The sequence below is a fragment of the Holdemanella hominis genome, from assembly GCF_014306155.1.
Taxonomy (GTDB): Bacteria; Bacillota_I; Bacilli_A; order Erysipelotrichales; family Erysipelotrichaceae; genus Holdemanella; species Holdemanella hominis.
In genome coordinates this window covers 1-57671 of sequence record NZ_JACRWH010000005.1, presented here as the reverse complement: position 1 = coordinate 57671, position 57671 = coordinate 1, and the positions used below count along the sequence as shown (strand labels likewise).

Sequence of the window (57671 nt, the reverse complement as noted above, 5' to 3'; positions counted from 1 at the left end):
TTTATTCAGGCTTTGCAACAGGGGGATGAGTCTTTACTTGCAAGTTCTTGTAGGGATTTGTTGCATGAACCATATCGTAGGCAATTTATTAAGGAATATGATAGGATAAAGAAGTATTGTGATTCAAAACAACTTCCAATGTGGATTTCAGGAAGTGGTTCAACTATTATGGTTGTTTCGTTAGAAGAATCTCATTTGGTTGAATTATCCAAGATTTTAGAATCTTGTTTTAGTGAATTGGATTATAGATTTTTAACTATAGCCAAAGAGGGGGCGTTTATAAAATATGAGTAAATATTATGTTGTGAGCGGCGATATTTTACCGGATGTTTTAGAACAAGTTATGCAGGCACGTATTTTATTACAGTCGGGCAAGGCAAAAAGAATTAGTGAAGCTGTTAAAATGGTTGGTATTTCGCGGGGCACATATTATAAATATAAGGATGCCGTTTTTTCATTTAATGCAGAACAATCGAATCGTAAGGCAATTATTTCGATGATTTTAAGAAATGAAAAGGGCACACTTTCTAAAGTTTTATCTTTAGTATCTGTAAAACAAGTTAATGTTTTAGCTATTAACCAAACGATTCCTATTAATGGAATTGCCAACGTAGCACTTACTTTAGATATTAGTGATTTAGAAATCGGTATTCAGTCTTTAGTCAGTTTGATTGAGGCTATGCCAATGGTAGAAAAGGCTGATTTGGTAGCTGTAGAATAATGAGACGTGTTTTAAGTTTTATATTTGGCTGGTGCTTTATCATTGTTTGTGTTGTGTTTAGTATCAAGAGTACAGCATTAAATCCAGATTTTTATATTCCTGAATATGAAGAGATGGATTTGGCTAGTGATATTGGTGTTTCTAAGAAAGATTTGAATCAAAGTATTCGTTTATTGTTGGATTATTTAGATGACAAGCGTGATGATATCAAGGGACATATCACGTGGTATGGTGTATCTCAAGAAACTTTTAATGAAAAAGAAACGAGTCATATGGTGGATGTAAAGGCGTTGTATCAGAATGCTTTAAGGTTTGCTAAAACAGCGCTTATTATTCTAGTGTTGATTATTTTATATTTTTACTGGAATGAAAAAGAATTGATGTTTGCGTATTTGAGTAAAGGTTTTTTAACGGCCATGTTTACATTCATAGTAATGCTTGTGTTCTTTGGGTTTTGGATCTTTACAGATTTTACAAGTTTCTGGACATGGTTTCATACGATTTTCTTTACGAATCAATTGTGGCTGTTAGACCCCAATACGGATTTCATGATTTGTATGCTTCCAGAAACAATTTTTTATAAGCTAGTACTTGCTTGTGTAATCAAAGTGATTTGTTTTGTTGCTCTGGCAAGTGGATTGGCTATTTATTATATGGTGAAAAAGGCACCGATAGGTTTTGAAAGATGATTGTACTTGCGTCTAAATCTCCGCGAAGAAAAGAGATATTAAAAGACTTGGGCTACGATTTTATTGTTTGTCCAGCCAAAAAGGATGAAGTGTTTGATTTAAGTTTAGGTTTGGATGAGGCTTTAAAAAAGGTTGCTGAATCTAAGGCAAAAGAAGTAAGAGAATTCTATTCAGACTCGATTATTATATCGGCAGATACGATTGTATGTTTGAATCAAAAAATATTGGGTAAGCCAAAATCAAAAGAGGATGCGATAAAGACGTTGAACGCATTATCAAATCGTAGGCATCAAGTAAAAACGGGTGTTTGTGTAATCTATAAAAAACAAACTTTTTTACATGTCGAAACGACAGATGTTTATTTTAAGAAACTTACAGAACAAGATATTATTTCGTATGTAAATAGTGGGAAATGTATGGATAAAGCAGGCTCTTATGGTATACAGGAATGTGATTTTGTGGATCATATTGAAGGTGATTATACCAATGTGGTAGGCTTACCAAAATATGTGGTGGAATCAATAATGAAAGACGTTGCACTCTAGTTATATAAATGATAAAATAGCGTGGTAATAATTAGAGGAGGAACATGTAAATGTCTAATGTTATTAATAAAAAAGATTTAGCTGAAAAATTGGCTGAAGAATTCGGTTGTTCAAAAAAAGACGCAACAGCTTATGTTCAATTCGTATTCGATACAGTAGCGGATACTTTAAAAGATAATGGTACTGTAGATGTATTCGGATTTGGTAAATTCTCAATTAGTGAAAGAGCAGCTCGTACTGGTATCAATCCAGCTACTAAGGAAAAAATTGAAATTGCTGCAAGCAAATCTGTAAAATTTAAAGCTAGCAAAGCTTTGAAAGACGCTGTTAAGTAAGAAGATTCGATAATGAATCTTCTTTTTTTTCATGTTATAATATTAAATACAAAATTAAGATAATTGAGAGGAGAATTCGATGAGTTTACCAATTTATGTAATTGGACACAAAAACCCTGATACAGATTCAATTTGTGCTGCTTTAGCTCTTGCAGAATTAAAAAGACAGACTGGAATCAATGCGGTAGCTGCTCGTTTGGGGACTTTGAATCCAGAAACTAAATTTATATTAGATAAATTACATGTAAATATGCCAGTTTTATTAACGACTGCACGTTCAACGTTGGAAGAAATTGAAATTGATGATGCGGTGACAATTGAAGAAGGGCAAACGATTCGTCGTGCATGGGATTTATGCTTAGAAAATCATGTAAAGACTTTGTATGTTGTTGATGATAAAAATGAATATAAGGGTATGGTTACTTTAGGTGATGTTTCTAAGATTCAGATGCAGGATTTAAATATTACGAGTGAATTATTAAAAGAAACACCATTAGAAAATTTAGTTGCCAGTGTAAAGGGGTCTTTTATTTTAAAGGGAAATCTTGAAAGAAGTGGATTTGTTCGTATTGCGGACAAACGCTTGATGGATAGAGATCTAAAAGGTGCCATCATGGTTTTAAATGATCATGAAGATAGTATGATCAAGAGTATGGCAAAGGGTTGTGCTGTTATTGTCGTGGCAGAAAATTTTGTTCCAAATAGCTATATTATTGAAATGGCAAAACAAATGGGAGTTACTTTAATTAGTACGCCTTATAATATTATGAAAATCATTCAAATGATTTATCGTTCGATTCCGGTTGAATTGATTATGACTCCGGCTAATAAAGTGATTCGCTTTAATAAAAGTGAATATGTAGAGGATGTGGAACGTGAAATGTTGAAGACGCGTCACTCATCTTATCCTGTTGTGTTCCAGAAAAAAATATTGGGGTCTGTCGCTCGATATAACTTATTGAAGGCTGAAAAGAAACAGTTTATTCTTGTGGATCATAATGAAAAGAAACAGAGTATCAGCGATATTGAAACGGCGAATATTGTAGAGATTGTGGATCACCATCGTATTGGTGATATTGAAACAGATCGTCCAATTGTATTTAGAAATATGATAGTAGGTAGTTCTTGTACGATTGTTGGATTGATGTATGCAGAATATGGTGTTAAAATGCCTGAGATCATCGCAAAATTGATTGCGTATGGCATGATTAGTGATACAATGAATTTTAATTCACCAACATGTACGACAATTGATTGTAATTTGGCAAAGCGTTTATCAAGTGAATATGATATTGATTTTGATGCGATGGCTAAAGAATTATTCGAAAATACGGCTACGATTCGTGGAAAAGAATTCAAGAATATTCTTTACAATGATGTTAAAGAATATATGTTGAGTGGATATCATATTGCGGTAAGTCAGGTTTTTACGTTTGATTTGAGTATTGTGGATGAAATTAAAGAGGATTTCTTGAAGTACATGGATGAACAAAACACGATACATGAATATGACTTGATGTTGATGGTTATCACTAATGTCGAAGGTCGTGGTTCACGTTTCTTATATGTAGGTAAGTTATCGCATTTTGTTCGTGATGTTGTAGAAGAATTCAAGGATCAAGGATTTGTTTCTCGTAAAAAACAAATTGTGCCTCGTTTAGCACAAGAACTGGCATAAAGGGGGATTTAATATGGCAGTAGAAAAAAGATTAATGCATTATGCATCATTTGACACACAGTCAAGTGAAGAAAGCACAAGTGCACCTAGCACTGAAAAACAATTGATTTTAGCTCGTGAACTAAAGGCTGAATGTGAAAAATTAGGCTTTGATTCTGTTGAATTAACCGATACAGGTATTGTGTATGCATACCTAAATGCGAATACAGATAAGAAGATGGATCGTATTGGGTTTATTGCACATATGGATACGGCAACTGAAATTACGGGGGCGAATGTAAAGTGTCGTGTAATTTCAAAATATGATGGAAATACAATTCAATTAAATGAAGAGTATTCCATGTCTAAAGAAGAATTTCCAGCTTTGGCAAACTGCATTGGAGATGATTTGATTGTTACAGATGGGACGACATTACTTGGTGCAGATGATAAAGCAGGAATTGCGATTATTTTAGAGGCTATGGAACAGTTGATTCGATCAGAAAAAGAACATGGATTTATTGCGGTTGCCTTTACTCCAGATGAAGAAGTAGGTCGTGGTGTCGAAAACTTTGAGTTAGATAAGTTTACCGTGGATTACGCGTTCACAATTGATGGTGATCGTATTGATTCGGTTGATTATGAGACATTTAATGCAGCACAAGCTATTGTCACATTTGATGGTACAAGCATTCATCCTGGAGATGCTAAGGATCGTATGGTCAATGCGAGTTTATTAGCAATGGAATATGCTTCGAGTCTTCCAAAAAAACAAACACCTTCACATACACAGGGGCGTCAAGGATTCTATCATTTAGTGGATATGGAAGGAATTTGTGAAGATGCAAAATTAACTTACATTCTTCGTAATCACAGTAAACAAAGTTTTATTGCACAAAAACAGAAGATGGAAGCAATTGCGGATAAGATGAATGAAAAATACGGAAATCGTGTTCATGTATCGATTCGTGATCAATACGAAAACATGCGTCAATATATGCATGGGGATATGCGTAGTGTGAATAAGGCAAAATATGCATTGCGTCAATGTGATGTAACACCAGTTAGTACACCAATTCGTGGTGGAACTGATGGTGCAATGTTGACGGCAAGAGGATTAATTTGTCCAAACTTAGGTACGGGTTCATTTAATCATCATGGTCGTTTTGAATTCGCAAGTATTCAAAAGATGGAAAAGATGGTTGAAATCGTATTAAAAATCGTTGAGTAGGAGGTTGTCATGGATTACGCTAAAGAAGCTTTAAGGCTACATGCTAAGTGGAATGGTAAATTAGAAACTGTTCCAAAAATGAAGATTGAAAATAGAGATGATTTATCGATTGCCTACACACCGGGTGTTGCGGCACCTTGTTTAGAAATCGAAAAAGATAAAAAGAACAGTTATGTCTATACGGGTAGAGCACATACTGTTGCGGTTATTAGTGATGGTAGTGCGGTTTTGGGATTAGGAAATATTGGTCCTGAAGCAGGTATGCCGGTAATGGAAGGTAAATGTGTATTGTTTAAGGCGCTAGGAAATGTGGATGCCGTTCCATTATGCTTGAATACACAAGATACAGATGAATTGGTTCGGATTATTTCGAGCTTAGAGCCAAGCTTTGGTGGAATTAACTTAGAAGATATTGCGGCTCCTCGTTGTTTTGAAGTTGAAAAAAGATTACAGGAAAAAATGAATATTCCTGTTTTCCATGATGATCAGCATGGTACAGCTATTGTAGTTTGTGCTGCTTTGGTAAATGCTTTGAAATTGGCTGAAAAACAAAATTCAACAATCGTAATCAATGGTGCGGGCAGTGCTGGTGTTGCGATTGCGACTTTGATTTTAAAGATTGGTTTGGGTAATGTTATTTTAGTGGATAAGCAAGGTATCTTAACAGCTGATATGGATTTAACAAGTGGTCAAAGAGGATTGATTGATAAGTTAAATAAAGAAGGAAAAACAGGTTCTTTAAAGGATGCGTTAGTTGGTGCAGATGTATTTATTGGTGTTAGTGCAGGTCATATCGTATCTAAAGAAATGATTGCGTCTATGAATGAAAAGGCAATTGTATTCCCAATGGCGAATCCAGTGCCTGAAATTGAGCCGGAAGACGCAAAAGAAGCTGGTGCCTATATTGTGGGTACAGGTCGTAGTGATCATCCAAACCAAATCAATAATGTGTTGGCTTTCCCAGGTATCTTTAAAGGTGCATTAAAAGCAGGTGCAACTTGTATCAATGATGCGATGAAAGAAGCGGCTGTTTATGCGATCAGTTCAATGATTACAGAAGATATGTTGGATAGTGAACATATTATTGTTTCCGCTTTAGATCCAAGAGTTGCAGATGTTGTGGCTCAAGCAGTTGCAGATGCGGCAAAAGAAAGTGGTGTAGTGCGTGAGTAGAGTTGGTATTGTTGCAGAAGGTGGAGGTACTAAGGCTGCTTATTCTGCAGGAGTATTAAAATGTTTACTCGAACACGACATTATTCTTCCTTATTGTGTAGGAATTAGTGCGGGTACAGAAATTTTATTGAGTTATGTTTCAAAACAGGTAGATCGTTTAGAGGTTACAGGTGTTGATGCACCTTGTCAAAAGGGTGTAGTTGGATGGCGACCATTCTTTAAAGAAGGTTCGATCTTTGGTATTGAAGCTACGTATGATTTTATTGAGTCTAGAGTTCCATTGGATTTAGAAGCTTTCCAAAATAGTGAAACGCAAATGGAAGTAGGATTGTATAATCTAAAAACACATAAGGTAGAATATTTTAATAAAAGTTATATTGATAAAGATGAAACGTTGATCAAGGCAAGTTGTGCTTTGTTGCTTCTAGCTAAACCTTATAAGTTTAATGGGGAAATGTGGATGGACGCTGGTCTTGTAGATATGATTAGCATTGAACAAAGTCTTCGCGCTGGAAACGATAAGCATATAGTGATTTCTACAAAGGAAGAGGGCTATGTTCGTAAGCCGGCTCCCAAATGGCAATTGTGGCTGTCAAACTTGGTTTATAAGGATAAACAAATTACAGATGATTTAAGAAATCGTCATGTTCGCTATAAGGAACAGTGGGATAAGATTGCTGAACTTGAAAAAGAGGGTAAGGCATTGGTTTTGCGTCCTCATAAAGATCTTGGAGTCACTCGTTATACAACAGATCCAGAAAAATTGGGTCCTTGGTTTCAATTAGGATATGATGAAACTCTAAAGTGTATAGATCAGATTAAAGAATTCATTAAATAGAAAAACCTGGATTTCCAGGTTTTTCTTTTGCCACAACAATCATTTAAGGAGGTGTATTGCGGCATTAGTGACCACATTGTGCGAAGTGTTATATGTTTTAAACTACTAGAAAAGAGATTGTAGTCACATTTCTAATTATAGAGGTTCAATGTGAATTTATTATTAAAAATCAAAAATTCTTTTAAAAAGATTAGAAAGAGGCTATTATTAAGATATGAATGGTTATTTTTTTGATATGGATGGAACACTTTATAATAACAGGTTCCATGAAGTGAGTGAGAAAACTTTTAAAATGTTAAATGAACTACAAAGCCAAGGACACTTTGTAGCTTTATCAACGAGTCGTTGTCAATCTGAATTAAAGAATCTTCCTTCTTGTATGCGTTCATTTCAATTTGATTGTATGATCAGTGATGGTGGCGCTTTGATTTTGGATAAACAAAAAGAGATTCTTGAAATGAATTGCATTCCAAAAGAAAAAATGAGAAGTATAGATCAATTTTGTAAGGAACGAAACTTGGAATATCGTTATAGTACGAGAGGGGGAAATTATTTTGGTATGCCATATTCTAGTTTTGCGCATAATATATACTTTGAATTGTATCTGAACAGTCCAGTTTATAAACCTTATAAAGAGGATGAAGTGTTGAACGTTTTACTTTTTTGCCAAGGAGAAACAAAAGAGGCGTTAAGACCTTTGATCAAGGATTTAGGGTATGTTGAATATCCGGATTGTTTTGAATTGCGTGCGAATCAAGTAGATAAGGCAACGGCTGTGAAAAAAATCATGGTTGCTCATGCATTTGAAACAACGTATTGTTTTGGGGATGGAACCAATGACATTGATATGTTGAAGCTTGCCGACGTGGGTGTTGCGATGGGCAATGCATGTGATGCATTAAAAGAAGTTAGTGATGTTGTAATTGGAAGAGTGGATGAGGATGGTATCTACAATTTCTTAATGGGAAAATAAAAGCTGAATAGGAGGAGAATAAGATGGCTTATATTTTAGAGAATGATGTATTGAAATTAGAGTGTGCTGGAAAGGGTGGCGAAATGCTGCACTTAGTAAAGAAGAGTACAGATCATGAAACTTTATATCAAGGAGATCAGGGGTGGTCTGGTAGAAATCCTTCTTTATTTCCAATGGTAGGAAATACATATACAAAGGATTATGAGATTGATGGTAAAAAATATGCGATGAAAAATCATGGATTGATTCGTTATGCGACTTTAAAGGGTGAAAGTCAAGAAGATGAACTTGTATTTAGCTTAGATGCGAATGAGGATACGTTAGCTCAATATCCTTTTAATTTCCATTTTGAGATTGGATATAAATTGGATGGAAATAAAGTTTTAATTCAGTATCATGTAAAAAATAATGACTCTAAGGACATGCCTTTTGGGTTTGGTTTGCATCCTGCCTTTAAATTGGATGATGAGTTTTCTACGTATACTTTGGTATTTGAAAAAGAAGAAAATACGAAACAATTGTTGTTTGATCCTAGCTACAAAAAGAATGTAGAGTATCAGGATGTTGCATTTAAAGAATGGAAATTATCTAGAGAAGATGTAAAGAAGTATGCGACGATTATTTATAAGGATTTAAAATCAAATTATGTAACTTTAAAACATGGAGATGAAGAAGTGGTTCGCGTATCGATTGAGGGATATCCATATTTGGCTTTATGGACTCATGATAGTGCATCGGATTTCTTATGCATTGAACCTTGGTATTCCCATGGGGATTTCGAAAAAGAAACACCAGATTTCTATCATAGAGAAGGAACTATGGTTTTAAAACCAAATGAAGTGTGGTCTTGTTCATACTGGATCGAGGTACTTTAAGAAGGAGAAATCCTTCTTTTTTAATAAGAATTTGTATTTTTAAAGAACAAATTTGCACTTTTTAGTTTACTTTCGCCTAAAATCTTTTATTTTGGTTAAAAACAGTTATAATGAAATTAGTTCAGAAGGAGAAAGAAAAATGTTCGGAAAAGAAAAATCAACTTGGGAAGAATTAAGTGGTATTTTTACTGCACAGGAAATCTACCAACAACCTGCCACTTGGGCAAAAACAATTGCTCAAATTAAAAATGAAAAGGAAGCTTTAAAGAAATTCATGGAACCTGTATTAAGTGATCCAGATTGTGATATCGTGTTTACAGGTGCTGGAACAAGTGAATATGTAGGTAATGCATTATATTCATATGTTAACCGTTATACTGGTTACCATGCAAAATCATATGCTTCTACTGATTTAGTAGAAACTCCAGAAAACTATTTATCAAGAAACAAAAAGACTTTATTAGTGAACTTTGGTCGTTCAGGAAACTCTCCTGAAAGTGTTGGCTCAGTACAAGTTGCTGATGAAGTATGTAAGGAAAATGTGTATCATTTATTCATTACATGTAACAAAGATGGGGCTTTAGCAAAAGCGGCTGCTACTCGTGACAATGCTTATGATATTAACTTAACACCAGAAACTCATGATCAGTCTTTCGCAATGACTTCAAGTTTCTCTAACATGATGTTGGCTGCATTATTATGTTTCCGTTTAGATGATATTGATGAAGTTGCAAAAGAAATGGAGAGTGTTATCGCTCAAGGACAAAAATTTGTTGATGAAGGATACAAAGTATGTGAAAATTTAGTTGCTGACTTTGCGGAATTTAACCGTATTGTATACTTAGGTGCAAATACATTGAAGGGTATTGCTCAAGAAAGTCAATTAAAAATTTGTGAATTAACTGCTGGTACAGTTACAACTACATTTGATAGTCCAATGGGATTCCGTCACGGACCTAAATCAGTTATCAACGATGAATGTTTAACAGTTGTTTATTTATCAGATGATGAATATCAAAGACAATATGAATATGACATTATTAAAGAAATGAGTGGACAACGCAAAAAGAACCGTTTAGTTGCAGTTTCTAGTCATGCAGATGCTGAAATCGAAGGATTAGTAGATACATTCATTAACTTTGATTTAGATGCGCCAAAAGATAATATTTTCTTAGGATTTGACTATATTTTAGTTGCTCAGGTTATTGCGTTATTTAAATCATTGAGCTACAAGATTACACCAGACAATCCATGTCCAACAGGTGAAGTAAACCGTGTTGTTAAGGGTGTTACTATTTACCCATATACTGCAAAGTAAGAATTTAGAGGAGAAAATTAGAGGAGAAAAAAGAAGATGATAGGATTAATTGTTACTGGTCATGGCCACTTTGCGACAGGTTTAACTACAAGCTTAAACTTGATTGCTGGAGATGCAAAAGAATATGTTGCTGTAGATTTTGAATCCACAGATTCAACGGATGATTTAGCAAAAAAATTAACAGATGCTATGGATTCATTAAAAGACTGCGAAGGAATCATTGTATTAAGTGATTTAGCTGGTGGTTCTCCATTCAAAACGGCTGTTGAAATTGGATTCCCAAGAGGAAACGTAGAAGTTGTTGCAGGTACAAACTTAGGTATGTTAGTTGAAATCAACTTAACTCGTACTTTCTCTGAAGATGTTCATGCTTTAGCTGAATCAGCTTGCAGCGTTGGAAAAGATCAAGTTATGCGTTATGTATTCCAACACATTGAGCAAAACGACGATTTTTCAGATGGTATCTAATATTTAAGCTAGGCTTTGCCTGGCTTTTTTTGAACCAGAGGCTTTGCCTGGCTTTTTTTGTAAAAACTTTTCAAATATCTGAAAATGAGGTATGATATTTTCATATACGGAGGTATTTAGAATGGATTATAAAACTAGAATTGAGGCATCTATTCAAGAGCATTTAGATGCATATATGGATATTGTAAAAACACTATACAATAATCCGGAAACAGGTTTTGAGGAGTATGAAACACAGAAGGTATTGGTGAAATATTTAGAAGATGCTGGATTCGATGTGAAATCGAGTGTTGTGATCGATACAGATTTTGTGGCTGAGTATAAATCGGGTAAAGAAGGGCCAACAATTGCTTATATGTGTGAATATGATGCACTTCCTGAAGTTGGACACGGATGTGGACATAACTTGATTGCTGGTATTGGTATTGCGGCTGGTGAAGCATTAAAGAGTGTTGTTGATGAAATTGGTGGAACAGTACGTGTTGTGGGTACGCCTGGTGAAGAAAACTTTGGTGGAAAAGTTAAGATGAGTGAAGCTGGGGTATTTGATGATGTAGATGCAGCTTTAATGGTTCATCCAAGTACAGAAAATGGTGTCGGATCTAGATCATTAGCTATTTTACCAATTAAGTATGAATTCTTTGGTAAGAATGCGCATGGATGTCGTCCTCAAGAGGGGCACAGTGCATTAGATGCAGCGATTAGTACATATACACAGATTTCAATGTTACGTCAATTTGTGACTCCAGGATCATATATTCATGGAATTATTCGCGACGGAGGTTTAGCTGCCAATGTAATTCCTGCTTATGCAAGTATGGAGTATTATTTTAGAGCAACTACGATGGCATATTGTAAAGAGATTGCAACTCGTGCAGAGGATTGTGTGAAGGGTTCTTGTATTGCAAGCCAAACAACTTACAAAACAAGTATGTATGAATGTCCTTATGAAGATACAAAAATCAACTATACACTAGCTGATATGTTGACAGAAAAATATAAAGAGCTAGGAGTTGAGCAAATTAATCCGGTTGATGAAATTCCATGTGGTTCTACAGATGTTGGAAGTGTAAGTTATGTTTGTCCAACAATTCAGGGAACTATCAAAATCGCAGATTGCTCAGTTGCTGGTCATTCTAAAGAAATGGCGGCTGCAACAATTAGTGAAGATGGAAAAGCTGGATTAGTAACAGCAGCTACAGCTATTGCGTTAATTGGTTTAGATTTGATTACTGAACCTGAAAAGTTAGAAAAAGCAAAAAAAGAGTTTAAAGAAGGGACATGCTAATTAGCATGTTCTTTTACTTTGTGAAAATGTTTTCAAAATGGGGTTTTTAAATTGATTTTGTGATAATTATGTATTTTTTTTGCCAATTTTTATAATTGTTAGTGATAAATATTAAAAAAATACTAAAAAGTGCAAAAAATTGCTTAAAATGTGTAAAGCATTTATGCATAGAAAATGTATAATATAGTCAAGATAGTTATTCTTTAAAGAAGAAAGCGCTATCAGGAAGGAGAGAGAATATGCCAAATATCTTATTAACAAGAATCGACAATCGTTTGATTCACGGTCAAGTTGCAACTCAATGGAGTGGAGTTCTAGGAGCTAACTTATTATTAGTTGCAAATGACGCTGTCGCAAAAGATGAATTCCGTCAAGGTTTGATGAACATGGCTGCTCCAGCTTATGCTCAGACTCGTTACTTCTCAATTCAGAAGACAATCGACATTATTGGAAAAGCAAGTCCTGCTCAAAAAATCTTCATCATTTGTGAAACACCTCAAGATGTATTACGTCTAGTTGAGGGTGGTGTTCCAATTAAAAAATGTAATATTGGAAACATGCACATGTCTGAAGGTAAACGTCAAGTTGCTACTACTGTAGCTGTAAATGACGATGATGTTGCTGCATTCAAGAAATTGCAAGAATTAGGTGTTGAATTAGAAATTCAACGTGTACCTGACATCGCACCTGAAGATATTAATAAACTTTGGAGTTAATCCAAAAAAAGGAGAAAATGAAAAATGAATATTGTAGAAATTGTGTTATTGGCAATTGTAACATTCTTTTTTGCCATCGACCAATTCTCATTAACTGAAATCGTTTATCGTCCTATCATTGCTTGTCCAATTATTGGTGCAATCCTAGGTGATGTAAACACTGGCTTAGTTGTTGGTGGTACATATGAGTTAATGATGGTTGGTAACATGCCAGTTGGTGGAGCACAGCCTCCTAACGCTGTATTAGGATCAGTTGTTGCTATGATTTTCGCTGTTAAAGCAAAAATGGACATTAATGCTGCTTTAGGAGCTTGTATGATTTTCGCTACATTCGGACAATACGTTGTAACATTAACATTTACAATCATGTCTGGTTTAATGGCTAAAGCTGATAAAGCTGCTAATGAAGCTAACCCTAAAGGAATTACAGCTGTATGTAATACTTCTATGGCTATCTTAGGTACTTTATTTGCTGTAATCGCTATTTTAGCATATGTTGGTGGAACTGCTGCTTCTGGTGCTTTACAAAGCTTAAGTGAAGAAGCAAGCTGGTTCATGGGCGGTTTAAGTGCTGCCGGTGGAATGATGCGTTTCGTAGGTTTCGCTGTATTGTTAAAGATTATGCTTTCTAACGACTTGTGGGGATGGTTACTAGGTGGTTTTGCAACTGCATTGCTATTTGGTAACGTTGAAGCTACTGCTTCTGCTTGCTTGATCTTAGTTGCATTCATCGGTGTTGCAATCGCATTATTAGACTTCAAGATTACTTCTATTGAAACAAAAGCTGCGCAGGGAGGTGTAAGTGATGGAATCTAATGCAATGACTTCTTACAAGGATACTACTCCTGCTGCAAGATTAGATAAACAAACTTTAAATAAAATGGTATGGCGTTCTTGCCAATTACAGGCTGCGTTCAACTACGAACGTATGCAATCTGCTGGTTGGTTATGGGCTATGTTACCTGGTTTGGAAAAAATCCACACAAATAAAGATGACTTAGCTGCATCTATGACTCACAACATGGATTTCCTTAATACTCACCCATTCTTCGTAACATTCGTTATGGGTATCGTATTATCAATGGAACAACAAAAAACGGATATTCAGACAATTCGTTCTGTACGTATCTCAACTGCTGCTCCATTAGGTGGTATTGGTGACGCATTGTTCTGGTATACATTAATTCCTATCACTGCTGGTTTAACTGCAAACATGGCTATTGATGGAAGTATCATGGGACCAATCTTATACTTCGTTATCGCATTCGGTGTTGAAATGGTTTTACGTTATGCTTTAATGTACTGGTCATACAACTTAGGTTTAACTGCTGTTAAGATGATGACTGCTAACGCTAAAGCATTCACTCACGCTGCAAGTGTATTAGGTGTATTCGTTGTTGGTGCTTTAATTTCTAACTATGGTGGAGGAACTAAATTAGGTATCTCAATCGCTAATGGTGAAGGTGATCCAATTGTAATCCAAAACTACTTAAATATGATTTTACCTTGCTTAATCGCATTCGCATTCACTATGATGTGCTATGTATTGATTAAGAAGAAAAACTGGACTCCAGTAAAATGTATCGCATTATTCTTAGTAATCGGTATTGTTGGAGCTGCATTCGGAATCTGGGCAGGTTCATATACACCTCTAGTACCAGTTCCATGGTCAGTAGTTGCGTAGGCTAATCTAACGAAGTTAGAATATTTTCTCTCAAATATAAGGTTGTAACGGATTATATCCTTACAACCTTTAATTTTATTTTTAGCTCATTAAAAAATTTTTTGATGATTTAAAAATGAAATTAAGGAGGTACAAATTATGGCTGATAAAAAATATCCAGTTCTTTATGCAACAAGTATTAAAGGAACAATTTTTAGACATTGTGGAGTATACAATACAATTTATTTCAATATATATAATAATAAGGAATTAGAGGATAAACCTTATTACTTAGAGTATATGGAAAAGACAAGGGAAGAAGTTTATAAGGCAATCCAGAATAAATTTACAATGTCTCAACCATTAAAAGTGACAAATGATCATAAGGTTTTCATTATTTTTAGAGGCAATGTTGATATGCGTGATGTGAAAACTTTCTGCAAAATGATGCTACAGGAATTAGAATATTTTACAGAAGGTATTCATGTAGCAGATTATGCTGAATTAGAAACGATGTTTATGGAGATTGGTCGTGCTCCAAGTTTTTTGAAAGCTTCAAAAGTTGGAGAAAAGTTGACACAAACCGATATTCTTGACAAAATAATGGTACATATGGATGGTCATGATCAACCGCAGGATAATGGTTGTCTGACACCATATACAGATTATGTTGATTTTAAAGAAGAAGAGAAACGACAAAATCTAAAAAAAGAAGAACTAGAAGAAGTAGTTGAGTGGTAAGGAGATAGTTATGGCAGAAGGAAGAAAGACAAGAAAAAAACAGGAAACTGATTTAAAGGGTAATGTATCTGGTTGGCATGTTTATAAAGATGAACGTGGAAGAGCGGTATATTATGATGTGTTTTCTAAAAATGGATATATTTTAGCAAATAATGAAGATCGATATAAACAATTCAGTATGCGCTTTGTGATGGGAGCTATCGGATTCATTTTGATGTTGATGTTTGATATGCCTATCTGGTTATGTGTTTTAGCTGGTGTTGGAGTATATGGATTTTTAGAATTTAGATTTAGACGATTCTTGAAAAGCTTAGCTCGCGTTGAAAACTTTAAGTGTAATGAAAAAATGAAGAGTGAAGCTTCTATTAAAACTTTAGATACGAATAAAATTATTTTGAAAATGGTTCTATTATTAGCGTTAGCTGTATTGATTATTATTAATGCATATAACGAAAACTATACAGGTTGGATGTTAACTCTTAATTATGTAATTAGTGCATTAACATTTATCTTTGCGTTATATCATGCTAAAGAATTGATTTCAAGAAAGAGTAAGTAAAAGGTTCGGTTGAACCTTTTTTTTGCAAAAAAAAATGCGCATCTATAAGATGCGCAATATTTGTTTTAGCGAACTAATTCTTCCTGGTGACTAGCATAAGTATATTCTTCAATTGTATACATAACACGAGCTTTAATTAAATCTTCAGGTGTGTTGTTCAATTTACCTTCACGTACCAATGTATATTGGAAAGGCATATACTGACTTAGCAATGGTAATGGTACTGGGTGTTCTTTTAAGTTTGCCAATAATTTAGCTAAAGCATTCTTAACATTTTCTTGAGGTAAATAGTAACGGCAACGGTCAGAGAATGAATATTTACGTTTGAATGCAATTTCATTTTCTGTTCCATGATAATATGGAGCCCATTTACCAGGGTTTGCTAACATGGCTTTGTCTAATTCTTCACGGAAATGACTCGTTTCAAATCCATAAACAGCAGCCAATTCTTCTTCAATCATGCATAATGAGAAGATTCCTTCACGAGCGGCATAAGTAAGTCCAGGACCAACTTTTAAGATGCCAACACCATCTTCTACTAATTCACGTAATTTGTATTTAGTTTGATAATCAGTTGAGTGTCCTTCAAATACTAATTTGTCAAAATCTTTAATGCTTGCCATTAAATCTTTAGCACGTTCACGATCGTATTCTTCGCATCCGGCATCTTTTTCTTCAACACCTGGCTGAACAACAGCAGCAATAACGTGGTTCCAAGCATCTGCGATTCCCATATCATCAAATGCTTTTTCAAATGTAGCTACAGTACTTTTGAAGTCTTCAGGTTTTGTAACTTGCATACCAGCATTTTCTTCTTGTGCTCCACCAGGGATTGGAACTTCACTACCGACGATATATACTGGGTGAATCGCTTCTGGATTTTCTTGAAGTAATTCTTGGTAAGCTTCTTCGCAAACTTTAGCTAAAATAGCTCCACGACGAGCAATTGTTTCATCACTTAAACGAGTATTTGGATCATCATCAGCAACTTTCATACTTGTATCAATATGAATTTTAGTGAAACCAGCACGAACATAGTCGTGTACTAATGTTTTTGCGTATTCCATAGCTTCTGCTTCCGGTTTGTTTGCGACTGTTAATGGTCCTAAGTGGTCCCCACCTAAGAAAATACGATCACTTGATAATCCAGCTTCTTTTGCTTTTTCATGACAGAAGTTGAAGAAATCTTTTGGTGTCATTCCTGAGTAACCACCATTTTGATCTACCTGGTTAGCAGTTGATTCAATTAAAACACATGAATCTTGTTTTTTTGCGGTTTCCATCGCAGCTTCAATAACGAATGCATTACTTGAACAGCATGAATAGATAGCTACGGCTTTACCTTCTTTTTGTTTTTTAACAATGTTTAATAATGGGTTTTGTTTAGGCATTGTATGTCCTCCTTAACTGTTTTTATTATACAGTATCTTTAACATTTTTTCTTCTTTTTAACATAAAGTTAATTAAAAAGTGCAAATATTACTAATTTGTTAAAAATGACAAAAGCATTACTAAAATGTACATTTTATTTTGAAAGCGCTATGCTATAATATTAGAAGAAATATGGAGGAGATAACAATGAAGGTTATTGTATGTGAAAACTATGATGAAATGTCAGCAAAGGCATTTGAAGTCATCAAAGAATTATTGGATGCTAAGAAAGATGCTGTCTTAGGTTTGGCAACAGGATCTAGTCCAGTTGGATTATATAAGGAAATGATCCAATACCACAAAGATGGATATAGCTATAAAGATATTAAATCTTATAATTTAGATGAATATGTAGGAATCGATCGTAAAGATCCTCAATCTTACTATACTTTTATGTATGAAAACTTATTTAAAGATATTGATATTGATTTAAATAATACACATGTTCCTTATGGAAATACAGAAGCTGATTGTAAAGCTTATGAAGATGCTTTAAGTGAAGTATCAATTGACTTACAGGTATTAGGAATTGGACAAAATGGACATATCGGATTCAATGAACCTGGTACACCATTTGAAACATTAACTCACATCGTTGATTTAACAGAAAACACTCGTGAAGCAAATGCTCGTTTCTTTGATAACGATATTAACAAGGTTCCAAAACAAGCTATTTCAATGGGAATTGGAACAATTATGAAATCTAAAAAAGTATTATTAGTGGCTAATGGTGAAAATAAAGCAGATGCTATTAAAGCTATGATCGAAGGACCAATCGATACTGCATGTGCTGCAAGTGCATTACAAAATCACGCTGATGTAGTTGTTGTATTGGATAAAGCTGCTGCTAGTAAATTAACTAAATAATTGCGATTATCTTTATAGGATAGGGAATTCATTTCTCTATCCTTTTTTTTTGTGTTAAAATTAAGTTGTATGAAAAAATGGATATATAGAATCGTTTTTGTCGTTAGCCTTTGTGTATTTGGGTACAGTGCCTATAATTTATGGGATATATATTCACAGAAACAACAAGTTGCGACACAGACAAAACAATTAGAAAAAAAAGTAATTAAGAAAAAAAGAGAAAATAAAGTAGTAAAGAATGTTTTAGAACCTGATTGGGCAGCACTTCAAGCAGAGAATCAAGATATAGTAGGATGGATTTATGTTCCAGGTTGTGATATTTCTTTTCCTGTTATGCAATCGAAAGATAATGAATATTATTTGAATCATACAGTGAGTGGGGAATATAATAATAGAGGTTCGATTTTTTTGGATGCGAATGCGAATGCACAATTTCAAGATGATAATTCCATTATATATGGCCATTCTGTTGAAGGTGGAGGCATGTTTACCTTGTTAAAGAAGTATTGTGATGAAGATTTTTTTAAATCGCATCCAGTATTTTATTTATTAACACCAGGTGCGAATTTTAACTGTCATGTATTTACATTTGCGAAAACTACAGACGATAGTGTATTCTATACAACGTCATTTGGAGATTATAGACAAGAGACTTTAGATTCTATGAAACAGTCGTCTACATACTTCAATGATTTGGTGAATACAGATCAAAAGTTTGTTTCTTTATCCACATGTGATTTAGATTATGGATTTGATTCGAGTCATCGTTTTGTTTTAACTGGACAACTGGAAAAGACAAGTGACGATATTGTTTTAAAAGATTGATATATGATATACTTGGTGAGGTTTTTAATATGAAAATTTGTTTTGTGACAGGAGGAACAGGGGGTCATATTTATCCGGCTTTAGCTTTAGCAGATAAAATGAAAGAACTTGATTCTTCGACTGAAATATTATTTATTGGAAATGATGATCGCATGGAAAAGGATTTGATTCCGCAAAATGGCTATGCGTTTAAGGCTCTACATACTTCTGGATTAGTAGGAAATGCATTAAAAAAATGTATGGCGGTTTGTCAGATGTTTAAAGCAGAAGGTAAGGCAAAAAAATACTTAAAAGAATTCAATCCAGATGTTGTGATTGGATTTGGAGGATATGTGAGTGCGCCAGTTATTATGGCGGCTCATTCTTTAGGAATCCACACCGTAATTCATGAACAAAACTCCATTGTTGGTAAGGCCAACCAGCTTGTTATGAAGAAAGTGGATGCGATTATAACTTGTTATGAAAAATGTAATGAGGTTTTTCCAAAGGAAAAGATTCATATGTTGGGAAATCCAAGAGCAACAATTGCCAAAGAGGCAATATTTGATGAAGACTATTTTAAATCATTAGGTTTAGATTTAGATAAAAAAACAATTCTTATTGTGATGGGTTCTTTGGGCTCTAGTTCTGTAAATGAATTAATGAAGAGTGCTTTAAAGGATGTCAATGATGATTTACAATTTTTGTATGTCTGCGGAAAAGACAATTCTCAAGATTTGAATTTATTTGAAAGCCAAAAAAATATTCATGTTGTACCATATGTAGATACATTGCGTATTTATGGACATGTAGATGGAATGGTTTGTCGTGCAGGTGCTACAACGCTTGCAGAAGTAACGGCTTTAGGGATTCCTTCTATCGTGATACCAAGTCCTTATGTGGCAAATAACCATCAATTTTATAATGCGAGTATGCTGCTAAGACAACAAGCTTGTCGTATTATTGAAGAAAAGGATTTGAATGCAGAAACTTTGCAAGGTCAAATTGTATCTTTATACGCAAATCCAGTGGTATATGAACAAACACATGAACATGCATTGCAGATGGGTAAACCGAATGCGGCATATGATATTATAGATTTATTAAAAAATATATGTAAAAAGGGGAAATAATATGAGCATAAAGGATCGTTTAATGACGTATGCAGAAGTTTTAGAACATGAGCCTATGAAGAAACATACCACTTTTAAGATTGGTGGTTGCGTAGACTATTATATATATCCCAAAAATTGTACAGCACTAATGTGTGTGCTTGAAATACTTGCACAGGAAAACATTCCATATTATGTACTTGGACGTGGATCTAACGTTTTATGTTCGGATACAGATTTTCATGGTGCAATCATCAATCTAGATCGTACTTTGAATGATTTCTACTTTGAACCAGATGGAGTTCTAGTAGCGCAAGCGGGATGTTCAATTATAAATATGGCAGTAGAGGCCATGAAAAGATCACTAACAGGTTTGGAATGGGCAAGTGGAATTCCAGGCTCGATTGGTGGTGGACTTTATATGAATGCCGGAGCCTATAAGGATAATTTGGCTAATCATTTAATTGATGTCTGTGTTTTAAAAAATAATACAATTTGTTGGATGAAAAAAGATGAATTGGATTATGCATATCGCCATTCTATCTTCCAATCACACAAGGATTGGACTATTTTAGTGGGTCGTTTCCAATTAGAAAAAGGAAACCAAAATGATATTCGTGATTTGATGGATTCTAGACGTGAAAGAAGAATGAGTGCACAGCCTTTGGATAAGCCTTGTGCAGGTAGTGTGTTTAGAAATCCAGAAGAAATTCCAGCTTGGAAATTGATTGAAGAGCTGGGATTAAGGGGCCATAAAATTGGTGGTGCAATGGTTAGTGAAAAGCACTGTAATTTTATTGTGAATGATGATTTGAATGCGACAGCTCAAGATGTTCGTGATTTGATTCATGAAATTAAAACTCGAGCAAAAAAAGAATATAATATTGACATGGTTACGGAAGTTGAGCAGTTATATTGGTAAAGAAAAAAGTTAAGCTAACTATTAAACAATCGATTATTTTTAGTCTTGTTGTTATGATGGTAGCTAGTATTTTTGTGTATTATTTTTCTACAGATTCCCATGTCAAGGTTTTATCATGTAAAAACAACTATTATTTGTCAGATAGTGAAGTCTACGATTTGGCAAATGTGAGTACGAAGACACGTATCTATTTAATGCCTTCGATTATATTGGAGAAGAGAGTAGAAAAGATGCCTTTTGTACAGTCTTGTGATGTTTCAAAGAAAAATCGAAAGCTTACTTTTAATGTGCAGGAAAAATTGATGGTTGGCTATTATGTGAAGGATAATAAAAATTATGCCCTTTGCCAAGATGGCTCTTCGATTGAAATAGATGAACAGTATTTAAATATAATTGTACATTTTCCTTTGTTGTCAAATTTTAATGCAAAACAAAGAAAGCAGTTGTGTGAACAATTTCAAAAACATCGAAAAGTGTTAACTCGAGAATTAATTGAAAAGTTTGCAGAAATCGTACCTTATAAAACAAGTTATGATAAAAATATGTTTAAAATCACAATGCAAGATGGGAATATTGTTTATACCAATTTAAAAAGTATAAAAATGTTATCTAAATACCAAAGTGTTTTGACAAAACTAAAAGGACAGTCTGTTTGTCTGGTTTTGGATTCTACGCATTCAACAATTGAAAAGGTGAATTGTGATGATTTGAATTCGAAACAAAAGGTTGAAGAAAAACAGGAAGAGAAGATGGAAAAGGCCGAAAAGACTGAAGCAACAGATGAAAAAACTTTGGAAAATACCGAGGTTCAAGAAGAACAACAGCCAACAGAAGATGAATCTTGGAATCAGGTTGAATGGGTTTATGATGATAACACAGGCGTGTATTATCATGAAGACATTGGAATGTATTATGATCCAAATACAGGTGAATATTATGATGGAAATGGTACATATTATTATTGGGATGAGGAATCTCAAAGCTTTGTAGAAGCGTATTAGGATTTGTGTTTATATTTTAAGTAGAGTATAATTAATAAAAACGGGAGGTTTTATTATGCCTATTAATAAATCAACAGAATACGGAAATATCGAAATTTCATTAGATGCGATTGCCAATTTAGCTGGTGGAGCAATTACTGAATGTTATGGTATTGTAGGTATGGCTAGTCAGAAGACATTGAAAGATGGCTGGGCAGAATTATTGAAAAAAGAAAACTATGCTCGTGGTGTTGTTGTGACACAAGATGAAACGGGATTAGTTTTGAATCTTTATATTATTGCATTACAAGGAATTAAATTAAGTCAAGTTGTGTATGAAGCACAAAAACGTGTTAAATACGTATTGGAGAAAACTTTGGAAGTAAAATGTAACGCTGTAAACATCTATGTCCAAGGTGTTCGTGCGGTAAAGTAGGGGTTAAGAGATGGAAAGAATTAATGGTATTTTATTTAAACAGATGCTTGAATCCGGAATGAATAACTTATCAAATCATTCAGCGGAAATCGATGCATTGAATGTTTTCCCTGTGCCAGATGGAGATACAGGTACAAATATGCATTTAACCGTATCAAATGGTGTAAAAGAAGCACTTAAAACGAATTCAGATTCTGTAAAAGATATTGCGAAAACGTTATCTCGTGGATTATTAATGGGGGCACGTGGGAACTCTGGTGTTATTACGTCTCAGATTTTTAGAGGAATCTATCAAGCAGTTGAAGATTTAGATGATATGGATGCATCCCAATTGGCTCATGCATTGGTTAATGGAAGTCGTGTGGCTTATCGTGCTGTTATGCGTCCAGTAGAAGGAACAATTTTAACTGTTGTTCGTGAAGCTGCAGATTATACATATGCATACACTACAACTGAAGATGTTACAGATTGTATGGATGTTATGAAGAAGATGGTGGAAGAAGCCAATGCTTCTTTACAAAGAACCCCTGAATTATTACCTGTACTTGCAGAAGTAGGTGTAGTTGATAGTGGTGGAAAAGGTCTTTGTGTGATCTTAGAAGGATTCCTTGCTGCTATGGAAGGTCATCCAGTTCAACTTGAAGGTGTAAAAGCAACTGGTGAAAGTGCACAAGCTAAAGTAGAGGGTGGAGAAGAAGAATATGGATTCTGTACAGAATTTATTTTGAAGTTATCGGAAAATGGTGTTCGTCATTTCTCTGAAATTAGCTTTAAAGATGAATTAGCAACAATTGGTAATTCAATTGTTTGTGTGCAAGATGATGATTTAGTAAAAGTTCATGTTCATACATTAGAACCATTCACAGCGATTAAAATGGGACGTCGTCAGGGTCGTTTTATTAAGTTAAAAGTTGAAAACATGCAAGAGCAGCATGACAATATTATCGAAAAAGAAGAAGAGGAAAAAATGGCAGAACACAAAAAATATGCCATTATTACCGTAGCTCCTGGTGATGGAATCAAGAAGATGTTTACAGAACTTAGAGCTGACATTGTTGTTGGTGGTGGACAAACAATGAATCCGAGTACAGAAGATTTTGTTTCAGCCGTTGAAAAGTTGAATGCAGATCATATCTTCATTTTACCAAACAACTCAAATATTGTTTTAGCTGCTAGTCAGGCTGCACAGGTATGCTCAGATCAAGATATTCATGTACTTCCAAGTAAAACAATTCCACAAGGATTAAGTGCTTGTGTTATGTTTAATCCAGATGTTGAATTAGAAGATAATTTAGCTGAAATGAATGAAGCTATTGAAAATGTTAAATCTGGTGAAGTGACTTATGCGATTAAAGATACAACATATGATGGTCTTGAAATTAAAAAAGATGAATATATGGGCATTTTTGGAAAAGATATTTGTGTATCTTGTCCAGACTGCATGGAAGCAACAAAAAAATTGTTGGATAAAATGTTAGATGACGATAGTGAACTTGTTACTTTGATTTATGGTGATACAGCTACAAAAGAACAGGCTGAAGAAATCGCTGCTTATATCGAAGATAACAGTGATGCAGAAGTTGAAATCCATGAAGGAAATCAACCGGTTTATTCATTTATTATTGGTGTTGAATAGTAACAAGCAATGAATCCATCAGACTTAGTTCTGATGGATTTTTAGTACAATAAATTTTGTAGGGGGTTGCTGAATTTGCTCTCCAGGAATTTAAGGGACGATATATACCCTAAAACGGTTTGTAGCTTAGATTAGGCTCGGACAACATGTTGTTCGAGTCCTTTTTTCAACCATTTTAACGCTTCCGTCATCCTTGTCGATTTTAGTAAAAGAAAAGACCGCTTGATGCGGTCTTGACTGTTTTATGCGTTTTGTTCTTGTTCTTGAAGCATTGCCTTTTCAACAGGTTGAACTAATTTCTTTCCAGAACCAATGAAGATCATCAATCCTAATGCCATTAATAGAATAGCAAAGAATAATTGTAGTCCGTCTGTCATAAATACGAATCCGCCAGTAACGAATAACTTTAAGCAGATGTTGTATACTGACATTCCTAAGCTTGTCATCGTTACAACTAACATCATAACCATTGGTACATATAACATATATCCTTTACGTCCTGTAACTTTTAAGAATACAGATAACGAAACTAATACCATCGCAGCTAATAATTGGTTAGCACTACCGAATAATGGCCAGATATTTAAATATCCACCTAGGCTTAATAGGTAACCACCGGCTAATGTGATCAATGTAGCAACATATTTATTTGTTAAGAAAGCGACAACACTGTTTGTTTCAGCGTCTTCATTGACTTCAAATAATTCTTGGAATGATAAACGTCCGATTCTAGCGACAGCATCTAATGAAGTTAATGCCAAAGCAGAAACGAACATTGTCATGATGCATAGACCCCATTCTTGAGGGAATCCAAATTGGGAAATCAATCCAGTAACACCAACTGAAAATTTAATAAATGGAGTTGCAGTATCAGCAAAGGCCATAGAAGATAATGTTTCATTTAATACGCCTTTGCTAGCTAAGCTAGTTAAAGATCCAACAACAACGATTACAAGTACAGCAAGTAATGATTCAAGTAACATACTTCCGTATCCAACTTGTAACATATCACTTTCGTTGCGAATTTGTTTAGAACTTGTTTCACTAGATACAAGTGAGTGGAATCCACTAACAGCACCACAAGCAACTGTAACGAATAATGTTGGGAAGATATAGCTTCCTGTTGCAGATTTAAATCCTGTGAATGCAGGTGATGTGATTGTAGGATTTGATACAAATACACCAACAACTCCAGCAACGATCATTCCGATGAATAAGAATGTAGTTAAATAATCGCGTGGTTGTTTTAACACCCAGATTGGTGTGACACTCGCAAAGAAGATATAAACGAATACTAGATATACCCAAGTTTGTTTAGTGAAGTAAACTGGGAATGCGATTCCTAATGCTAACATAGCGACGATTAGTGCAATGCCTAAAACAACTTGTTTCCATCCAGAAAGCCCCGTTTTCTTTAAGAAGAAACCAAATGCGATCGCAACAAACACATATAGAATTGTGATTGAACTAGCAGCTCCACTAGGTAAAGATTGTGCACCTGTAGCATTGTATCCGTTTAATGATCCTGCAACCATGTCAGCAAAAGCAGCAATAACTAATAAAGTAAATAACCAGCAGAACAAGAAGAATAATTTACGTCCTGTTTTACCAATGTATGTTTCAATGATTTGTCCCATTGATTTACCATGAGATTTAACAGATGCGTATAGAGCACCAAAGTCTTGTACGGCTCCAAAGAAGATTCCTCCGACCATTACCCATAAAAATGCAGGTAACCATCCAAATACCATCGCAAGTACTGGACCAGTTACTGGACCGGCTCCGGCAATTGAAGAGAATTGGTGTCCAAATACTTCCCATTTATTACTTGGAACATAATCAACTCCATCTTCTTTTTCATAAGCAGGTGTCTTAGCTTTTGGATCAATTCCCCATGTTTTAACTAAATAACGTCCATAAACTAAGTAAGCTGTAAGTAATAATGCAGCAGCGATAGCTAATAATAATAGACCATTCATAAATAATTTTCCTCCCTTAAAACTTTCTATTCAAATATTCAAATAATAAAAAAAGACTTCGTCTATCTAAGACGAAATCTAACACTATTCCGCGGTACCACTTAGTTTGCAACTACATTATTGCCACTTAGAACTTCTTAACGCGAAGGACGAATCATCTTACTTATAATTTCAAATGATTAGCTCACAAGTGATAGCTCTAAGGACCGTTGTTATCATTTCACCAAATTTGATACTCTCTTAAACCGGGCTTGCTTAAAGTCGTGTCTTGCTCATTGCTTTGAATATTTGTGTTTGTATAATATACCATCTTGAAAAGTATGTCAATAAAAAATGTAACAAAATGAAAATTAACATTTTCACAATTTACATTAATTACAATTGCCATTTGTTTGTTAACATGTGAACGTTTGTGCTATAATATAAAAATGTTGTTGGAGGGGAATAGATGATTTATATAACTGGAGACATTCATAGAGAACAAGATATTCATAAAATCAATCCTAGAGAATTTACAGTTGGCAATTCTTTAACAGAAAATGATTATGTTATTATATGCGGAGATTTTGGTTGCGTTTGGGATGGAAGTACAGGGGATAACTTCTGGTTAAAATGGTTAGATTCACTTCCTTGGAACACTTTATTTATTGATGGGAATCATGAAAATTTTGATGTTCTTAATACGTATCCTGTAGAAGAGTATAAAGGTGGTAAAGTACATCGTATTCGCTCGAAAGTATTTCATTTAATGCGCGGTGAGGTTTTCAATATTGATGGTTATAAATTCTTTACTATGGGTGGAGGATTTTCCCACGATGTTAATTATCGTACAGAACATAAAAATTGGTGGAAAGATGAAATTTGTACGATTGAAGAAGCGAAACATGCTTTTGCAACATTAGAAAAAAATAATTGGGAAGTTGATTATATTTTATCGCACGATACATATTCATCGCATCCATTGACTCATAAATATGAAACGGATATGGCTTTATATGGAGATGATTATTATGATTTACACGATTGTTTAGAAACAGTTGAGAAGAAAACAGATTATAAAATGTGGTTTAGTGGACATTATCATGATGATATGATTCATTATTCGGATTCCGATAAGCCATGTTTGACTTTATTTGATAAAGTTTTATTACTAGATAATATAGATGAAGAAATTAAAAGCCTGGCTAAAATTTAGTCAGGCAATTTATTTAAAGAATGTCTTGAAGATTTTCTTCAATTGTATTTTTTAATGTATCGAATGAATGATCAAATCTTTGTTGATCATTTTCATTTAAGTGTAAACGAATCACTTGTTCTACACCATTTGAACCAACAACGCTTGGTGTTCCAATAAAGTAGCCTTCTTTACCATATTCACCATTTTGATATGCACTAACTGGTAAGATAGCACGTTCATTATTTAAGATGCAAGATACGATACGTTTTAATGCCAAACCAATTCCATAGTAAGTGGCGCGTTTTAATTCGATGATTTTATAAGCTTTATCACGAACGTCAATATAGATTTCTTGTAGTTCACTTAAAGAAATGTTATTTTCATCTAAGTATTCAAGTAAGTTTTTACATCCAATATATGAATGGATCCAAGGAACGAAACTAGAATCTCCATGTTCACCCATAATATATGCATGGATATTACTGTCTGCAAATCCTAATCTTTCGCTTAATGCGTGACGTAGACGAGCTGTATCTAATACAGTACCTGATCCAATAACGTGGTTTTTAGGTAATCCACTTTCTTTCCATGCAACATATGTCATGATGTCTACTGGGTTGTTGGCAACAACTAAGATACCGTTGAAATTATTTTCTTTTAAGGCTTTACATACACCTTTTGTGATGTTTGCGTTGATTTTAACTAAATCCAAACGAGTTTGACCTGGCTTTTGAGCAGCACCAGCTGTTAAGACAACAATGTTAGTATCAGCTGCATCTGCATATGTTCCAGCAGAGATTTTCATTTTCGTATCTGCATATACTAGCCCATCATTAAGGTCCATTTGTTCACCTTTTGCCTTGTCTTCATTGACATCGACTAAAACAAGTTCATCGATTCCTTTTTCTGAAAGCATTGAATAGGCAAAACTCATGCCGACAAACCCTGTACCAACAAGCATGATTTTTCTTTTTTTGATTTTTTCAGACATAAACTTCATTCTCCTTCTTATATGTACACAACTATTATAGGTTAGTTTCAACTAAAAAGCCAGTGTATAACTGGCTTAATTAGTTTGGGTTTGGGCTTGTAGAGTAATTTCTACTGTAATCTTCTTAGAATCTCTTTCAACGACCATTTTAATGGTATCTCCAATTTTATGCTTTTTTAGAACATTTTTTACATCACTTGTTGATTGGATTTGTTCACTATCAAAACTAAGAATACGATCATTTTGTTTTAGTCCTGCTTTATCAGCTGCTCCATTTTTAACAATTTGTACGATGTAGCAGCCATCTTCGTATTTTGAATATTGACCTTGATTGTTTGAAGTATAGTCATATAAACTAACATTTAATGCAGGTCTTGAAGTGACACTTCCATTTTGCATAAGCTCTGTGATAATGTCTTGAGCAGGTGTGATTGGAATCGCAAAGCCTAATCCTTCAATTCCAGTTGAACTTTCCTTTGCGTTAACAATTCCAATTAGATTACCGTCAGCATTGAACAATCCTCCACCAGAATTTCCTGGATTGATGGCAGCATCTGTTTGTAGAAGTGTCATAGTTTCATCGTCAATTGTGATTTGTCTATCTGTTGCAGAAATAATTCCCGTTGTAACTGTACCACCAAGTTCTCCTAATGGATTTCCGATGGCAATGGCAGGATCTCCAACTTGTAAAATATCACTATCACCAAGTGTTGCAGCCTGCAAGTTGTTCGCATCCACTTTAATAACGGCTAAATCTGTCTGTGAATCTTTACCAACAACACTCGCGTCATATTCTGTGCCATCTGTAGTTGTCACTTTTAAACTTGTTGCTCCACTTACTACATGGTTATTCGTAACAATATATCCATCTTTACTGATGATGACTCCACTGCCGGCACCTTGTGAAACGTATTGTCCAAAAATGGAATTTCCACTTGAAGCAGATTCAGTTGTGATTTCGACAACACTATCTTTACATTTTTCTACGATGTCAGAAACATCCGATACTTGAACGGTTCCAAAATTGGATTTATTAGTTTGTTGCTGAATAGTGACATTAGCATTATTAGATAGATGGCTTCCGGCATAGCCAGCACCAAATCCAACGACACCCGATAATAGGATTATACCTACAGTGGTTATAATTTTATTTCGAACAGGGACATATTTTTTGGACCTAAATTCAGGTGGTGTTTGCATGTTGATTCCTCCTCATATAATATGCTACATTCTGTAGTATACACCAAATTAAACAAAATACATGCATCAAATACGCTATTTTGTCTATACAAATTTTGGATTATTTCTATTCAGTGATATAATAGCGTTATAGAAAGCATGTTTAAGGGAGGTTCCGTATGCCAACAAAAAAAGTTACAAATAAAAAAGTAGTTGATAAAAAAGAAGAAGTTAAAGCAGTAAATCCTGTTGAAGAAAAAAAAGTGGAAACTAAACCTGCAGAAGAAAAGAAAGCACCTGCTGAAAAAGCAACTGCAGAAAAAAAGGCTCCAGCTAAAAAAGAAGAAGCTAAACCTGCAGAGAAAAAGAAAGTAGCTGTTAAAAAAGTAGCTGCAGAAAAAAAGGCTTCAGCTAAAAAAGAAAAAGTTAAACCTGCAGAGGAAAAGAAAGCACCTGCTAAAAAAGTAGCTGCAGAAAAGAAGGCTCCAGCTAAAAAAGCAGCTGCTAAACCAGCTACAACAAAGAAAGCTTCTACTAAAAAGACAACTACTAAGAAAACTACAACTAAAAAGGCTACAACTAAGAAAATGACTAAAGAAGAACAATATGCTAAGTTATCATTGGATACATGCCTAGATTTAGCAAAAGCTATGTCAATGGATGTAACTCGTGAGTCAATTATTCAACAATTAATCTTAAATCCGGATGTAAAATCTGTTTCAGAAAATCTAGTAAACAAATATCAATTGACTGGTAAGTTTAACTTTGAAGAAGATGGTTATGATGAAGGATTAGTAGAAGTACTTGTATCAAAAGTATTTGAGACAGCTGATATCAAACCTCAAAAACCAGAAGATTTACAAGCAGATGTTGCACATGCATTGAATTATAAATTTACAGATGTTGTTGCGGATGGAGAAGAATATAAAGATCAATTTGATACAATGCGTAAAGTATTGATGATTGCACAACACAAAGATATTCATGATTCAAAGAAATTAGAAGAAGAAGTTGGCGTTGATGTAGAAAAGTTTGTCGAAGAATTCATGGATTTAGCTTACAGTGTTTTAAAAACATGGAAATATGAAGATGTAGATTACTATGAACACTTTATTTTCGCGGTATTATCACAATTAGAAGACTTACATAACAAGTACAGTAATCGTATTATGATGGATGTAGCTGATCTATATATCTTGCATGGTGATTATGGATTAGGTGATGCAGATTATGCTTATATCTTAAGAGAAAATCAAATCAAAGATTATATCTATTATCGTTATGCTTCAATTTATGAAGGTGTTGATAAAGATAAGGCAAAACAAATCGCAAACCAAGCTTTGCAGTTTGTAGATGATCGTTTTACATATTATCCAAATATTATTGCAGTTTTAGAAGGTTAAATTGGATTCTACTTGATTTTTAAAGGTGTTTTGCATATGATATAGCTTGCGAATACTTTTAATCAAGGAGGATACAATGGCAGCTTCAAAAATTCCTGTGTGGATTAAACAATGCCTTGATCAATATGGTAACTGTGCATGTGGACGTGCAATTACTAAAAAAATTGGTAAGGATAATCTTTTACAGATTCTTGAAAACGAAGGATATCCATGTGAATTGGAAATCTTGAGTGATCAAAAAGACAAAAGTGCATATCCCAAAGATGGAACATATATTTTGACATTAAAAAATCGCCAACCATTATTGGCTGACGAAGATGAAGACGATGAATAAACATCGTCTTCCTTTTTTTATAAATTTTTAATGATTTCCTCTGTGAACTGTTCAGTTGTTGCGCTGCCACCAAGATCTGACGTTAATACACTATGTTCTTCGAACACTTTATTTAAAGCTTTACGGATTTTATTAGAAACCACATCTTGATGTAAATCATCTAACATCATACAAGCTGACAATAATAAAGCGCTTGGATTGGCAATGTGTTTGCCAGCAATATCAGGAGCACTGCCATGTACAGCTTCATACATCGCATATTCATCACCTTTATTGCAGCTAGGAAGTAATCCTAAACCGCCAATTAATCCACTCGTTAAATCGGAAACGATATCTCCATAAAGATTTGGCATGACCATCACATCAAATTGTTCGGGATGAATAACCAACTGCATACAAGTGTTATCTACAATTAAAGAATTGGCTTCAATTTGAGGATAATCCTTGGCAATATCTTCAAAAATATGAAGGAATAAACCATCACTCATTTTTAAGATGTTAGCTTTATGTACACAAGTTAATTTTTTGCGATTATGTTTTACACAATATTCAAAAGCAGCCTTGATAATTCTTGTGCTCGCTTTTTTTGTGATGATTTTATATGCATATACTGTATTCTCATCAATCTGTTCTTCTTTTCCTACATATAGATCTTCAGTGTTTTCTCTAAAAGTTACGATATCTACATTTTCAAAACGAGTAGGAATACAAGGATTCGATTTAGCTGGACGAATATTTGCCCACAAGTCATATTTGTTTCTCAAAGTGACATTCAATGAACGAAAACCTTTACCAACTGGCGTTGTGATAGGAGACTTCAATAGAATTTTATTCTTTTCGTAAGATTCAAACGCTTTTTCTGGTATATATTCTTTCGTTTCTTCATATACCTTTGCACCTACGTTAAAGAATTCATATTCTAAATCTGCTCCTGCAGCATTCAATACTTTGATTACAGCATCCGTAATTTCAGGACCAATCCCGTCCCCTTTAAAAACTGTTATTGTAGTCATTCGTTTTCCTCCATTCCTCCTACATATACATTGGCAGGTCGTATTAATTTTCGGTTTGATTGACGATTCTCTAAATGATGGCTAACCCATCCGGCTGTACGACTGATCGCGAATAGTGGTGTAAATAAGTCGTTTTCAATCCCCAGCAATGAATAAACATAGCCGGAATAATAATCAACATTGGCACATACATCGATGCCTTTTCTTTCTTTCATGACTTCAACGGCAACTTTTTCAAATGCATGGATACAATTGTAGATATCTTCTTGTCCTTTTGATTTTGCGAGCATTTCACATTGTTGCTGAATCAATAATGCACGAGGATCACTCTTCGTATAAATCGCATGTCCAATTCCATAAATTAATCCACTATGATCAAAGAAGTCTTTATCTAACAAACGATTCGCAATCTTTTTTAGTGTTAATTTATCTGTTGTAAATCCAACCTCATGGAAGATAGCTTTAAACATATTGGTAACTTTACAGTTGGCACCCCCATGCTTAGGTCCTTTTAAAGAACCAATGGCAGCCGAAATACAAGAATAGATATCTGTTCCTGTACTCGATATTACGACATTGGCAAAAGTTGAGTTGTTTCCTCCACCATGATCGGCATGAATCATTAATAAAGTATCCAAGATCCTTGCCTCTTCTAAAGTATATTGATCATTCCCTCTAGCCATACATAAGATATTTTCAGCTAGGCTTTTGTCGGGATAAGGATAGGATTTAAAGACTTTGTTGCGGGCATATGAAAATGTGAAAAGTGGAATACTCGCTAGAATGTTTAATCCTTTTATCATTCGTTCTTCTAAGTCATCTGTATCAGCGCTTGGATCTTTTGCATATAACTTCAACACTTCAATTTGAAGTGCATTTAGTATGTTTGGTGTTTCATACTGTAAGTCTACAGGCCCCATTTTAAAGTTCAATAAATAATCTTTAAATTCTTGTAACTGTTCTTCTGTTGGTAATGTGCCAAAAATCAAAAGGAATGCGACTTCTTCAAATCCAAAAATACGATCTTTAGGTTGTTTATCAACTAAATAATTGATGGGATATCCCCTGTAAATTAGTTGTCCATCAATGTTGTATTTCTTTTCATGAACAAATTTATATCCAATAACATCACAAATCTTAGTCAGACCCACCTTAACTCCCGTGCCATTATCATTTCTAAGACCAGCTTTTACACGATATCTAGAGTATAAGGAAGAATCGATATAATTGAGTTCTTCATTAGCTTGATAGATTTCTTTAAGTGTCTTCATTTTCTGAAACCTCCTTTCATGTGTTTCATATTATAACATAAACTTTCATTTTGTTACATTTTTTGTTATAATTCCAAACGGAGGATATTGTCTATGCAAAATTTAACGTATAAGATTCTAGAAAAACATTTATTAAAAGGAAAATTAGAAGCGGGGCAACCTATTGAAATCAAAATGGATCAGACTCTAACACAAGATGCCACAGGAACTATGGCTTATATGCAGTTTGAAGCTATGGGCGTAAAAAAAGTAAAAACAGAATTATCTGTCAGCTATGTGGATCACAATACATTACAGAATGGATTTATGAATGCAGATGACCATGCTTACCTTCAAAGTGTAGCTAGTAAATATGGGATTTATTTTTCAAAACCCGGAAATGGAATTTGTCACCAAGTTCATCTAGAACGTTTTGCCAAACCAGGAAAGACATTGATTGGTTCCGATTCACACACACCAACATCTTCCGCTATGGGATGTATCGCCATTGGTGCTGGAGGATTAGACGTTGCCAAAGCTATGGCAGGAATTGGTTACCGCTTAACATGCCCTAAAGTAGTCGAAGTAAAATTAACGGGTACTTTAGCACATGGTGTTTCAAGTAAAGATATTATTTTAAAATTGTTAGAATTACTAAGTGTAAAAGGCGGAGTTGGAAAAGTATTTGAGTATACCGGAGAAGGCGTTAAAAATTTAAGTGTCTACCAAAGATCTACCATCACAAATATGGGGGCAGAACTTGGTGCAACTACATCTATTTTTCCAAGTGATGAAGTAACTCGTGAATTTTTGAAGCGCCAACAAAGAGAATCAGACTACATTGCTTTAAGTGCAGACGAAGGTTGTCATTATGACGAAACAGTTGAAATCAATCTGGATGAACTTACTCCATTAGCGGCATGTCCAAATTCACCAGATGCTATAAAAAATGTTTCTGAACTAGCCGGAATGAAAGTGGACCAAGTTGCGATTGGATCATGCACTAACTCAGGTTATGAAGATTTAATGAAAGCTGCATCCATTTTAAAAGGGAAAAAGATTGCTCACAATGTAAGTCTTGTGGTTTCACCAGGATCTAGACAAGTTTTAATGAAATTAATTGAAAACGGAACACTTGCGACATTTGTATCTTGTGGAGCAAGAATTCTAGAATGTACATGTGGACCATGTATTGGTATGGGACAAAGTCCAAAGAGTGATGCAGTAAGTTTACGTACATTTAACCGTAACTTTTATGGTCGAAGCGGCACATTAAGTGCAGGCATTTATTTAGTATCACCAGAAGTAGCTGCAGCCAGCGCAATTACAGGAGTCATCACGGATCCAACCACTTTGGAATATGTGGATGAATTTGAAAAAGAACAAAGCTATATCGATGATTCATTGATCTATGCTCCAAGTAAGGATTCAGAAAATGTAGAAATTGTTCGTGGCCCCAATATTAAACCACTACCAGTAAATACGCCAATGGATTCAACAATTGATAAAAAAGTTGTAATAAAATTACCAGACAATATCACAACCGATCACATTGCTCCAGCAGGAGCTAAGGTTTTACCGTATCGTTCAAATATCGAAAAATTATCCACATTTGTATTTGAAAATAATAAACCTCATTTCGATGAAGTATGTAAAGAAAATAATGGTGGAATCATTGTAGCTGGAGAAAACTATGGACAAGGATCAAGTAGAGAACATGCAGCACTTGCACCTATGTATTTAGGCATTAAAGCTGTTTTGACAAAATCATTTGCCCGTATTCACTTGGCTAATTTAGTCAACTTTGGCTTGTTGCCACTGATATTTACAGATAAATCAGATTACGATAAAATCGATGAAATGGATGAATTAAAGATAGAAATTGTAAACTCATTATATGATTCATTAGATTTGATCGTTGAAAACGTGACAAAGAATGAAACATACAAAGTACATGCACCAATTAGTCAAGAAGATATTGATATTCTTATGGCGGGTGGCGCATTAAACTACATTCGTAATCAACAATAGGGACGTTTTATCAAGCGTTCCTTTTTCTTGTGATATAATAATGAGGAAATTAGGTGAGAAAATGAAAGAAAAACAGGAACAAATTGTGATGCGTATTTCATTTTGGTCCGGTGTTGTATTTGCGCTTGCAGAACTTATCATGGCAATCTTTTCTAAATCGCAATCTGTTTTGGCAGATACAGTCTATGATTCAACTGAACTTGTCGTGATTGGATTAACGATTTATATTATTCCTTTATTCTATAAGCCGGTTACAGAAAAACATCCCTTTGGATATGCACAACTTGAAAGTATTGTGATTCTTTTGAAAGGATTTATGTTTATTGCGGTTATGATGGCTCTAATCATGAACAATGTTCAAATTATGTTGAATGGAGGGAATGATATTGACCACATGCAGGTATCTTTGTTTGAAACGATATTAACATGCTTTTCTGCACTGATTTTATTGATTTTAATGCGAATTAATAAAAAAGTAACATCACCAACTGTAGATGTAGAAATTTATGGCTGGAAAATCGATGTGTTTTCAAGTATAGGTGTATCACTTGCGTTTTTCCTATCTTCGTTTTTAGGGCACACACCACTCTCTTGTATATCTCCCTATTTTGATCAGATTGTCGCAATCGTCCTTGCCTTAGGCATGATGAAAGAACCAATTCAAATGATAGGAGAAAGTTTTCGTAGTTTGATGTTGTTGAGTCCTGATGAAAAAGAAGTCGCAAAAATCAAAAGCATATCCTCTTCTGTGTTGGATAATTATCCATATGATCCGGTATTTTATGATATTACGACAACAGGAAGAAAAATGTGGATATCCATCTATTTCACAACACGAATTGATATGATGTCGTATACCGAATTGGAAGTAGCCAATCGAGAATTGAAAATAGCACTTCAAGAAGAATATGAAGATTGTTTTGTCGAACTTGTACCCAATGTATTAGCGAATAAAGAGGAGTAATTTGGAATGGAAAATAAAATAGAATTAGTATGTCCTGAATGTAATGAAAAGTTTAATGTTGATATTTTTACGTCGATCAACGTTCAAATGGACAAAGATATGAAAAATAGAGTGTTAAGTGGAAAACTCTTTGATATGGAATGTGCACATTGCCATTCTAAATTCCATATTCCGTATCCAGTTTTATATCACGATATGGAAAAAAAGTTGTTGATTCAATTTACAGAAGAAAAAGAACTGCAACCCATTAAAAAAATCTTAGATCATGCCAATGTAGGTGAAGATTATACAGTACGAATCGTAGATAATGAGCGAGACTGGATCGAGAAGATTTTGATTTCAGATAGTGGATATGATGATCGTATTATGGAACTTTATAAACTCCTTGTACTATCTCAATATGAAGATGCTGATAATGTAAATGCTCTTTATTATTGGAATATTCAAAATTTTGAAAATCCACATTACGTTATGGTATTGGATGAAAAAGAAAGTGATAAGATGCATTTTATGCCGTTTCATGAAGGTGTATATAAACAAGTGGAAGAAGTCTTTTTATCAGATATTAAACAAGATTATATTGTAGATGCTTCTTGGGCTGTTTCAAATACGAAGTAGGTGATTCAATGATTGAAAGCATTCATGCATGTGTAGATTTATTACACGTGGGATATCGCGTAAAAGATGCATATGATCCGATTATATTAAATGTGTATCATTGTTTACAAATGGAAAATTTGAACGATGAACAATATATGTTGCACATTGATTCCGTGTTAAATAAAAGTATTCATGATTTGAATGAAACGGAAGTATATACCTATATTACATATGTTTTTGAAAAAGAAAATTATGTTCCTTCCTTTTTAAAAAGTGTTATTGAATCTGGGGTGTTTAAAGAATTATTGTTGAGATATTTATCTTTAAAAGAATCAGATACACTTCAATGTGTTAAGTTAAATCGTAACTTATTAAGTAAGTGGCATTATGCGCACATCTCTGAAGAGGTGGCACAGAACTTGACAATCAGTGCTAATGGAAGAGTCTATCTAACAAGGTATGTTATGTCAAAAGAAGGTGTACAGGCTTTAAAAACGCAACAAGCTACGATTTCTAAAGAAGATGCCTATGCCATTTTAGAAGCGATGGCAAGTTTGGATCTAGAGACCAAAGAAGTAGAAGAAAATGGATGGCAATTAAGGATGTATAAAAATGTCGGTGGAAAGAATCGCTTAGTGAAAACAATTGTCCACGATGAAAAGAATCCAAAAGGCTTCAATGAATGGATTCGTTCTTTATTACCTTTTGAGCATCTGTTTGTGTTTGGAGGTTCCTATTATTCATGGGAAAAATAATGTAAAAATTTACATTTTAACTTGACATTTATTTTCATTAAGACTATATTATTTTCAAAGCAATGAAAAGAAATAGTAAAATAGTGCTGCTTCAAGAGACTTTCTGGTTGGTGAAAAGAAAGAGTAAGGCTATTTGAACACGTCTTTGAGCTGTAAAGATGAAACTAAGTAGTTTTTAACGTATTCCTGGCGTTATCAGGTTTGAGGCTAATTTATTAGTAAAATAAGGTGGAACCACGTAAGTTAAACTTTCGTCCTTAGGACGGAAGTTTTTTTGTTTATAAGGAGGTTTGTTTACATGCAACAAATACAATTACCACAAGGAATGAAAGATACGATTTTGAATGAGTGCGAAAAGAAAAAATATCTACAAAATACTTTGGAACAGATTTTTGAATCCTTTGGATATGAAGAAATCATTACACCAACGATTGAGTATTATGAAACATATGAAAATGCATTTAAAAACATTCAAACAACAGATATGTATAAATTCTTTGACGAAAATGGAAGAATTCTAACATTAAGAACGGATATGACTGTTCCAATTGCACGTGTTTGTGCATCGAAATTTAAAGATTCAAAACCTCCGTTTCGCTATCGCTATACTTCAAATGTATTTAAAGTACGTCAAAAATTTGCAGGCAAAAGAAGCGAAGTTACAGATTGTGGCATTGAATTGATTGGATTGGATTCAAAAAGTGATGTACAAGTCTTGTGCTGCGCTTTAGAAGTCATGAAAAACTTTAAAAACTATACGCTCGAAATTGGAAATGTGAAATTTTTTCAGGCGGCTTGCAAAGTTGTTCGTTTGAGTACAGAAGAAGTCAATACTCTAGCCAATTTAATTGATAAGAAAAGCATTGTCGATCTGAAATTTTACTTAGATTCATTGTATCTCAGCGAAAAAATTGTGGATTTCTTTATGCACCTTCCGTTCCTATGTGGAGACGTGAATATATTAAATGAAGCATATACGTTTTGTTTCGATGATTCATTAAAGGATGTTTTAGATTCTATGAAAGAATGTATCCAATCTTTAAAAGAATTAGGATATTTAGAAAATGTAACCGTCGATTTAGGAAAAGTTGCCCATTTGGATTACTATACCGGAATTATTTTTGAAGGATATGTTTCAGGTGTTGGAACAAGTATCTTAAGTGGTGGTCGATACGACTGCTTATTAAAGAAGTTTGGTCGTGATCTTCCAGCTTGTGGCTTTAGTGTAAAGCTAGATCCACTCATTGATTATGTGGATGTACAATCGAAAAAGAAATATAAATTGTATTATCCACAAGACAAACAAATTGAAGCTATGAAACAAGCAAAAAATTTGAGAAAAGAAGGAATCGTCATTTTAGAACCATCAACAAATGAATCTATTTATGTAGAGGAGGTACAAGCATGAGCTTATCGATTGCGCTCACAAAGGGACGTTTAGAAAAACAAACTGTTGCTATGTTAGAAGAACTTGGTTATGGAGTAGAAGCTTTAAAAGACAAAGGCCGTGCCTTGGTGTTTAAAGATTCTGTACATGACGTTCAATATTTTTTAGTGAAATCCAACGATTGTATTACCTATGTTAATCATGGTGTTGCTGATATTGGTGTTGTTGGAAAAGATACCATTTTAGAAAATGAGAATGATAACTATGAATTGTTAGATTTGAAGATTGGCAAGTGTAAATTCATTGTGGCTAGCCTACCTCAAAATCAGTTGTTTTCAAAAGTAGGACACATTAAGATTGGAACCAAATATCCTCGTGTAGCTAAACAATATTTTTTGTCCAAAGGTATGGATGTTGAAATTATTAAGATTGATGGATCTGTAGAATTAGCACCTATTTTAGGTCTATGTGACGGAATCGTAGATATTATGGAAACAGGAACAACCTTAAAAGAAAATGGTTTAGATGTGCTAGATACAGTATGTGACATTAGTACACGTGTTATTGTGAATAAAGCGAGCTTTAAGTTAAAACACGAAGAAGTGATGAAAGTAATCAACGATTTAAGTAAGAGGGTGAATGAAGATGTTGACTAGAATTTATAAAGAAGATAAAGATGCATTGAAAGAATATTTGATGTCACGAACACAAGATTTAAGTACAGATGTCTTGGTTACAGTGTCAAATATTATTCAAGATGTAAAAGAAAATAAAGATGAGGCTTGTCTAAAATATACACAACAATTTGATAAGGTAAGCTTAGATACAATGGAAGTATCTCAAGAAGAATGGGATGCACAAATATTAAAATGTGATGATTCGTTTGTAGAAGCAATGAAACTTGCTAAAAAAAATATCGAAGATTTTCATAAACTTCAAAAACAAAATGGATATTTGTTGCAGAAAGAAAAGGGAATCTATTTAGGCCAAAGAGTACTACCTCTTGAAGCAGTAGGAATCTATGTTCCAGGAGGACGTGCACAATATCCAAGCAGTGTTTTAATGAATGCATTACCCGCAAAAATTGCCGGTGTTCAAAATGTTGTTATGGTCACTCCACCGGATAAAAATGGAACTATTCACCCTAATATTGCGTATGCGGCTAAACTTGCCGGTGTAGATAAAATCTATAAGATTGGTGGAGCTCAAGCTATTGCTGCTTTGGCCTATGGTACACAAACCATTGATCGAGTAGATAAAATCGTAGGTCCAGGAAATATTTATGTTGCAGCAGCTAAAAAATTAGTGTATGGAACGGTCGATATTGATATGATTGCAGGGCCAAGCGAAATTTTAGTTATTGCCGATGAAAAGGCGAATGCAGAATATGTAGCAGCCGATCTATTATCCCAAGCCGAACATGATCCAATGGCGAGCGCCATTTTGTTGACTACAAACGAAGAACTTTTGGATTTGGTGAATCAAGAGCTTTTAAAACAAAGTGCTGTATTACCTAAAAAAGAAATAGTGGAACAATCCCTAAAGAACTATGGTAAAGCCATTGTCTGTGATTCGATTGAAGAATGCATTTCTATTAGTAATGAAATTGCACCAGAACACTTAGAATTGATGATTCAAAATCCAATGGAACACCTACAAGAAGTAAAAAATGCAGGTAGTGTTTTCTTAGGCTACTACACATGTGAAAGCATAGGTGATTATTTTGGGGGAACAAACCATGTTTTACCAACTAGTGGAACGGCACGCTTTTCAAGTGCTTTATCCGTAGATAGTTTTATTAAAAAATCATCCTATTTGTATTATTCAAAATACGCACTCGAAGCCTATGGAAAATATATTGAAACAATTGCCAGTGAAGAGCACTTACAAGCACATGCTAACGCAGCTAAAGTGAGGGTGAAATAATGAAGGGTTATCAAACACATACACAAACAGGAATTCTATTGAATGCCAATGAGGCAAGTCAAAACGTAGATGATAATGTCAAACAAGAAATTTTAGATGCGATTTCAAACCTTGCACTCAATCGATATCCAGATACAACTTGTCATGAATTACATGATTTATATGCCAATATTATGAATGTTCCATCCTCATGGATCTTATCGGGAAATGGATCGGATCAAATGTTGGGATTTTTGATTCAGTATTATGTACAAGGAAATAAAACACTGTATACATTAGCACCTGATTTTTCGATGTATGACTATTATGTAGAATTGAATCATGCAAAAATTGAAAAATTTGAAACAGCTTTAGATGGATCCTTTGATGTCGATGCATTTATTTCAAATGGGAAAGATAAAAAAGTGGATATGATCTTATTCTCAAATCCAAATAATCCGACGGGACATGCGATTTCGAAATTAGAAATGATTCAAATTTGCGAAGCCTTTTCGAATATCCCAGTCATTTTTGATGAAGCCTATATGGAGTTTGGTAATGAAAGTGCCATTGATTTATTAAAAACATATCCAATGGTTTTTGTTTGTCGAACTCTATCCAAGGCGTATGGACTTGCAGGAATTCGTTGTGGGTTTATGATTTCTTCACAAGTTGAAAAATTAGCTCCACTTTTTATTCCTTATGCACTAAGTAGTGTCACTCAAACGATAGCAAGTGTTGTATTAAGACATGCCGATGCATATAAAGCGAATATTGCGGCTATTATTTCAAAAAGAGAAAGAATATACCGAGAAGTGAAGGATTATAAAACAATTAGTTTCTATCCTTCAAATGCGAATTTCTTGTATGGAAGAACAGATAAAAAAGATATTTTAATGGATATGTTTAAAGAAAAGAACATCACAATTCGAAATTATGCGGATACTAGTTTTCGTATAACGATTGGGACAAACGAAGAAAATGAAATGGTATTAGATGTTCTAAGGAGATTTGAGTATGAGAATAGCTGAAAAAAACAGGGATACAAAAGAAACAAAAATATATGAAAAGATCAACTTAGATGGAAATGGAAATAGCGACATTGGTACAGGAATTGGTTTTTTTGATCATATGTTGACATTGTTTGCGTTTCACTCGAATTTTGATTTAGTTGTAAAAGCGGATGGCGATCTTGAAGTGTGTGATCATCATACAATAGAAGATTGTGGAATTTTATTAGGAAAATTATTTTTAGAAGCTTTAGAGGATAAAAAAGGAATTGCCCGCTATGGAAGTGTGAATCTTCCTATGGATGAAGTTTTATGTAATGTCACATTAGATATTAGTGGACGTCCTTATTTGGTTTTTAATTGCGAATTGATACGAGAAAACATTGGAACGATGTCTTGTGAAATGGTTGAAGAATTTTTTAGAGCCTTTTGTGTGGCAGCTGGGGTAACGTTACATATCAATGTGTACTATGGAAAGAATGATCATCATAAAGTAGAGGCTATATTTAAAGCATTTGGCCGTGCCTTGAAACAAGCTATAAAAATAGAATCGGATCGTATTCCTAGTTCTAAAGGAGTAATCGAATGATTGGAATTATTGATTATGGCATGTCCAATTTATACAGCGTAAAAAATGCTTGTGACTATTTAGGCTTAGATAGTGTTGTTTCAAAAGATGTTTCTATTTTATCTAAATGCGATAAATTGATTTTACCAGGAGTTGGAGCTTTTCAAGACTGCATGCACACACTCCATTCTATGGGGCTCTATGATTTTATTGTTCAACAAGTAAATAAAGATGTTGCGCTATTGGGGATTTGTCTTGGTATGCAGGCTTTGTTTGAAACGAGTGAAGAAAATGGCTTATGCGATGGTTTTGGCTTTTTAAAAGGTCATGTTTGTCATATGGAAGATCCAAGTGTAAAAATTCCCCAAATCGGTTGGAACGTATTGGAAAGTAATCATCCTCAGGCAATATTTAAAGAAAATACGTATGTGTATTATGTCCATTCATATTATGCCAAAGATATGGATGATCAAGACTTAATTGGATATTCCATGTATGGAAGTATGAAAATACCAGGTCTTGTGATGCATGATCATATTATGGGATGTCAGTTTCATCCTGAAAAAAGTGGAGAAGATGGATTAAAAATATTGGAATATTTTGGAAAGGAGTTCTAAATGATTGTATTACCTGCAATAGATATATTAGATGGAAAACCTGTTCGTTTGTACCAAGGTGATTATGGCCAATCCAAATGTGTGGCGGATGATGTACTTGTTTGTGCTAAAAATTTTGAAGCGGCAAATGTTCGCTATTTACATGTTGTGGATTTAAATGGGGCAAAAGAAGGAAGTCGAGTTAATGAAGATTTGATTTGTGAAATTGTGAAGACATGTGATATACCCATTGAAGTGGGTGGAGGCATTCGTACGATGTCTGCTATAGATTTTTATATAGAAAATGGTGTTTCAAGAGTTATTTTAGGAACTTCAGCAATTCAAGATATAGGTTTATTAAAAGATGCGGTTTCAAAATATGGTTCTAAGATTGCGGTTGGACTTGATTGTAAAGACGGATATGTATGTACGTCAGGCTGGTTGGAAACGAGCAAAGAATATTATTTGGATTTTGCAAAAAGAATGGAAGAGATTGGGGTAAAGACATTGATTTGTACAGACATTTCAAAGGATGGAACTTTACAAGGACCTAACTTTGAGATGTTAAAAGCACTTAAAAATCATGTATCATGTAACTTAATCGCATCTGGCGGTGTTCGTGATTTATCACATGTCCAAATATGTAAAGAATTAGGGTTGTATGGTGTAATTACGGGTAAGGCCATTTATGAAAAGACGTTAGATTTGAAAGAGGCGTTAAGCATATGTTGACAAAAAGAATTATACCTTGTCTAGATGTAAAAGATGGGAATGTTGTGAAGGGAATCCATTTTTTGGGTTTAAAAGAAGTGGGAGATCCTGTATCTCTGGCAAAGAAATATTATTTAGGTGGTGCTGACGAATTGGTTTTTTTGGATATTAGTGCCACAGTAGAAAAAAGAAAAACTATGGTTGATATTGTAAAGAAGGTTGCAAAAGAAATCTATATTCCTTTTACGGTTGGAGGAGGCATTTCAACGATTGAAGATGTTCGTGCCATGTTGATGGCAGGAGCCGATAAAGTAAGCTTAAATAGTGCTGCAATTCGTAATCCGGACTTAATTAAAGAGGCAAGTAAACGTTTTGGAAACCAATGTATTGTGCTTGCGGTGGATGCTAAGCGAAGAAAAGATGGTTCGGGTTGGAACGTATACATTGAAGGTGGCAGAAAAGATACGGGTATAGATTGTATTGAATGGATTTTAAAAGGTGTATCTTTAGGAGCTGGAGAAATCTTGTTAACGAGCATGGATGCGGATGGCACTAAGGATGGTTTTGATTTAGCCTTGTATGAAGCTGTATCTAAAGTGGTTCAAGTGCCTGTGATTGCGTCTGGTGGATGTGGAAAGATGGATGACTTTGTGGATGCGTTAAAAGTCAGCGATGCGGCTTTAGCAGCTAGTATTTTTCATTATGAAGAATCGAATGTTCAAAATGTGAAAAAGTATTTAAAAGAAAAAGGAGTGGCAGTTCGTATATGATGCGATTGGATTTTGAGAAACAAAATGGCTTAATTCCTTGTATTGTGCAGGATGTAGATACAAAAAAAGTATTGATGTTGGCATATATGAATGAAGAATCTTACAAAAAAACAAGAGAGACAAAATTGGCAACGTATTATTCTCGTTCAAGACAAAGCTTGTGGGTCAAAGGTGAAACAAGTGGACATTATCAACATGTACAGGCAATTCGCATTGATTGCGATCAAGATACAATTTTATTAGAAGTCAAACAAGCTGGTGTGGCTTGTCATACGGGACATTATTCTTGTTTTTATAGAGATGAAAATGGAGATTGTGTAGATGAGTGAATTCGTTGATTTATATGATAGAAATCGAAAGCTTTTAAATCGTGTTGTAGATCGTAATACATATTTATTTCAACCTGGAGAATTCATGATGTATGTTTTGGCTATCTTAGAAAATGAAGAAGGAAAATATTTGGTTACACAAAGGGCGTTGGATAAAAAATGGGCTGCTGGAGGCTGGGAAATGCCTGGTGGTGGGGCTAAGAGTAAAGAGTCAAGCTTAGATGCGATCAAGCGTGAAGTAAAAGAAGAAACAGGGCTTGATGTCATAAATGGTCATGTTGTATATTCATACTTTAATGAAGATAAAAAAAGACATGATAATTATTTTGTAGATATTTATCATTTTAAGTTTGATTTCCAATTAAGTGATGTAACCTTAAACACTCGTGAAAGTATTGATTGTAGGTGTGTGAGTCTAGATGAATTGGTTGCGATGAATAACGAAGATGAATTTTTACATTTTGAAAGAATTATGAAGGCTTTACAACAGAAAAAATAGGACTAAAATATATATGTAAGTTCTATGACTGAAACACTACCGACTACTTCCTTTATAGGTCATAGACTGACAAATGGGTAAGCTTGCTTACCCTTTTTATATATGCTATTATTTAAGTGGCAGTGTGATGAGCTGCCAAAGGGACATGCAGAGCGTGGTAAACTCTGCGAAGGAAAAGTGGATTAGAGGGTATAGATAAAATGTGGTGGTTTTATCTATACAGAATTTTGTTTGTTCAGAAGAGCATAATAATATAATGGATACAAACAAAATTCATTGTAATATTTATATGAGGATATAAATATTGCGAAAAGCGGTTTAAGGAAGTGATGAAAGCCTTAAACCTCTTTTTTTTGGAGGGTATATGAAGATTTCAAATTATTTTGCGAAAGAAAAAATGGATGATGCTTCGTTTATTCAAACATACATCGAAAAATTAAGCGATTTAACAGACGAAGATATTTGTTGGGCTAATTCAGATTTAGAAGAAGATCATGAGAAGGTGCAGTCATTATTGATGGAAATGGTGCTTTCTTTTTATGCAACAAATTTAGTAGATATGAAAGATTATGAGGCGTATCTGGTAGATAAAGAATATCAATCTATGTCATTTAAAGAGCTTCAAGCATCATTGATTCAATTATTTCATAATGATAGAGTGCATCCGGACAGTCTGATACATAATGGGATTGGAAAAAAAGAATTGTTAGAAATATTAGTCGAAATGAAAAAGCGTATGAGTCATTAATGCATCCAAGTTTGAGGACTTGGATGTTTTCTTTATACGTTGTATAATTATAAAGATGGAAAAGGAGCGTTTTGTATGAATTCAAAAAGTCCAATAGGTGTTTTTGATTCGGGATTAGGTGGAATTAGTGTTTTACATACGATGCATAGTTTACTTCCTAATGAAAATCTGATCTATTTGGGAGATGGTAAATATAATCCTTATGGGACAAAGACAAAAGAAGAAATCACAAAGCGTTGCGTTGCGATATGTGATGAATTGATATGTCATGATGTTAAGGCAATCGTCATTGCGTGCAATACGGCAACGAGTGCTTGTGTTAAGCTTCTAAGAGAAAAGTATGATGTGGATATTATTGGTATGGAACCGGCATTAAAGGTGGCATGCGATCGAGGTGAACATCAACGTATTGCGGTATGGGCAACCCAACTTACTTTGTCAGAAAAGAAGTTTGCGAATTTGATGAATCGATTTAAAGGTGAGCATCATATTATAAAGGTGCCTTGTCCAGAACTTGTAAGAATGGTTGAAGACAATAAACTTGATGATGCATATCTTGTAGAGTCTTGTTTGAAAGAGTATTTAGCAGCTAGTGACTATAAAAATCTAGATAGCATTGTATTAGGGTGTACGCATTTTCCTTTTTACACGAAATATTTGGAAAAGCTTTGTCCAAATGTTCATATTATTGAAGGAAGCGTGGGTACGACTTTACATACAAAAGATTTGTTGGAACAAAAAGGTTTGTTGAATACAAGTTGTGAAGAAGGACAAATTACATGGATGAATACAATGGATTCAAAAATTGAATTGTCAAAATGCTTATTTAAAAAATTGGAGGTAGAGTTATGAGTGAAGTAGTTTGGAATAAATATTCAAAAGAAGAATTTAATGATGTAATGAAATTTAGTGATGGATATATTGATTTCTTATCTGATTCTAAAACGGAAAGAGCTTGTGTAAAAAATGCGATCGCATTAGCGAAATCTTATGGATATCGTGATATCAAAGAGGTTATCGAAAATAAAGAGATTTTAAAAGCACAGGACAAAGTGTATGTAAATATGATGAACAAGTCGATTGCATTAATGCACATTGGTTCAAATCCATTGGAAAAAGGTATGAACATTTTAGGTGCTCATATTGACAGTCCTCGTTTGGATCTTAAACAAAATCCATTGTATGAAGATGGAAACATTGCTTATTTGGATACACACTATTATGGTGGTGTTAAAAAGTATCAATGGGTGACTTTGCCTTTGGCAATTCATGGTGTTGTTTGTTTGAAAGATGGAACAACTGTAGATGTAGCGATTGGAGATAAAGAAAGTGATCCAGTATTTGTGATTAGTGATTTATTGATTCACTTAAGTGCAGATCAATTACAGAAAAAGGCAAATGAAGTGATTGCTGGTGAAGATTTAAATGTAACTGTTGGATCTATTCCGTTAGAAAATGAAGAGAAAGATGCAGTAAAGGCTAATGTTGCTAAAATTTTAAAATCAACTTATGGCTTTGAAGAAGAAGACTTTGTTTCTGCTGAGTTAGAGGTTGTTCCTGCAGGACGTGCTAGAAGCTGTGGATTCGATTCAAGTATGGTATTAGGTTATGGACATGATGATCGTATTTGTGCGTATACAAGTTTGATGGCTCAATTAGAAGCAGAAAATGTAAAACGTACAGCTGTTTGTTTGTTAGTTGATAAAGAAGAAGTCGGATCTCAAGGTGCTACAGGTATGCACTCTATGTTCTTTGAAAACTTTGTTGCAGAAGTTATGGATTGTATGGGTGATTATTCTGCATTAAGCGTGAAACGTGCAATGATGAATTCAATTATGTTGTCAAGTGATGTAAGTGCTGCACATGATCCAATTTACGCTTCGGCATCAAGTCCAAGAAATCAAGCCGAATTTGGTAAAGGTATCGTATTCAATAAATATACAGGAGCTCGTGGAAAGAGTGGATGTAACGATGCGAATGCAGAATATATCGCATTGATTCGTCGTATTATGGATGATCACAATGTAGCTTGGCAAACAAGTGAACTTGGAAAAGTAGACCAAGGCGGTGGAGGAACAATCGCTTATATTTTGGCTAATTATGGAATGCAGGTAATTGACTGTGGTGTAGCTTTACATAATATGCATGCACCTTTTGAATTGGCAAGTAAAGCTGATATCTATGAAGCAAAAAAAGGATATGCAGCATTCTTAACATACGAAGGATAATTTATGGAACCAGTAACTTTGATTGCGACGGATTTAGATGGTACATTTTTGAATTCAAAAAAGCAAGTATCAGATTTAAATCGTGAAGCAGTATCAAAATTGAAAAATCATGGAATTTTATTTGGCATCGCATCTGGACGTCCAGTAGAGACGGTTCGTGCTATGTTGAAAAAATGGAGAATTGAAGATAGTGTTAGTTTTATCATGGGAATGAATGGTGGCGTTGTATATGATTTAAGACAACGTACTAAAGAAGAATATCATGTTCTTGATGGTGAAGTCGTTTTAGATGTGATTCATTTTTTTGAAGATTTAGACGTTGATTTTTGGATCTTGGAAGGTGCCACACGTTATACAAATCGTACAAGTATTGAAACGCAGGAACATGCACGAATTTTTGGTGAAACAGAAATCGAAATTGATCTTGAACCATATCTAGAAAATAATACATGCAACAAACTGATTATACATTGTGATAAAGATTATATGCCGATTGTCTTAGAACGTGCTAAACAATATAAGAATGAGGCTTGTGTCGGTTTCTTAACAGCAGATAACTTATTCGAATATGTAGATCCTAGAATCAATAAAGGATATGGGATTGAAAAGGTAGCTAAGCATTTTGGGGTCAAACTTGAAAACTGTGTGGCTTTTGGGGATGAACAAAATGATAGGGAAATGCTTGAAAAAGTCGGTATGGGTGTATGTATGAAAAATGGCTCACAGGATGTTAAAGAATGCAGTGCATTTGTAAGTCCTTATACAAATGATGAAAGTGCAGTGGGTCGTTTTATTGAGGAGAATGTTTTTAAGGAGGAAATGGATGTCATACTTTGATGATGTATATTGTGGATTATGTAAAGATATTTTGGAAAATGGAGTTCAAGTACATAATCGCACTGGTATTGACACGATTAAAGTTCCAAGTGCACATTTTCATTTAGATCTATCTAAAGAATTTCCTATTTTGACGACAAAACAGTTATTTATTCGTCAAGCTGTTACAGAAATGCTTTGGATCTATCAGGCTCAAAGTAATGATGTTAGATGGCTTCAAGAAAGAAATGTTCACATTTGGGATAAATGGGAAATTAATGAAGATGGCGACTGGATTGATGAGAATACGGGAAAAGTATTAAAACATTTTGATCCTAGTTTTGCGCATACCATTGGTACGGCTTATGGATTTATTGTAAAAAAATATGATTTGATGAATAAATTGTTGAATTCATTAAAAAACGATAAGGAAGATCGTAGACGTGTTATCTCATTATGGCAGGATAGCGAATTAGATACAGCTGTACTTCCTAGTTGTGTATGGAGTTCAGAATGGGATGTGACGGATGGAAAGTTGAATATTTGGGTACACCAAAGAAGTTGTGATGTTCCATTAGGGTTGCCATTTAATGTAACGCAATATGCAGTTTTATTGATGATGGTTGCCAAGGTTACTGGACTTGAGCCAGGTACGATTGATTGGTCAATCAAAGATGCACATATTTACGTGAATCAAATTGATGGAATTAAAGAACAATTAAATCGTTATGAAACAAAAGGCTCTTTACCAGCACCTAAGTTGTGGTTGAATCCGGATATTCAAGATTTCTATGCATTTGATCCAAAGAATGACGTGAAGTTGATTGGCTATGAGCATATGGGAAAAATTAGTTTCCCTTTAGCACAATAGGAGAATTATGAAATTAACATTGATTGCGGCGATTGGTAAAAATCGTGAATTAGGAAAAAACAATGATATGATTTGGCATTTGCCTCAGGACTTGAAGTTTTTTCGTAAGCAGACTTCGGGACATACAATTGTGATGGGAAGAAAAACATTTGAAAGTCTTCCAGGTATGTTACCTAAACGTCATCATGTCGTGATTTCGCGTTCGTGTTCAGATTTGGGTGAATGTGTCGAAATGTGTTCGAGTGTTGAAGAATTTTTGAAGCGATATAAAGATGTAGATGAGGAAATCTATTGTATTGGTGGAGGCATGATTTATAGTGAGATGTTAGCTTATGCAGATAAGCTAGTGTTAACTGAGATTGATGAGCAAGCGGATGCTGAGGTTTATTTTCCTGAATTTGACAAGTCTTTGTATACAAAAACAATATTATCTGATATCGAAGAGAATGGAATTCACTATCAACATGTTGCATATACTTTAAAATAACCATTTGCAGAGAATTTTTGTGATTCTCTGCTTTTTTGTTTGGCAGATTAATTGTCAAATAAAACTAGGTTAGATACTATACAATCTTTTTGAAAGGAGAATCAACATGAGTGATACTTATTATGTTAAAACATTAGGAGGGTTGGAAATCACAAACGATAATGTAACCGTTAATATTGTCGAATTATTTGGAAAGCAGCTAGTGAATTTATTACAGGTCTTATTGTTTCACAGTGAAAAACCAGTTCAAAAAGATGAACTGATTGATATTCCTCGGCCAGAAAGTAAAAATCCATCTAGTGCATTAAAGTTCTAGATTTTTAGATTGTGTGCTGAATTGAATGAAATTGAATTCTTTAAAGACAAATAGGTTATTATAACGACATGAAAAGGGTATATTTTAAATCAGAATTTAGATTGTAATATTGATTTTGTTGAATTGGAAAAGGCGTATAACCAAATCAACGATGGTTCGGAACTTTTAGACGAAAAAGAGTTCAAGACGGCTAGAAAGATTTTCAGATCCAAGGTCGTTTCTATGCTTCACCAAGCCAATTGCACTGGATTTTACAGAAACAAGAGATCTTTAGAAAATGTATGTGAAAACGATGATGCGCGTATCTTGTTACTTATATACGAAAAAACGCTATGATGAGATGATGCTTATGAATTATCAGGCTGTTTTATTAAAATCATTTAATGAAGGTTTACATTACTATTATATGAAAGGCTTAGTGGCTACACGTAATTATCGTGAAGCGTTGAAGTATTATGATGAATTGAATGATATTTTCTTATCTGAACTAGGTACGGGTTTATCGAAACGTTTTAAACAATTGTACGATATCATTATTGCTGATCATGCCAAAGAAGAAAGTAAAGATATGGAAACAATCATGCGTGAGCTTTCAAGCCATGATCAACAAAACCAAGGCTTCTTCTGTTCGTATGAAATTTTCAAGTATTTCTATGAATTGTTGTTAAAAATGTCTATTCGTAATGAACAAAATTATTATTTGATTATGTTACAGTTTTCAGATGGTACTTTGGATTATGAAAAGATTGGTTTAGATTTTGATCGTGTGAAGCGATTGGTAGGTTCTTGTTTAAGAAGCAATGACTTGTTTACTCGTACAAGTGAAACGCAACCGCTGCTTCTAGTGGATTGTCAAACCGAAGAGAATGCGCACTTGATTATTCAGCGTATTTCAAATAAGTTCTATAGTGTTTGATGTCAGCTTGTTTAATAGATCGTATGATTAAGACAAGAAGTTGTCATATTATTACGATTGAGGATCTAATTGAATTCTTGCATTCGCAAAAAGTCAATTGTATCCCAACGAGAGGTATATCATGATACAACAAGTGATTTAAATGCATTAAAATCGGCATTGCGTGAGGCACCTGAAGTTATTTTATTGGGCGAAATACGCAATGAAGAAACAGTTTCTACAGCGCTTTCCGCGGCTGAAACCGGACATTTAATTCTATCTGCGTTACATACTGTAGGAGCTGTAAATACAATTGATCGTATTATTGATATGTTTCAAGATCAAGTGCGTTCGCAATTATCAATGATTTTAGAGGCTACATTAGTGAGCAATTAATCCCAGGAAAAGATGGAGAATTGATTCCTGTGTTTTAAATTATGCTGGTCAATCCTGCGATTCGTTCGCAGATTCGTGAGAATAAGATTCATCAGATTTAGAATACAATGATTTCGAATCGACAGAACGGTATGGTTATGATGGATGATACGATCTATGACTTGTATCAACAAGGTAAAATAACAAAATATATTGCGATTCAGTATAGTCTGCATCCGGATCGTATGAAAACGAGAGTGCAATAAAGAATGAAAAGTTACATTTTGCTCTTTTTTTCTTTCAATAATATTACATAAGGTATATAATTTGACTATTGTTGTAAACGGGGAGGATTTGTATTGTGCGCCAGTTCGGTGCAGTTGATTTAGTTAGGTGAAACTCCTAACCTGGTAACTCTTGAAGCAAAGAGACCAATATCTAGTCCTTGGGCATTGTATCGTGAGGTACAGTGTTAAGTGTAGGAAGGAAAGACTTAGAGCCCTAAAGCGAAAGCCTGAAGCAATCTAGCGTCGTTAGACTCAACATAGTGGTGGGTGATGCTCTCATATAAGCCGCAACCAATATAGGTTGAATCGTTATGCCAGATTCAATCGGACACCACCGGCGTTTTAAAGCAGGGCGAGAAGTCAAGGTATCAACTGCATACCTGGGAGGTCTTGCAGTTTCCGATAAACACGGTACTGTTGTAACAAGTGCCAATACCACAAGAACAACGGGAAGAACTGCAAGAAGTCCGATGAGGTCATATTGTAGCTATGAAGTGTATGAAAGTACATGGAGCGAAGGACCGAAACACAGTTACGTTTCTTGAAGGGAAACATGTTGAAAACACTGGAGGTTGAAAAGACATGGGAACAAAACGACAAGATATAAGAACATTGTCAAAAAGACATCCTAAACTGGAAACGTTAATGTATCGAGTAGACAAGGAGTCTTTAATAAGACAACATCGTCTACAAAAGAAAGATAAAGCTCCAGGAATAGACATGGTAACCAAGGAAGTGTATCAAGAAAATTTAAATGAAAATATAGATGACCTGATGCATAGACTAAAGAGCTTTAGCTATAAGCCACAACCCGTAAGACGAGTTGAAATCGACAAGGGAAATGGTAAGAAAAGACCTTTAGGAATACCAGTCTATGAAGATAGGCTCGTTCAAGGAGCCATGGCAGACATACTTAGTGATGTATATGAGCCTAGATTTCTAGACTGTTCATATGGATTCAGACCAAAACGAAGCACTCATGATGCGATTAAAGTAATCAATGATACTATTATGCACAAGAAAATAAACTATATATTGGACTGTGATATTAAAGGATTCTTTGACAATGTAAATCATGAGTGGCTCATGAAATTTCTTCGAAATGATATCGCAGACCCGAACTACCTGAGATATATAGCGAGAATGCTCAAATCAGGAGTCATGATAGAAGGAAAATATGAGGATACAAGTGTAGGAACACCACAAGGCGGACTGATTAGTCCAATCCTTGCCAATGTGTACTTACATTATGTATTGGATTTATGGTTTGAAAAGTGCATCAAGAAACAGTTATATGGAGAAGCATACCTGGTACGCTTTGCCGATGATTTCTTGATTATGTTTCAATATGAAAGAGATGCACAAAGAGTATATGAAGCCGTTATTAAAAGAATGGAACTTTTTGGATTGGAACTGTCCAAGGAAAAGACACGAATACTTCCGTTTGGAAGATACAGTGGTTCAAGAGAAACATTTGATTTTCTAGGCTTTACACATTTCAACAGTAAGACAAGAAAAGGCTACTATTCTGTAGGACATAAGATAAGTCGTAAAAAGAAGAAGCAATTTAAGTCAAACTTAAAGAAATGGGTCAAAGAAAATAGAAACACTCAATTTGACGAATTCATGAAGGCGTTGAACAAGAAACTTACTGGTAGTTTTAACTACTACAGTTTGAGTGGAATGATAAAAGAGGTCAGAAACCTTTGGCAACATTCACTATATGTAACGTTCAAATGGTTAAACCGAAGGAGTCAAAGAAGAAGTTTTAAATTGGAAAGGTTCTATGAAATATGGAATGATAGAATCATACACCCATATATCCATGTGGATATTTGGAGCGGTGACAAAGTCATATATAACAAGAATGTTTAAAAGTAACAGTGGGGAGCTGTATGCGGGAAAACTGCACGTACGGTTCTTGGAGGAGTTTATCTCCAACTGTTTCTATTATTTAAGAAGGAGTAAATTTACTTATGCGTAGTTATCAAGTGGATATGTGTAATGGTCCAATTTTTAAAAAGTTGATTATTTTTTCATTACCATTAATTTTGTCGGGCTGCCTGCAATTGTTGTTTAATGCAGCCGATATTATTGTGGTAGGTCGATTTACGGGAAATCAAGCGTTGGCAGCAGTTGGTTCAACAAGTGCATTAATCAATTTATTGGTGAATATGTTTATTGGTATTAGTGTTGGTGCAAATGTTGTATTGGGTAAATTTATTGGGGCTCGAGATGAGGAAAATACATCTAAAGCTGTACATACAGCTATTTTTATTGCCATCTTTGGTGGATTATTAATGGTGTTTGTGGGTTTCTTTTTTGCGAAACCCTTGCTAGAGTTAATGGCTACACCAGAAGATGTAATTGATTTGTCATCTTTATATATGCGTATTTATTTTGCTGGTATGCCATTTTTTATGGTTTATAACTTCGGGGCTGCCATACTTAGATCGATTGGTGATACAAAGAGACCACTCTATTTTTTGCTGATTTCTGGAATTGTTAACGTGCTATTTAATCTGTGTTTCGTAATTGTATTCGAAATGGGTGTTGCTGGTGTTGCTTTAGCTACGATTATTTCGGAAGGAATTAGTTCTGCTTTAATTCTATTATGTTTAAAGCATATGGATGGACCTTTACATTTTGAGTTAAAGGATATGCGTTTCCATAAGGAATTAGCTTTACAAATGCTGGAAGTAGGACTCCCAGCAGGGCTTCAAGGCATTATCTTTAGTATTTCAAACGTATTGATTCAATCAAGTATTAACTCTTTTGGCTCTTTAGTTATGGCTGGAAATACCGCCGCAAGCAATATTGAAGGCTTTGTATATACGTCTATGAATGCAGTTTATCAAACTTCTTTGTCGTTTACTTCGCAAAATTTTGGAGCAAAAAAATACAATCGAATTGATAAGATTTTATTAGAATGTTTAGTAATTGTTAGTATCGTAGGTCTTGTACTCGGGCAAGGTGCTTATTTCTTTGGCCAACAGTTACTATCTATTTATTCTAGTGATGAGCGTGTCATCCAATTTGGAATTAATCGATTGGCTGTTATTAGTACAATGTATTGTTTATGTGGAGTCATGGATACTTTAGTTGGAAGTCTTAGAGGAATCGGATATTCTATTTTACCAATGCTGGTATCTTTAACGGGTGTCTGTTTGATTCGTGTTATATGGATATTTACTGTATTTAAGGCAGTGCATACAACCTTCTCATTGTATATTTCTTATCCAATTACGTGGGTTATAACACTTGTGGCGCATGGTATTTGTTTCATGGTTGTGCGTAAGAAAATTCGCAGAGTGGCATAATGAAAAAGGTATTGTTTTTAGGGGATTCCAATACTTGGGGCTATGATCCAAGAGGATATTTTCAAAGGTATGATTTAACATACATTGATTATTTAAATGATCTTGTGCCTGGATGGATATTTTTTGAGGATGCGATCAATGGTCGTTTATTGCGAGATGTAAAAGAGGATACATTCAATTTAGATTCGATTGATTTATTTTGTGTTATGTTGGGGTCTAATGATTTGATTCATTATTATGATGTTGATCAAATCCTTTCTTTTATGCATGAGTTAATTGATTCAATGGACAAAAGAAAGCTGTTGATTCTTTGTCCGCCAATTTTACAATTTGATGAATTTAGAGATGAAAGTATGAAACTGAATGAGGCGTATAAGGTAATGGGGGTTCCTTGTTTAGATTGTAATCCTTTAGATATGAGTTTTGATGGCGTGCATTTATCTGAAAAAGGACATAAGGAATTGGGTGTAAAGATAGCTGAGTATGTGAAAAGACTTTAACTGAAGTCTTGTTAGAAAAATAAATGTTCAATTAAGATTTTAATTCCTAATAGAATTAAGATGATACCACCTAAGTATTCAGCATATTTTTCAAATAAGCTACCAAGTTTTTTTCCAAATAATACACAAACAAATGAAAGAATAAATGTAGTGATGCCAATGGTAGTTATAGCTAAAAACAGATTGACTTTTAAAAAGGCAAAACTTACACCAACGGCTAAAGCGTCAATACTTGTGGCGATAGCTAAAAGAAGAATATTTTTAAATGGGATGGAGTGAATTTTTGCTTCATCTTCTTTTTCTTCTTTACCTTCGTGAATCATGTTGATACCTATCAAGCTCAACAAAATAAAGGCAATCCAGTGATCGATGGATTGAATGTATTCGGCAAAATGACTTCCAGTAAAATAGCCAATAGCTGGCATAAGTGCTTGAAAAAAGCCAAACGTTAGGGCTAGGATAAAGGCATATTTTTTTACTTGATCTTTATCCAGGCTCATACCTTTTGCCAAAGATACAGCGCTTGCATCCATAGCTAAACCAATACCAATAAATAAAATAGTAATAAAATCCATATTCCCTCCTAAAGTAAAAAGACTTATACGAAAAAAAAGATGTCTTTTTTCGCATAAGTCTTGTTTGTAACGATAAGCCAGATCGATTGATCAGTGTGTTGACTTAAATGCTTACATAAGTAAGATAACTACTTCCTTATGGATGTGATTATATTACCAAAATCAAAATTTCTTTACAATGTAAAATAGTTATTGATATCTAACTGAAATGGATTATAATGAGGCAAAAGGAAGCTAACTATATAAAATTCAAGTATTTTTTATGAAAAAGTTTGAAAATACAAAATAACTAGATTTTTTAGTTAGTTTTAAATTGATCTTTGAAAATGTGAATATTGGATTAAATTTAGGCATGACGAAAAGAACTTTTAAAATATGATTTTTTAAAAGTTCAGATGCTTTAGATGCATATGTCTTATCTTAATAATGCAGGATCAAATGATTGTCCTGTTTCTAGTAAATGATAAATGACTCTAAGCAGCTTTCTAATGCAGTGACCTTGAGCACAACGGTGTCCTTTACCTTGAGATATCTTCAATCGATAGTATTTCTTAAATACAGGATTATTGTTAATTACAGGCAGTATGACTTGATACAAAGTCTTTCTAAGATATTTAGATCCTTTCTTAGTTATGGCAGTGTGCTGGGCGTTGTATTGACTCGATTCATAGTGATAGGGGGCTACTCCTGCAAATTTAATGATCCGAGAAGGCTTGGAATAATTGCCAATATCTCCTAATTCGGCTAAAATAGAAGTACCAGAGAAATGAGAAATCCCTGGAATGCTTAGGATAGGAGAGTTGTTTTTGATCGAGAACTCTTCT

Annotated in this window: 64 protein-coding genes and 2 other annotated features (1 of these 66 running past the window's edge); of the genes, 56 read left to right on the top strand and 8 right to left on the bottom strand. The window is 34.3% G+C overall.

Annotated features, from left to right (window positions below; translation table 11 throughout):
• The 19 genes from thrB to H8911_RS02775 form a co-directional block, all read left to right on the top strand.
• Nucleotides 1–294, top strand: partial view of a homoserine kinase gene (gene thrB, locus H8911_RS02865; RefSeq protein WP_186998642.1) — the final stretch only. Its footprint begins 579 nt before the window's first position; 294 of the gene's 873 nt are visible here — the last part of the coding sequence; its start codon lies off the left edge, out of view; it ends in the stop codon at nt 292–294.
• Nucleotides 287–721: an ACT domain-containing protein gene (locus H8911_RS02860; protein ID WP_117925958.1), complete on the top strand. Its 435-nt coding sequence runs from the start codon at nt 287–289 to the stop codon at nt 719–721. Before thrB ends, H8911_RS02860 begins: the two co-directional genes overlap by 8 nt.
• Nucleotides 721–1410, top strand: a complete 690-nt coding sequence (locus H8911_RS02855) for a TIGR01906 family membrane protein (RefSeq protein ID WP_117925960.1) — start codon at nt 721–723, stop codon at nt 1408–1410. The genes H8911_RS02860 and H8911_RS02855 overlap by 1 nt, the downstream gene beginning before the upstream one ends.
• The gene (locus tag H8911_RS02850; RefSeq protein ID WP_117925962.1) at nt 1407–1955 is read left to right on the top strand and encodes a Maf family protein; all 549 of its coding nucleotides are present in this window, start codon (nt 1407–1409) and stop codon (nt 1953–1955) included. Before H8911_RS02855 ends, H8911_RS02850 begins: the two co-directional genes overlap by 4 nt.
• Nucleotides 1956–2005: 50 nt before the next feature.
• Nucleotides 2006–2290 carry an HU family DNA-binding protein gene (locus tag H8911_RS02845; protein WP_003863836.1) on the top strand — a complete coding sequence of 95 codons (285 nt, stop codon included), beginning with the start codon at nt 2006–2008 and terminating at the stop codon, nt 2288–2290.
• Between the two features lie 79 nt (nt 2291–2369).
• Nucleotides 2370–3968 carry a putative manganese-dependent inorganic diphosphatase gene (locus H8911_RS02840; protein ID WP_186998641.1) on the top strand — a complete coding sequence of 533 codons (1599 nt, stop codon included), beginning with the start codon at nt 2370–2372 and terminating at the stop codon, nt 3966–3968.
• Between the two features lie 13 nt (nt 3969–3981).
• Nucleotides 3982–5178, top strand: a complete 1197-nt coding sequence (gene pepT, locus H8911_RS02835) for a peptidase T (RefSeq protein ID WP_117925966.1) — start codon at nt 3982–3984, stop codon at nt 5176–5178.
• A 9-nt stretch (nt 5179–5187) separates the two neighbouring features.
• Nucleotides 5188–6351 carry an NAD(P)-dependent malic enzyme gene (locus H8911_RS02830; protein WP_117925969.1) on the top strand — a complete coding sequence of 388 codons (1164 nt, stop codon included), beginning with the start codon at nt 5188–5190 and terminating at the stop codon, nt 6349–6351.
• Nucleotides 6344–7189 (top strand): patatin-like phospholipase family protein, encoded by an 846-nt coding sequence (locus H8911_RS02825; RefSeq protein ID WP_117925971.1) that lies wholly within the window; start codon nt 6344–6346, stop codon nt 7187–7189. The genes H8911_RS02830 and H8911_RS02825 overlap by 8 nt, the downstream gene beginning before the upstream one ends.
• Nucleotides 7190–7403: 214 nt before the next feature.
• Nucleotides 7404–8162 carry a Cof-type HAD-IIB family hydrolase gene (locus tag H8911_RS02820; RefSeq protein ID WP_186998640.1) on the top strand — a complete coding sequence of 253 codons (759 nt, stop codon included), beginning with the start codon at nt 7404–7406 and terminating at the stop codon, nt 8160–8162.
• A 23-nt stretch (nt 8163–8185) separates the two neighbouring features.
• A complete protein-coding gene (locus H8911_RS02815) occupies nt 8186–9037 on the top strand; it encodes an aldose epimerase family protein (RefSeq protein WP_186998639.1) in 852 nt (283 codons plus the stop codon).
• A gap of 139 nt (nt 9038–9176) precedes the next feature.
• Nucleotides 9177–10355: an SIS domain-containing protein gene (locus H8911_RS02810; RefSeq protein WP_117925977.1), complete on the top strand. Its 1179-nt coding sequence runs from the start codon at nt 9177–9179 to the stop codon at nt 10353–10355.
• A 36-nt stretch (nt 10356–10391) separates the two neighbouring features.
• A complete protein-coding gene (gene agaF, locus H8911_RS02805) occupies nt 10392–10823 on the top strand; it encodes a PTS galactosamine/N-acetylgalactosamine transporter subunit IIA (protein WP_117925979.1) in 432 nt (143 codons plus the stop codon).
• A gap of 121 nt (nt 10824–10944) precedes the next feature.
• Complete coding sequence (locus tag H8911_RS02800; RefSeq protein WP_186998638.1) at nt 10945–12111, top strand: M20 family metallopeptidase; 1167 nt, start codon at nt 10945–10947, stop codon at nt 12109–12111.
• Nucleotides 12112–12350: 239 nt separating this feature from the next.
• A complete protein-coding gene (gene agaB, locus H8911_RS02795; RefSeq protein ID WP_003863846.1) occupies nt 12351–12827 on the top strand; it encodes a PTS galactosamine transporter subunit IIB in 477 nt (158 codons plus the stop codon).
• 24 nt (nt 12828–12851) lie between these two features.
• Entirely contained in the window at nt 12852–13643 is a 792-nt protein-coding gene (locus H8911_RS02790; RefSeq protein ID WP_117925986.1) for a PTS mannose/fructose/sorbose/N-acetylgalactosamine transporter subunit IIC, read from the top strand.
• The gene (locus H8911_RS02785) at nt 13633–14511 is read left to right on the top strand and encodes a PTS system mannose/fructose/sorbose family transporter subunit IID (protein WP_117925988.1); all 879 of its coding nucleotides are present in this window, start codon (nt 13633–13635) and stop codon (nt 14509–14511) included. Before H8911_RS02790 ends, H8911_RS02785 begins: the two co-directional genes overlap by 11 nt.
• Before the next feature lie 138 nt (nt 14512–14649).
• Nucleotides 14650–15231, top strand: a complete 582-nt coding sequence (locus H8911_RS02780) for a hypothetical protein (RefSeq protein WP_117925990.1) — start codon at nt 14650–14652, stop codon at nt 15229–15231.
• A gap of 10 nt (nt 15232–15241) precedes the next feature.
• Nucleotides 15242–15790 carry a hypothetical protein gene (locus H8911_RS02775; RefSeq protein ID WP_186998637.1) on the top strand — a complete coding sequence of 183 codons (549 nt, stop codon included), beginning with the start codon at nt 15242–15244 and terminating at the stop codon, nt 15788–15790.
• A gap of 65 nt (nt 15791–15855) precedes the next feature.
• Here the strand turns inward: H8911_RS02775 and H8911_RS02770 are convergent, their stop codons facing one another.
• Entirely contained in the window at nt 15856–17181 is a 1326-nt protein-coding gene (locus H8911_RS02770; protein WP_117926541.1) for a class II D-tagatose-bisphosphate aldolase, non-catalytic subunit, read from the bottom strand.
• 187 nt (nt 17182–17368) lie between these two features.
• On the opposite strand from H8911_RS02770, the gene nagB reads away from it, so the two are divergent.
• The 7 genes from nagB to H8911_RS02735 all read left to right on the top strand — a co-directional run bounded on the left by nagB (nt 17369) and on the right by H8911_RS02735 (nt 23978).
• Entirely contained in the window at nt 17369–18088 is a 720-nt protein-coding gene (gene nagB, locus H8911_RS02765; RefSeq protein WP_186998636.1) for a glucosamine-6-phosphate deaminase, read from the top strand.
• A gap of 69 nt (nt 18089–18157) precedes the next feature.
• Entirely contained in the window at nt 18158–18913 is a 756-nt protein-coding gene (gene srtB / locus H8911_RS02760) for a class B sortase (RefSeq protein ID WP_117926549.1), read from the top strand.
• A 29-nt stretch (nt 18914–18942) separates the two neighbouring features.
• Complete coding sequence (gene murG / locus H8911_RS02755; RefSeq protein WP_186998635.1) at nt 18943–20025, top strand: undecaprenyldiphospho-muramoylpentapeptide beta-N-acetylglucosaminyltransferase; 1083 nt, start codon at nt 18943–18945, stop codon at nt 20023–20025.
• Between the two features lies 1 nt (nt 20026).
• Entirely contained in the window at nt 20027–20926 is a 900-nt protein-coding gene (gene murB, locus H8911_RS02750; RefSeq protein ID WP_186998634.1) for a UDP-N-acetylmuramate dehydrogenase, read from the top strand.
• Complete coding sequence (locus H8911_RS02745) at nt 20920–21927, top strand: OCRE domain-containing protein (RefSeq protein ID WP_186998633.1); 1008 nt, start codon at nt 20920–20922, stop codon at nt 21925–21927. Before murB ends, H8911_RS02745 begins: the two co-directional genes overlap by 7 nt.
• Nucleotides 21928–21982: 55 nt before the next feature.
• Nucleotides 21983–22342, top strand: coding sequence for an Asp23/Gls24 family envelope stress response protein (locus tag H8911_RS02740; protein WP_117570682.1), 360 nt, complete (start codon nt 21983–21985; stop codon nt 22340–22342).
• Nucleotides 22343–22352: 10 nt separating this feature from the next.
• Nucleotides 22353–23978 (top strand): DAK2 domain-containing protein, encoded by a 1626-nt coding sequence (locus H8911_RS02735; RefSeq protein WP_186998632.1) that lies wholly within the window; start codon nt 22353–22355, stop codon nt 23976–23978.
• 242 nt (nt 23979–24220) lie between these two features.
• Here the strand turns inward: H8911_RS02735 and H8911_RS02730 are convergent, their stop codons facing one another.
• A complete protein-coding gene (locus H8911_RS02730) occupies nt 24221–25957 on the bottom strand; it encodes a carbon starvation CstA family protein (RefSeq protein ID WP_186998631.1) in 1737 nt (578 codons plus the stop codon).
• 64 nt (nt 25958–26021) lie between these two features.
• Nucleotides 26022–26242: a binding site (T-box leader), on the bottom strand.
• Nucleotides 26243–26405: 163 nt separating this feature from the next.
• Here H8911_RS02730 and H8911_RS02725 point away from each other — a divergent pair.
• Nucleotides 26406–27152 (top strand): metallophosphoesterase family protein, encoded by a 747-nt coding sequence (locus H8911_RS02725; protein ID WP_186998630.1) that lies wholly within the window; start codon nt 26406–26408, stop codon nt 27150–27152.
• Between the two features lie 13 nt (nt 27153–27165).
• Here the strand turns inward: H8911_RS02725 and H8911_RS02720 are convergent, their stop codons facing one another.
• Nucleotides 27166–28125, bottom strand: coding sequence for an L-lactate dehydrogenase (locus tag H8911_RS02720; RefSeq protein ID WP_117926862.1), 960 nt, complete (start codon nt 28123–28125; stop codon nt 27166–27168).
• Nucleotides 28126–28200: 75 nt separating this feature from the next.
• Nucleotides 28201–29325, bottom strand: a complete 1125-nt coding sequence (locus H8911_RS02715) for a S1C family serine protease (RefSeq protein ID WP_186998629.1) — start codon at nt 29323–29325, stop codon at nt 28201–28203.
• A gap of 158 nt (nt 29326–29483) precedes the next feature.
• On the opposite strand from H8911_RS02715, the gene H8911_RS02710 reads away from it, so the two are divergent.
• Entirely contained in the window at nt 29484–30707 is a 1224-nt protein-coding gene (locus tag H8911_RS02710) for a neurofilament protein (protein ID WP_186998628.1), read from the top strand.
• 76 nt (nt 30708–30783) lie between these two features.
• Complete coding sequence (locus H8911_RS02705) at nt 30784–31041, top strand: hypothetical protein (RefSeq protein WP_117924004.1); 258 nt, start codon at nt 30784–30786, stop codon at nt 31039–31041.
• A gap of 17 nt (nt 31042–31058) precedes the next feature.
• Here the strand turns inward: H8911_RS02705 and H8911_RS02700 are convergent, their stop codons facing one another.
• Together H8911_RS02700 and H8911_RS02695 are read right to left on the bottom strand one after the other, a co-directional pair.
• On the bottom strand, nt 31059–32054 hold the full coding sequence (locus tag H8911_RS02700) for an isocitrate/isopropylmalate dehydrogenase family protein (protein ID WP_186998627.1): 996 nt from the start codon (nt 32052–32054) through the stop codon (nt 31059–31061).
• Nucleotides 32051–33325, bottom strand: a complete 1275-nt coding sequence (locus H8911_RS02695) for a citrate synthase (protein ID WP_186998626.1) — start codon at nt 33323–33325, stop codon at nt 32051–32053. The genes H8911_RS02700 and H8911_RS02695 overlap by 4 nt, the downstream gene beginning before the upstream one ends.
• A gap of 93 nt (nt 33326–33418) precedes the next feature.
• On the opposite strand from H8911_RS02695, the gene H8911_RS02690 reads away from it, so the two are divergent.
• The 27 genes from H8911_RS02690 to H8911_RS02565 all read left to right on the top strand — a co-directional run bounded on the left by H8911_RS02690 (nt 33419) and on the right by H8911_RS02565 (nt 56272).
• The gene (locus tag H8911_RS02690; RefSeq protein WP_117924010.1) at nt 33419–35335 is read left to right on the top strand and encodes an aconitate hydratase; all 1917 of its coding nucleotides are present in this window, start codon (nt 33419–33421) and stop codon (nt 35333–35335) included.
• A gap of 61 nt (nt 35336–35396) precedes the next feature.
• Nucleotides 35397–36299: a cation efflux transmembrane domain-containing protein gene (locus H8911_RS02685; RefSeq protein ID WP_186998625.1), complete on the top strand. Its 903-nt coding sequence runs from the start codon at nt 35397–35399 to the stop codon at nt 36297–36299.
• A gap of 6 nt (nt 36300–36305) precedes the next feature.
• Complete coding sequence (locus tag H8911_RS02680) at nt 36306–36917, top strand: CpXC domain-containing protein (RefSeq protein ID WP_117924014.1); 612 nt, start codon at nt 36306–36308, stop codon at nt 36915–36917.
• Between the two features lie 8 nt (nt 36918–36925).
• Complete coding sequence (locus tag H8911_RS02675) at nt 36926–37654, top strand: hypothetical protein (protein WP_117924016.1); 729 nt, start codon at nt 36926–36928, stop codon at nt 37652–37654.
• Nucleotides 37655–37707: 53 nt separating this feature from the next.
• Nucleotides 37708–37916, top strand: a binding site (T-box leader).
• Between the two features lie 36 nt (nt 37917–37952).
• Nucleotides 37953–39062 (top strand): ATP phosphoribosyltransferase regulatory subunit, encoded by a 1110-nt coding sequence (gene hisZ, locus H8911_RS02670; RefSeq protein WP_186998624.1) that lies wholly within the window; start codon nt 37953–37955, stop codon nt 39060–39062.
• Complete coding sequence (hisG, locus tag H8911_RS02665) at nt 39059–39697, top strand: ATP phosphoribosyltransferase (protein ID WP_186998623.1); 639 nt, start codon at nt 39059–39061, stop codon at nt 39695–39697. The genes hisZ and hisG overlap by 4 nt, the downstream gene beginning before the upstream one ends.
• On the top strand, nt 39687–40967 hold the full coding sequence (gene hisD / locus H8911_RS02660) for a histidinol dehydrogenase (RefSeq protein WP_186998622.1): 1281 nt from the start codon (nt 39687–39689) through the stop codon (nt 40965–40967). The genes hisG and hisD overlap by 11 nt, the downstream gene beginning before the upstream one ends.
• A complete protein-coding gene (locus H8911_RS02655; RefSeq protein WP_186998621.1) occupies nt 40967–41977 on the top strand; it encodes a pyridoxal phosphate-dependent aminotransferase in 1011 nt (336 codons plus the stop codon). Before hisD ends, H8911_RS02655 begins: the two co-directional genes overlap by 1 nt.
• Nucleotides 41964–42545 (top strand): imidazoleglycerol-phosphate dehydratase HisB, encoded by a 582-nt coding sequence (hisB, locus tag H8911_RS02650; protein ID WP_186998620.1) that lies wholly within the window; start codon nt 41964–41966, stop codon nt 42543–42545. Before H8911_RS02655 ends, hisB begins: the two co-directional genes overlap by 14 nt.
• Nucleotides 42542–43141 carry an imidazole glycerol phosphate synthase subunit HisH gene (hisH, locus tag H8911_RS02645; protein WP_117924025.1) on the top strand — a complete coding sequence of 200 codons (600 nt, stop codon included), beginning with the start codon at nt 42542–42544 and terminating at the stop codon, nt 43139–43141. Before hisB ends, hisH begins: the two co-directional genes overlap by 4 nt.
• Entirely contained in the window at nt 43142–43852 is a 711-nt protein-coding gene (hisA, locus tag H8911_RS02640; protein ID WP_186998619.1) for a 1-(5-phosphoribosyl)-5-[(5-phosphoribosylamino)methylideneamino]imidazole-4-carboxamide isomerase, read from the top strand.
• The gene (gene hisF / locus H8911_RS02635) at nt 43846–44601 is read left to right on the top strand and encodes an imidazole glycerol phosphate synthase subunit HisF (protein WP_186998618.1); all 756 of its coding nucleotides are present in this window, start codon (nt 43846–43848) and stop codon (nt 44599–44601) included. Before hisA ends, hisF begins: the two co-directional genes overlap by 7 nt.
• Nucleotides 44598–44930, top strand: coding sequence for a phosphoribosyl-AMP cyclohydrolase (hisI, locus tag H8911_RS02630; protein WP_186998617.1), 333 nt, complete (start codon nt 44598–44600; stop codon nt 44928–44930). The genes hisF and hisI overlap by 4 nt, the downstream gene beginning before the upstream one ends.
• The gene (locus H8911_RS02625; protein WP_186998616.1) at nt 44923–45429 is read left to right on the top strand and encodes an NUDIX hydrolase; all 507 of its coding nucleotides are present in this window, start codon (nt 44923–44925) and stop codon (nt 45427–45429) included. Before hisI ends, H8911_RS02625 begins: the two co-directional genes overlap by 8 nt.
• 364 nt (nt 45430–45793) lie before the next feature.
• Nucleotides 45794–46177 carry a hypothetical protein gene (locus H8911_RS02620; protein ID WP_186998615.1) on the top strand — a complete coding sequence of 128 codons (384 nt, stop codon included), beginning with the start codon at nt 45794–45796 and terminating at the stop codon, nt 46175–46177.
• A 75-nt stretch (nt 46178–46252) separates the two neighbouring features.
• The gene (gene murI, locus H8911_RS02615) at nt 46253–47029 is read left to right on the top strand and encodes a glutamate racemase (RefSeq protein WP_186998614.1); all 777 of its coding nucleotides are present in this window, start codon (nt 46253–46255) and stop codon (nt 47027–47029) included.
• Nucleotides 47026–48405, top strand: a complete 1380-nt coding sequence (locus tag H8911_RS02610) for an aminopeptidase (RefSeq protein ID WP_117924047.1) — start codon at nt 47026–47028, stop codon at nt 48403–48405. The genes murI and H8911_RS02610 overlap by 4 nt, the downstream gene beginning before the upstream one ends.
• Nucleotides 48406–48408: 3 nt before the next feature.
• Nucleotides 48409–49242 carry a Cof-type HAD-IIB family hydrolase gene (locus H8911_RS02605; RefSeq protein WP_117924049.1) on the top strand — a complete coding sequence of 278 codons (834 nt, stop codon included), beginning with the start codon at nt 48409–48411 and terminating at the stop codon, nt 49240–49242.
• Complete coding sequence (gene thyA / locus H8911_RS02600; protein ID WP_117924051.1) at nt 49229–50092, top strand: thymidylate synthase; 864 nt, start codon at nt 49229–49231, stop codon at nt 50090–50092. The genes H8911_RS02605 and thyA overlap by 14 nt, the downstream gene beginning before the upstream one ends.
• 7 nt (nt 50093–50099) lie before the next feature.
• The gene (locus tag H8911_RS02595) at nt 50100–50579 is read left to right on the top strand and encodes a dihydrofolate reductase (protein ID WP_117924054.1); all 480 of its coding nucleotides are present in this window, start codon (nt 50100–50102) and stop codon (nt 50577–50579) included.
• Nucleotides 50580–50685: 106 nt separating this feature from the next.
• Nucleotides 50686–50895, top strand: coding sequence for a hypothetical protein (locus H8911_RS02590; RefSeq protein WP_117924056.1), 210 nt, complete (start codon nt 50686–50688; stop codon nt 50893–50895).
• 277 nt (nt 50896–51172) lie between these two features.
• Nucleotides 51173–51811, top strand: a complete 639-nt coding sequence (locus H8911_RS02585) for a BTAD domain-containing putative transcriptional regulator (protein WP_186998613.1) — start codon at nt 51173–51175, stop codon at nt 51809–51811.
• Nucleotides 51812–51880: 69 nt separating this feature from the next.
• Nucleotides 51881–52186 (top strand): ATPase, T2SS/T4P/T4SS family, encoded by a 306-nt coding sequence (locus H8911_RS13020; RefSeq protein ID WP_439649303.1) that lies wholly within the window; start codon nt 51881–51883, stop codon nt 52184–52186.
• 107 nt (nt 52187–52293) lie between these two features.
• The gene (locus H8911_RS13015; RefSeq protein ID WP_439649302.1) at nt 52294–52431 is read left to right on the top strand and encodes a hypothetical protein; all 138 of its coding nucleotides are present in this window, start codon (nt 52294–52296) and stop codon (nt 52429–52431) included.
• A 603-nt stretch (nt 52432–53034) separates the two neighbouring features.
• Entirely contained in the window at nt 53035–54327 is a 1293-nt protein-coding gene (gene ltrA / locus H8911_RS02575) for a group II intron reverse transcriptase/maturase (protein ID WP_186998612.1), read from the top strand.
• Between the two features lie 101 nt (nt 54328–54428).
• The gene (locus tag H8911_RS02570; protein ID WP_186998611.1) at nt 54429–55772 is read left to right on the top strand and encodes an MATE family efflux transporter; all 1344 of its coding nucleotides are present in this window, start codon (nt 54429–54431) and stop codon (nt 55770–55772) included.
• A complete protein-coding gene (locus tag H8911_RS02565; RefSeq protein ID WP_186998610.1) occupies nt 55772–56272 on the top strand; it encodes an SGNH/GDSL hydrolase family protein in 501 nt (166 codons plus the stop codon). Before H8911_RS02570 ends, H8911_RS02565 begins: the two co-directional genes overlap by 1 nt.
• A gap of 11 nt (nt 56273–56283) precedes the next feature.
• On the opposite strand, the gene H8911_RS02560 is transcribed toward H8911_RS02565, so the two are convergent.
• Both H8911_RS02560 and H8911_RS02555 read right to left on the bottom strand, forming a co-directional pair.
• Entirely contained in the window at nt 56284–56847 is a 564-nt protein-coding gene (locus H8911_RS02560) for a manganese efflux pump MntP (RefSeq protein WP_186998609.1), read from the bottom strand.
• A 415-nt stretch (nt 56848–57262) separates the two neighbouring features.
• On the bottom strand, nt 57263–57671 hold a 409-nt coding region (locus tag H8911_RS02555), incomplete at its 5' end, for a transposase (protein ID WP_186998608.1).

Bases quoted from the DNA above. Each gene is read 5' to 3' on its own strand.
- H8911_RS02850 (WP_117925962.1), top strand. From the start codon at position 1,407: ATGATTGTACTTGCGTCTAAATCTCCGCGAAGAAAAGAGATATTAAAA.
- H8911_RS02845 (WP_003863836.1), top strand. From the start codon at position 2,006: ATGTCTAATGTTATTAATAAAAAAGATTTAGCTGAAAAATTGGCTGAA.
- H8911_RS02770 (WP_117926541.1), bottom strand. From the start codon at position 17,181: ATGCCTAAACAAAACCCATTATTAAACATTGTTAAAAAACAAAAAGAA.
- hisF (WP_186998618.1), top strand. From the start codon at position 43,846: ATGTTGACAAAAAGAATTATACCTTGTCTAGATGTAAAAGATGGGAAT.
- thyA (WP_117924051.1), top strand. From the start codon at position 49,229: ATGTCATACTTTGATGATGTATATTGTGGATTATGTAAAGATATTTTG.
- H8911_RS02685 (WP_186998625.1), top strand. From the start codon at position 35,397: ATGAAAGAAAAACAGGAACAAATTGTGATGCGTATTTCATTTTGGTCC.
- srtB (WP_117926549.1), top strand. From the start codon at position 18,158: ATGAAAAAATGGATATATAGAATCGTTTTTGTCGTTAGCCTTTGTGTA.
- agaB (WP_003863846.1), top strand. From the start codon at position 12,351: ATGCCAAATATCTTATTAACAAGAATCGACAATCGTTTGATTCACGGT.
- H8911_RS02800 (WP_186998638.1), top strand. From the start codon at position 10,945: ATGGATTATAAAACTAGAATTGAGGCATCTATTCAAGAGCATTTAGAT.
- H8911_RS02840 (WP_186998641.1), top strand. From the start codon at position 2,370: ATGAGTTTACCAATTTATGTAATTGGACACAAAAACCCTGATACAGAT.
- H8911_RS02705 (WP_117924004.1), top strand. From the start codon at position 30,784: ATGGCAGCTTCAAAAATTCCTGTGTGGATTAAACAATGCCTTGATCAA.
- H8911_RS02815 (WP_186998639.1), top strand. From the start codon at position 8,186: ATGGCTTATATTTTAGAGAATGATGTATTGAAATTAGAGTGTGCTGGA.
- hisH (WP_117924025.1), top strand. From the start codon at position 42,542: ATGATTGGAATTATTGATTATGGCATGTCCAATTTATACAGCGTAAAA.
- H8911_RS02820 (WP_186998640.1), top strand. From the start codon at position 7,404: ATGAATGGTTATTTTTTTGATATGGATGGAACACTTTATAATAACAGG.
- H8911_RS02860 (WP_117925958.1), top strand. From the start codon at position 287: ATGAGTAAATATTATGTTGTGAGCGGCGATATTTTACCGGATGTTTTA.
- H8911_RS02785 (WP_117925988.1), top strand. From the start codon at position 13,633: ATGGAATCTAATGCAATGACTTCTTACAAGGATACTACTCCTGCTGCA.
- H8911_RS02720 (WP_117926862.1), bottom strand. From the start codon at position 28,125: ATGTCTGAAAAAATCAAAAAAAGAAAAATCATGCTTGTTGGTACAGGG.
- H8911_RS02730 (WP_186998631.1), bottom strand. From the start codon at position 25,957: ATGAATGGTCTATTATTATTAGCTATCGCTGCTGCATTATTACTTACA.
- ltrA (WP_186998612.1), top strand. From the start codon at position 53,035: ATGGGAACAAAACGACAAGATATAAGAACATTGTCAAAAAGACATCCT.
- H8911_RS02725 (WP_186998630.1), top strand. From the start codon at position 26,406: ATGATTTATATAACTGGAGACATTCATAGAGAACAAGATATTCATAAA.
- hisI (WP_186998617.1), top strand. From the start codon at position 44,598: ATGATGCGATTGGATTTTGAGAAACAAAATGGCTTAATTCCTTGTATT.
- H8911_RS02570 (WP_186998611.1), top strand. From the start codon at position 54,429: ATGCGTAGTTATCAAGTGGATATGTGTAATGGTCCAATTTTTAAAAAG.
- H8911_RS02655 (WP_186998621.1), top strand. From the start codon at position 40,967: ATGAAGGGTTATCAAACACATACACAAACAGGAATTCTATTGAATGCC.
- hisZ (WP_186998624.1), top strand. From the start codon at position 37,953: ATGCAACAAATACAATTACCACAAGGAATGAAAGATACGATTTTGAAT.
- H8911_RS02690 (WP_117924010.1), top strand. From the start codon at position 33,419: ATGCAAAATTTAACGTATAAGATTCTAGAAAAACATTTATTAAAAGGA.
- H8911_RS02780 (WP_117925990.1), top strand. From the start codon at position 14,650: ATGGCTGATAAAAAATATCCAGTTCTTTATGCAACAAGTATTAAAGGA.
- hisA (WP_186998619.1), top strand. From the start codon at position 43,142: ATGATTGTATTACCTGCAATAGATATATTAGATGGAAAACCTGTTCGT.
- murG (WP_186998635.1), top strand. From the start codon at position 18,943: ATGAAAATTTGTTTTGTGACAGGAGGAACAGGGGGTCATATTTATCCG.
- hisD (WP_186998622.1), top strand. From the start codon at position 39,687: ATGTTGACTAGAATTTATAAAGAAGATAAAGATGCATTGAAAGAATAT.
- H8911_RS13015 (WP_439649302.1), top strand. From the start codon at position 52,294: ATGATTTCGAATCGACAGAACGGTATGGTTATGATGGATGATACGATC.
- murB (WP_186998634.1), top strand. From the start codon at position 20,027: ATGAGCATAAAGGATCGTTTAATGACGTATGCAGAAGTTTTAGAACAT.
- H8911_RS02620 (WP_186998615.1), top strand. From the start codon at position 45,794: ATGAAGATTTCAAATTATTTTGCGAAAGAAAAAATGGATGATGCTTCG.
- hisB (WP_186998620.1), top strand. From the start codon at position 41,964: ATGAGAATAGCTGAAAAAAACAGGGATACAAAAGAAACAAAAATATAT.
- H8911_RS02695 (WP_186998626.1), bottom strand. From the start codon at position 33,325: ATGAAGACACTTAAAGAAATCTATCAAGCTAATGAAGAACTCAATTAT.
- nagB (WP_186998636.1), top strand. From the start codon at position 17,369: ATGAAGGTTATTGTATGTGAAAACTATGATGAAATGTCAGCAAAGGCA.
- H8911_RS02700 (WP_186998627.1), bottom strand. From the start codon at position 32,054: ATGACTACAATAACAGTTTTTAAAGGGGACGGGATTGGTCCTGAAATT.
- H8911_RS02710 (WP_186998628.1), top strand. From the start codon at position 29,484: ATGCCAACAAAAAAAGTTACAAATAAAAAAGTAGTTGATAAAAAAGAA.
- H8911_RS02595 (WP_117924054.1), top strand. From the start codon at position 50,100: ATGAAATTAACATTGATTGCGGCGATTGGTAAAAATCGTGAATTAGGA.
- pepT (WP_117925966.1), top strand. From the start codon at position 3,982: ATGGCAGTAGAAAAAAGATTAATGCATTATGCATCATTTGACACACAG.
- agaF (WP_117925979.1), top strand. From the start codon at position 10,392: ATGATAGGATTAATTGTTACTGGTCATGGCCACTTTGCGACAGGTTTA.
- H8911_RS02775 (WP_186998637.1), top strand. From the start codon at position 15,242: ATGGCAGAAGGAAGAAAGACAAGAAAAAAACAGGAAACTGATTTAAAG.
- hisG (WP_186998623.1), top strand. From the start codon at position 39,059: ATGAGCTTATCGATTGCGCTCACAAAGGGACGTTTAGAAAAACAAACT.
- H8911_RS02625 (WP_186998616.1), top strand. From the start codon at position 44,923: ATGAGTGAATTCGTTGATTTATATGATAGAAATCGAAAGCTTTTAAAT.
- H8911_RS02565 (WP_186998610.1), top strand. From the start codon at position 55,772: ATGAAAAAGGTATTGTTTTTAGGGGATTCCAATACTTGGGGCTATGAT.
- H8911_RS02590 (WP_117924056.1), top strand. From the start codon at position 50,686: ATGAGTGATACTTATTATGTTAAAACATTAGGAGGGTTGGAAATCACA.
- H8911_RS02735 (WP_186998632.1), top strand. From the start codon at position 22,353: ATGGAAAGAATTAATGGTATTTTATTTAAACAGATGCTTGAATCCGGA.
- H8911_RS02740 (WP_117570682.1), top strand. From the start codon at position 21,983: ATGCCTATTAATAAATCAACAGAATACGGAAATATCGAAATTTCATTA.
- H8911_RS02610 (WP_117924047.1), top strand. From the start codon at position 47,026: ATGAGTGAAGTAGTTTGGAATAAATATTCAAAAGAAGAATTTAATGAT.
- H8911_RS02830 (WP_117925969.1), top strand. From the start codon at position 5,188: ATGGATTACGCTAAAGAAGCTTTAAGGCTACATGCTAAGTGGAATGGT.
- H8911_RS02605 (WP_117924049.1), top strand. From the start codon at position 48,409: ATGGAACCAGTAACTTTGATTGCGACGGATTTAGATGGTACATTTTTG.
- H8911_RS02790 (WP_117925986.1), top strand. From the start codon at position 12,852: ATGAATATTGTAGAAATTGTGTTATTGGCAATTGTAACATTCTTTTTT.
- H8911_RS02560 (WP_186998609.1), bottom strand. From the start codon at position 56,847: ATGGATTTTATTACTATTTTATTTATTGGTATTGGTTTAGCTATGGAT.
- H8911_RS02715 (WP_186998629.1), bottom strand. From the start codon at position 29,325: ATGCAAACACCACCTGAATTTAGGTCCAAAAAATATGTCCCTGTTCGA.
- H8911_RS02675 (WP_117924016.1), top strand. From the start codon at position 36,926: ATGATTGAAAGCATTCATGCATGTGTAGATTTATTACACGTGGGATAT.
- H8911_RS02810 (WP_117925977.1), top strand. From the start codon at position 9,177: ATGTTCGGAAAAGAAAAATCAACTTGGGAAGAATTAAGTGGTATTTTT.
- H8911_RS02855 (WP_117925960.1), top strand. From the start codon at position 721: ATGAGACGTGTTTTAAGTTTTATATTTGGCTGGTGCTTTATCATTGTT.
- murI (WP_186998614.1), top strand. From the start codon at position 46,253: ATGAATTCAAAAAGTCCAATAGGTGTTTTTGATTCGGGATTAGGTGGA.
- H8911_RS02680 (WP_117924014.1), top strand. From the start codon at position 36,306: ATGGAAAATAAAATAGAATTAGTATGTCCTGAATGTAATGAAAAGTTT.
- H8911_RS02585 (WP_186998613.1), top strand. From the start codon at position 51,173: ATGTATGTGAAAACGATGATGCGCGTATCTTGTTACTTATATACGAAA.